The organism is Streptomyces sp. NPDC059957, assembly GCF_042730015.1.
In the GTDB taxonomy this organism is placed as follows: domain Bacteria; phylum Actinomycetota; class Actinomycetes; order Streptomycetales; family Streptomycetaceae; genus Streptomyces.
Window position 1 is genome coordinate 31,970 of the sequence record NZ_JBHWMB010000013.1, and the last position, 56,759, is coordinate 88,728.

The window sequence follows — 56,759 nt, forward strand, 5'->3', positions numbered from 1 at the left end:
GGGGCAGGCTCGGGCGCAGGGCCGACCTCGGAGCCCAGCTCGGGGACGGGTACGCAGCCAGGCGCAGGGGCGGGCTCAGAGCCCAGCTCCGGTACAGCAACGCAGCCGGGCGCAGGGGCGGGCTCAGAGCCCAGCTCCGGTACGGCAACGCAGCCGGGCACCAGCTCGGGTGTGGGGGCAGGCTCGGGCGCAGGGCCGACCTCGGAGCCCAGCTCGGGGACGGGTACGCAGCCAGGCGCAGGGGCGGGCTCAGAGCCCAGCTCCGGTACGGCAACACAGCCGGGCTCAGGCCCAGAGTGGGGCTCGGAGCCGGGCTCCGGCTCCGGCCAAGGGGCTGGCAGGAACACGGGCGTGCAGCGGATCGCGGAACCCGATGCGGCGGCGGAGCGGGTCGCGGGCACGGAGCGGATCGCGGAACCGGACGCGGCAGCCGAACGGGCCACGGGCACGAACCCGCACCCGACCCCGACCCCGACCCCACAGCGGGGCACGGACGCGGCCCAGGAGCGGGCGGCCGAGCGGGTGACGGACACGGCCGGGGCCGCCGAACCGGACCCGGGGCGAGCCCCGGACGAGGCCGGTGCACCGAGCGGAGATGACGTAGCGGAGCGGGCCGCGGGCCCAGTGGCGGCCCAGGCCGCAAAACCGGTGGCGGCGCAGAGCGCGGACCAGGTGCCGGAGCCGAGCGGGGCCGCGGATGCGGTGACACAGCAGAGCGCGGGCGAGGGTGCGGCACAGGCCGCCGACCCGACGGCGGCGCAGAGCGCGGACTCAGCTCCGGCACAAGCCGCAGAGCAGGCGGCAGAGCAGGCGGCGGCGCGGGCCGCAGACCCGGCAGCGGCGCAGGCCGCACACCCGGCAGCGGCGCAGGCCGCACACCCGGCAGCGGCGCAGGCCGCACACCCGGTAGCGGCGCAGGCCGCAGAGCAGGCCGCCGACGACATCGCGGCACGCATCGTGATCGCAGGGCGAGCGGCCTCGCGGAAGCTGTCGGACAGCCTGCGGGAGGCGACGGTCGGGGATCTGCTGGCGGAGCTGGGCGGGATGGCCCCGGACCCCGACGAGCCCGGCGACATCTACGGCAACGGGGTCGTGGAGCGGCTGGAGCGGCGGGTCGCGGAGCTGCTCGGCACCGAGGACGCGGCCTTCTTCCCGACCGGGACCATGGCCCAGCAGATCGCGCTGCGCTGCTGGGCCGGCCGGACCGGGAACCCGGTGGTCGCCTTGCACCCGATGAGCCACCCGGAGCGCTGGGAGGGCGGCGCGCTGTCCGTCGTCTCGGGGCTGCGGACCGTCTACCCGACGGGCGAACCGCGCCAGCCGACCGCGTCCGAGCTCGCCGAGCTGCCGGAGCCGTTCGGGACGCTGATGCTGGAACTTCCGCTGCGGGACGCGGGCTTCCTGCTCCCGACCTGGGCGGAACTGTCGGCGCTGGTGGACACCGCCCGGGAACGGGACGCGGTGGTCCACTTCGACGGGGCCCGGCTGTGGGAGTCGACGGTCCACTTCGGCCGGTCGCTGCCGGAGATCGCGGCGCTGGCGGACTCGGTGTACGTCTCCTTCTACAAGTCCCTCGGGGGCCTCAGCGGGGCCGCCCTCGCCGGATCCGCGTCGCTCGTGGCGGAGGCGAGGGTGTGGCGGCACCGGTACGGGGGCCAGATCTTCCGCCAGTTCCCGGCCGCGCTGTCCGCCCTGGCCGGGCTGGAACGGGAACTGCCGCAGCTGCCCTCCTACGTGGCCAAGGCGCGGACGGTCGCCTACGCGATGTCCTCGGCGTTCGCCGCGGCGCCGGAGGTCCCCTGGTTCCGGGTCCACCCGGAGGTCCCGCACACCCACCAGTTCCAGGTGTGGCTCCCGTACGACGCGGACCGCCTCACGGAGGCGGGCCTGCGCCTCGCGGAGGAGACGGGCACGGTCCTCTTCCGCCGCTGGTCCCCCGACGGCCCGCCGGGCCTCGCGGTGACGGAGGTCGAAGTCACCCGCCCGGGCCTGTCCTGGACGGACGCCGAAGTCACGACGGCGGTAGCGGACTTCGTGGCCCGCCTGTAGCCCGGACGGGCGGGTAGCCGGCGGGGCGGACAGAACCGGGGCTGGGCTGTGCCGAGGCCGGCCGGGCCCGGGCTGGGCTGGCCCGGGCTGGTCTGGCCCGGGCCGACAGAGCCAGGCCAGGCCGGGCCGGGGCCGGGCCGGGCCGGGGCCGGCAGAGCCTGCGAGTGGGCAAGACCGTTGGGACAGAGCCCGTGGGCCGTGCGCCGGGCGTCAGACGGTCGGAGGCGCCAGTCAGCAGGCGGTGCATGGCCGAGCGCCAGGAGTGGTGGCCTGGGCCCGCAGGGCCGGGCCCAGACCGACCGGCCGAGTCGGCTGATCGGACCGGGCCTGGGAGTCGGCTGGAGCGCGGGGAGAGCCCCAGTGGGCCGCGCGCGCGGCCGTCAGGCAGTCGGGGGGCGGGCCGGTGGAAGGCCGAGCGCCAGGAGTGGCCTGGGCCCGCAGGGTCAAGCCGGGGACTGGCCGAATCGGCTGGCTGGGCCGGGCTTGGGGGTAGGCAGGAGTGCGGGAAGAGGACCCGCAGGCCGCGCGCCCGGCCGTCAGGCGGTCGGAGGGGCGAGTCAGCAGACGGTGCAAAGCCGAGCGCCCGCAGGAGCCCGGGCCCGCAGAGCCGGGGCCGGGGCCGGGCCGAGACCGACCGGCCGAGTCGGCTGACCGGACCGGGCCTGGGAGTCGGCAGGAGCGCGGGGAGAGGACCCGCAGGCCGCGCGCCCGGCCGTCAGGCGGTCGGAGGGCGGGTCAGCAGGCGGTGGAGGGCCGAGCGCCAGGGGTGGCGGGCCGAGGCGCCGTCGAGGACGGCCCGGAACTGTTCGTAGTTGCGGGCCGCGCGCAGGACGGCCACGTCGTCGCGGCCCGGCGGCGGGGGCATCGGGGTGCCGTGTTGTGAGGCCCGGTAGGCGTCGACGAGGTACTGCTCGATCGCGGTCATGCATCCACCCTGAACCTGTATGCGGGCGCTCCGCGCGGTGATTGACGGACCCCGTCAATCCGCCCGGCGGGGCGGCGGCTCCGGCCGGCTGGACCCCCGGGCCCCGGCCGGGCGCGGTGTGCCGCCGCTGCGCGGGGCGAAGTCCCCTACCCGCCCTTCCTCCACCGTTCCCAGGGCCAGCCCCTGCCCCGCGCCTCAAACGCCGGCGGGGCTGAGGATGCAGCGGGCTCTGCCCGGACCCGGTCCTCAAGCGCCAGACGGGCCGGGGGTACAACTGGGCTCCGCCCAGACCTCCTCCAACGCCGGCGACGGCTGGAAGTGCCACGGGGGCTCCCCACAGACCCCAGCCGGGGGGCTGGCGGGTGCCGGGCTCCGCACAGTCCCCTCTAGGGCTCCCCAGCCCCAGGTTTGCAGACGCCGGACGGCTGAGAACGCACCCGACGGGCGGGTGCCGGGTTCCGGGTGCACAGGCACTGGTGTGGCCCTGCCTGCGCCTGTACCTGTACCTGTGCCTGTGGCCGTGGCCGTGGCCGTGCCTGTGCCTGTGCCTGTGGCCGTGCCTGTGGCCGTGGCCGTGGCCGTGCCTGTGGCCGTGGCCGTGGCCGTGCCTGTGGCCGTGCCTGTGGCTGTGGCCGTGGCAGCGGCAGCGGCAGCGGCAGCGGCAGCGGCAGCGGCAGCGGCAGCGGCAGCGGCAGCGGCAGCGTGCCCCCAGCCCGTCCGGCGTTTGAGGACCGGTCAGGGCAGAGCCCTGGGAACGGGCGAAGGGCGGGTCGGCGACTCCGCCCCGTTTGATGGGGCGCGTCGACCACGACGACCACCGCCGCCACCACCACCACCACCACCACCACGAGGGTGTCCGCGCCGTGCCGTTACTCAGCCGGGCTGCCCAGCCCTGGCTCAGACCGCCGCCGAGTCCCCCGCAGGCGTTGCCCGCGCGCTCAGGGCGGGCCGCTCAGGCTGCGCCGCCGGGGCGGCCTCACTGTGCTCCGCGGCCTCGGCGGCGGTGTAGGAGGAGGCGAAGGTGAAGGCGCGCGGGGACGGCCCGTGCGCTCGTAGGTCTGCCAGCTGCGCCAGCGCCTCGCCGACGGTCGGGAGGTGCCCGGCGGGGACCCACCAGAGCACCATGTGCGCCTCGACGTGCCGGTCGAACCATTCGCGGCGTCGCCGCATCACCTCGAGGTGCCCGCTGCGGTAGGCGAAGTCCCACAGGGCTTCCTGGGTCTCCCACACCGACAGGTTGACGATGACGTTCTCGCCCGCCGGGCGCAGGCCGGTGGCGTCGGCCTCCCCGTCCCCCACGAGCCGCCACACGAAGCCGGGCGCGCCGTCGGCGGCGGCGTTGACCGGGTCGAGCATCTCGACGAAGGGCGCGATGCGCGGGTCGTCGAGCGGGTGGGTGAGCGTGGAGACGTTGAGCTGGGCGAGGTGGGCGGCATGCGCGGATGCGGTCATGGCCTCATCCCAGCACGACCCGTATTTCTATGTCAATGATCATTGTTTTTAGAATCCTCGACCACCACGCAACACTCACCCGGCCGGGCGTCCATCCGAGCGCGCACGGGACCGTCCGCACCCAACAGCCCCTCCAGCAGCGCGAGATTCATGCCGCAGACGAGCGGCGGGAAGCGTTCGGCGACGACATGGAAGGGGCAGTTGCGCATACGGACGACGGGTACGGCCACCCCGTCCGCCCCCTCGGCGCCTTCCAGATGGGGTTCATAGCCGCGGGCGGCGAGCATCTCCACCGCCTCCTCCAGGCCTCCACAGGGCGCCGCCGAGCCGCGCAGGGCCTCACCCCGGCGGCGAGCGGCCGTACAGAGCCCGGCGTCCAGCCCCGCTTGCTCGGCGGCCTCGGCCAGCAGCTCGGCGACCGTGCGGTAGTCCCGGGCGGGCAGCGACACCGACCACTCGACCCGCGCCCGCGTGTACACCTTGGCCGGACGGCCCGCCCCCGGCCCCGAACGGCCCGTCAGGCGCCGGCTGCCGCTCTCCAACAGCCCGGCCTCAGCCAGCCTGTCCAGGTGGTGCGCGGCAAGCGTGCGCGCCACCCCGGCCGCCTCGGCGGCCTCGTTGCGGCCGACCTCACGGCCCTGCGCCACCACGAACTCGTACAGGCGGCGCCGCACCGGATCCTGCAACACCGCGATCACATTGATGTCCTCCACCCGGCCATTCTAGGAACAACACAGATTGGAGATAGAAAGCCGAAATCCACCCCACCCGCAGCTCTGGACGCGGCCCCGCCCCCGGCCCCGATGCCCGCGCCGGGGCCAGGGCCAGGGCCGGGGACGGGGACGGGGGCGGGGTGGGGTGTCGGCCTGGACGTAAAGCGTGATTTGTGGCGCAAAGGAAGCCCGAGCCGTCGAAGACCGACAAAGGGCGCCTAAATCATGCAGTCCAGGCCGACACCCCACCCCGCCCCCGGCACCGGCCCACCGCAGCCACCCCACCCCATCCCACCCGCATCGGCCGGGTGGCCGAACGAGGCGTGGCCTGGCAAGCACCAGGCCCGCGCAGCGGCAGAATGATCTGATGAGCGTCACCATCGACATCACCGGGCTCCCCGCGGAGCGGATCGGCTTCGCGCCGTCCCCGCTCGCAGAGCTCTGCATGGCGTTGCACGCGCTCTCCCAGCCCGGCCATCACCCCGGGCTCGCCTCCTGGACCTCCACCACCGCGGCCGCCCTCGAACCCGACCTCGCGGACCGGCTGCTGGAGGGCGATTTCATGTGGCGCAGCTCCTTCGCCGATCTGTTCATGGCCTTCGCCGGGATCCCCGGCGGCTCCGGCCTGCCCGCCGCCACCCTGGCGGCCGAGCTCGACGTACTCGACCGGCTGGACGACGAGCGGTTCGTGACGGCCGCGCTGGAGCACTGCCGGCTGGGCCTCTACAGCGAAGACGCCGGGCCGTCCCCGCTCGCGGATCCGCTCGCCCGGGCCAAGGCCCTGGAGACGGCCTCCGCGCGCGGGCCGCAGCAGTTGGCCTTCGCCGTGCGGGTGCTCGACGACACCGCCGGTGTACGGGTCTGGCTGCGCCGGCTCCTGGAGGACTGCGACGAGGCCTTCTTCGCCGAGACCTGGCGCCGGGTCGAGCCCCGTCAGAGCGCGGACGCCCGGCACAAGAAGGAGGTGCTGCGGCGCAAGGGGCTGCCCGCCGTGCTGAAGGAGGTCTCCTCGGCGCTGAGCGCCGACGAGCGGCTGACCACGGTCACGGTGGACAAGATGGTCCACGGGTCCACGACCGCGACCGACCCCCGAATAGGCGACGGCCTGCTGTTCGTGCCCACGAACTTCGGCTGGCCCCACCTGCTGGTACTGCACGCCCCCGGCTGGCGCCCGGTGATCCACTACCCGCTCGGCTCGCCCGAACTGGCCTCCTCCCCGGGGTCGGTGGAGCTGCTGCAGCGGCGCATGGAGGCACTGGCCCATCCGATGCGGATGCTGCTGTGCCGCAACCTGGCGCGCGCCCCGTACACGACCGGCGAGTTGGCGGCCGCGCACGGGATCACCGCCCCGGAGGTCTCCCGCCACCTGACGGTACTGAAGAAGGCAGGGCTGATCCAGACCCGCCGCCAAGGACGGTACGTCCAGCACCAGCTGGACCTGGCGGCGGTCGCGCGGATCGGCTCCGACTTCATCGAGGGCATCCTGCGGTAGCTCTGCAGTAGCCCAGCGGTAGCTCTGCGGCAGCCCTGCCGTAGCTCTGCGGTAGCCATGCCCTGGCTCTGCCGTGGCCCTGCGGCAACCCCGCGGGAGCGGAGAGCGGGCACTGGCCTGTTTTCGACGGCTCAGATACTCCGATATACGGATTTCACAAACCGGAATCAGTGAAAAGTCTGGCCATGGCCGCCACTTGGTGTCTAACGTGCGTCCACCGCTCCCCCTTACTCGGCGCAACGCACCTGACCTGCGTCCGCATCCGCGTACCAGCACCCTCACACCCCTGCACCCCTGCACCCCTGCACCCCTGCACGCTGCATCGCTGCACGCCGTACCACCAACGCCGCACAGCCTTACGCCACACGCCACACGCCATACGCATGCGCACGCGCATCTGCCGTGGAAGGACTTTCATGCCCTCACGCCGTATAGCCGCAGCCACCGCCGCCCTGGCGGCCGCGGCCCTCGTCTCCCCGCTGCTCCTCGCCGGACCCGCCGGAGCCACCGGCAGCCCGCAGAGCGACGCCGCCCGGGCGGACGCGCTGGCCCGAAAGCTGGTCAAGGACTCCACCGGCAAGGGTGCCAACAACCACCTGAAGGTCTTCCAGGCCATCGCCGACTACAACAACGGCAACCGCGTGGCGGGTTCCAAGGGCCACGCCCAGTCGGCCCAGTACGTCGAGTTCGTCATGCGCGCGGCCGGATACAAGGTCACCAAGAACGAGTTCAACTTCGTGTACGTCGAGACGGTCGCCGAGACCTTGAAGGTCAACGGCGCGGCCGGCCGCGACGTCCCGATCAAGCTGATGACGTACACCGCCAGCGGCCCGGCGGACGGCGTGACGGCGCAGGTCGCCGCCACCCCGGTCGACGCCGACGGCACCAACGGCTGCGAGGCCGCCGACTTCGCCGCGGGCGCCTTCACCGGCAAGATCGCGCTGATCAAGCGCGGCGGCTGCGCCTTCGCGGTCAAGCAGCAGAACGCGGCGACCGCCGGCGCGGTCGGCGCGGTGATCTACAACAACACCGCGGGCGCCCTGAACGGCACCATAGGTGCGGCGGACGCCGGCAAGATCCCGACCGGCGGTGTCACGCAGGAAGAGGGCGAGCGGCTCGCCGCCGACGTCGCCGCGGGACCGGTCGAGGTCACCCTCGACATCCGCGAGCTCCGCGAGGACCGCAAGACGTACAACGTCATCGCGGAGACGCGGGGCGGCGACGAGAACAACACCGTCTTCCTCGGCGCGCACCTCGACTCCGTCGCGGCGGGCCCGGGCATCAACGACAACGGCTCCGGCTCGGCCGGCATCCTCCAGGTCGCGCAGAGGCTCGCGAGCAGCCAGACGAAGATCAAGAACAAGGTCAAGTTCGCCTGGTGGTCGGCGGAGGAGTTCGGCCTGCTCGGCTCCGAGGCGTACGTCGCCGGGCTGACGGACGACCAGAAGAAGAAGATCAAGCTCTACCTGAACTTCGACATGATCGCCTCGCCGAACGCCGCGTACTTCGTCTACGACGGCGACGACTCGGACAAGGTCGGCGCGGGCCCCGGCCCCGAGGGCTCGGCCCAGCTGGAGAAGGGGATCAACGACTTCCTCGACTCCAAGAACATCCCGCGTGAGGGCACCGACTTCTCGGGCCGCTCGGACTACGGCCCGTTCATCGAGGTCGGCATCCCCTCGGGCGGTACGTTCACGGGCGCCGAGGGCATCAAGACGGCCGAGCAGGCGGCGAAGTTCGGTGGACAGGCCGGGGTCGCGTACGACGTGAACTACCACGGCAAGGGCGACACGATCGCGAACATCGACCAGAAGGCGCTCGACATCAACGTCGACGTCATCGCGGACGCGGTGGGGCACTACGCGTACGACCTCGCGCCGCTGGGCCGGCCGGTCGTCTCCGAGCCGAGCACCGGTACCGGTAGTGGAGGTGGCCTCCACGAGGGCCACGACCACGTCGGCGACACGGAGTAATCCGTCCTGAGGGGGCGGGTAGGGGACGGCCGCTGCGCGGCGCCGAGTCCCCTACCCGCCCCTTCGCCCATCCCCCAGACTCCGTCCGGGGGACCCCCAGCCGGGGCTCCGCCCCGGACGCTACCCCGGCCAGGGGGCCACCCCGACCGGCTGGATCAGCCAGCCGAAGTCGCCGAGCCCGCCGCGGGCGGTGAGTTCCGCGGCCTCCCCGGCACGGGACAGCGCGCGCACGTACGCCGCCGGGTCCGTGGAGGCCAGCGCCAGCGCCGGCCGCGCCCCCGAGACGCCGAGCGCGGCCAGCGCGTCCCGCTGCGTCAGCAGCAGCGCCCCCGGCCCCGCGCACGCGTCGAGCGCCACGTGCGCGGTGACGTCGCAGCTCCCGTCCGGAACGGGGGCGGTCTCCCGCCCGGCGCGGAATCCGGTCAGCGTCCCGAAGGGCGGCCTGGCATCCCGGGTGTGGGCGTAGTCCACGGCGACCGCGAGGCCCCGCTCCACCGTCGCGACGGCTCCCGCCCAGGCCTCGTCACGCGACCGGCCGATCTCCGCCCGGCCCCCGCCCGCGCCGGACTCCACACCCAGGCCGGACTCCACACCCGGGCCGGACCCCACGCCCGCGCCGGACCCCCCGCCCGCGCCGGACCCCCCGCCCGCGCCGGACTCCCCGCCCCCGCCAAACCCCACGCCCACGCCCCCGCCCGCCCCCGGCCACCACCGCTCCAGCCAGGCCCGGTCCGGACCGTCCAGGGGGCCGCCCGGGCTCTCCGTGCCGTCCCGCGCGACCTCCACGTAGCGGCCGTCCTCCGCGAGGTCCAGCGGTACGTTGTCGAGCCACTCGTTGGCGAACAGCAGCCCCCGGGTCCCCCGGGGCGGCTCGCCCACCCAGCGGATCCGCCCGTCGAGCCCGGCGGGCCGCCCCGCGCGCTCCACCCCGTACGGCCGCACCCGCGCGGCGGTCTCCGGCGGCAGCGCCGCCAGCACCCCGGCCAGCAGTTCACCGCGTCCGGCCCCTACGTCGACCAGGTCCAGGTCCTCCGGACGGCCGAGCTCCCCGTCGACCCACAGGAGCAGCCGGGCCACGGCCCCCGCGTAGAGCGGCGAGGCGTGCACGGAGGTGCGGAAATGCCCTGCGGGGCCGGGCCCGCCGGGGCGTACGTAGAAGCCGTCGGGTCCGTACAGCGCCCGCTCCATCGCCGTCCGCCAGCGGACCGGACCCGCCTGCGGACCGGGCTTCGGACCCGGCCGGCCCGCCTGTGCCCTGCCTTCACCCTGAGTGCTCATCGCTGAAAGGTTATGGTCGCCTCCACCTCCGGTAGTACTCGCGTCTCGCTCGGATCGCCCCTCTGGTTGACTCCAGCACCTATCTGCTGTCCCTACTCTGGGTTACGTGCAGCGCCTCTACGATTTCCTCCGCAGACACCCGACGGGCGTCGACAGCTTCTGGGCTGTCCTCTTCTTCGGGTTCTCGATGGCCATCGTCGCCTCGGAGCACCAGGGCACCGGCACCGCGCTGCTCGCCACGCCCTGCGTGGTCGCGCTGAGCACCGCCGTGGGCCTGCGCCGCAAGCGGACCGTGCCGGCGTTCTGGCTCACCGTCGCCACCGGCCTGTACCAGCTGGCCATCGGCGCGGAGGTGAGCTTCTACGACTTCGCGATGCTCGTCATCCTCTTCACCGTGGCCGCCGCCGACGTGCCGCGCTGGGTCTCGCGCGCCGCCCTGGGCTGGGGACTGCTCGCCTCCCCGCTGTACTTCGCGCGCATCGGCGTGGACAAGAACAGCTCCACCACCGACAGTGTGCTCTTCGTCGTGTTCATGATGATCCCGTTCGCCCTCGCCTGGGTCATGGGCGACTCCCTGCGCACCCGCCGGGCCTATTACGCCCAGCTCGTCGAACGCAACCAGCGCCTGGAGCAGGAGCGCGCGGCCCAGGCCAAGGTGGCCGTCGCCGCAGAGCGGGCCCGGATCGCCCGCGAGCTGCACGACGTCGTCGCGCACAACGTCTCGGTGATGGTGGTCCAGGCCGACGGCGCCGCCTACGTGATGGACGCGGCGCCCGAGCAGGCCAAGGAGGCCCTGCAGACCATCTCCGGCACCGGGCGCCTGGCCCTCGCCGAGATGCGCCGGCTGCTGGGCGTCCTGCGCACCGGCGAGCCGCAGGAGTCCGAGGACTACGTGCCGCAGCCCGACGTGGAGCAGATCGAGGTGCTGGTCGAGCAGGTACGGGCGGCCGGTCTCGCGGTGGACTTCGAGGTCGAGGGCGCCCCGCGCAAGCTGCCCAGCGGCGTGGAGCTGACGGCGTACCGAATCGTCCAGGAGGCGCTGACCAACACGCGCAAGCACGGCGGCCCCGACGCGAAGGCCAGCGTGCGGCTCGTCTACTTCGACGACGGGCTCGGCCTGCTCGTCGAGGACGACGGCCGGGGCGCGGCCCGCGAGCTGTACACGGACGGCGGCGCGGACGGCGCCGGACACGGGCTGATCGGCATGCGCGAACGCATCGGTATGGTCGGAGGCACCATCGACGCGGGCCCCCGGCCCGGTGGCGGCTTCCGGATCAGCGCCCTGCTCCCCCTGAAGAAAAGGTGACCATGTCCTTCCCCACCGGCCCCTCCATCCGCGTGATGCTGGTCGACGACCAAGTACTGCTGCGCACCGGTTTCCGGATGGTGCTCGCCGCACAGCCCGACATGGAGGTCGTCGCCGAGGCCGGCGACGGTCTGGAGGCGCTGGAGGTGCTGCGCGCCACCAAGGTGGACGTGGTGCTGATGGACGTGCGCATGCCCCGTCTCGACGGGGTCGAGGCGACGCGCCGCATCTGCGAGCCGGAGGAGCACCCCAAGGTCATCATCCTGACCACCTTCGACCTCGACGAGTACGCCTTCTCGGGCCTGAAGGCGGGCGCGAGCGGGTTCATGCTCAAGGACGTCCCGCCGGGCGAACTGCTGGCCGCGATCCGCTCGGTGCACAGCGGCGACGCGGTCGTCGCCCCGTCCACGACGCGCCGGCTGCTGGACCGCTTCGCGCCGATGCTGCCGTCGACCTCGGCGGAACCGCGGAACAAGGACGTCGAGCGGCTGACGGAGCGCGAGCGCGAGGTCATGCTGCTGGTCGCCCAGGGCCTGTCGAACGGCGAGATCGCCGCCCGCCTGGTCCTGTCGGAGGCCACGGTCAAGACCCATGTGGGCCGCATCCTGACCAAGCTGAACCTGCGCGACCGGGTGCAGGTCGTGGTCCTGGCGTACGAGACCGGGCTGGTCCGTGCGGGCGGCGGCGGGACCCTGTAGACCGTGCGCACCTCGAAGCCGCCCCTCGTACGGGACGGCTCCATATCCATGTCCGGCCCCGGCTCCGTACCCGGGGCCCGGCGCCGCAGGCGGTGGCCCCTCTTCACCGTGCTGGGGGCGGCCGTCCTGGCCCTGGCGATCCTGCTCGCCGGCGGCTGCCGGTCCACCGGACCGGACTGGGGAGCCGAGCTGGACACGGGCCCGGATCCGGACCTGGGGGTCACCGAGGCGCGGGCCTACTCGGTGTGGCACTGGAACGTGGCGGGGAGCGCCATCCATCACGGCCGGACCGACACCGGCCTGATCGAGAACGCCGCCCGGTCCATCACGGCGGCGCGGCCCGACTTCATGTCCTTCAACGAGATCTGCCAGGGCCAGTACGAGGCCCTGGTGAAGCGGCTCGCCAGGACCGAGGGGTGGAAGACGCCGTACGCCCACGCCCGGTTCACCCTGACCCGGGCCCCCGGCACCGGCATCTGCGAGGGCGGCGGCTACGGGAACGCGCTGCTCAGCAGCCATGAGCTCGGTCCGTCCAAGGACTACGTCCTGCCCAAGGACTACACCAAGGCCGAGAAGAACCGGCTGACGGCCGTGGGGCGGGGCGTCGAGGACCGCAAAATGCTCTGCGCACCGCTGCGGGACCAGCCGCGGATGAAGTTCTGCACGGTCCACATCACCGGATCGAACCGCCCCATGCCCACCGGGGGCGGCGGCTCCGCGAAGAAGAAGATCAACGCGCAGCAGCTGACCGCGGTGGGCCGGGTGCTCGACTCCTTCGCCAAGGCCAGGCAGGTGTACCTCGTCGCGGGCGACTTCAACGCCCAGCCCGACCTCGACGAGTACGCCCGCCTGAAGCCCCTGATGGAGAAGCACACCGAGCTCGACGACTCCGACCCCGACCACTGCCCGGGCTACGGCTCGTGGACGGCGCTGCCCCCGCGCGAGGTCAACGGGCCCCCCGCGTGCGGTCCGCACGCGAAGATCGACCTGATCCTCGCCCGCGGCGACCTGCCCGGGGGCACCTATTCGGCGCGGGCGCAGAACATCCCGGGCGACTGCGAGGCCGTCGGGCCGGACGACCGGATCGCCGTGCCGGTGAAGCGGGTCAACTGCTCCGACCACCGCATCCTGACGGGCCGCGCCACCCTCGCGGTCCCCACGGGCTGAGCCGGCCGGCAGCCGGCCATCGGGCAGATCACCCAGCGGTCGGGGCGGTCACAGCATCAGAAGCGCTGCACGAACTCGCAGGTGCTCGGGACCACGGCGTCGACGGGGGCCGAGTCGGCGAGCAGCATGTCGAAGTCGGCGGGGTTCTCGCCGCAGTCGATCCGGTCGAATCCGCCGTTGCGGCTCAGGACGGTGTCGTTGCCGCCGCGCCCGTTGAAGGTGAGGGTCGTGCCGGGCGAGGCGTTCCAGCCGTCCGAGTCGGTGAGCCGGTCGGGTCCGCTGCCACCGACGAGGATGTCGTCCCCTTCCCCGCCGACGAGGTCGCTCGGGACCGAGGTGTTGTTCGTGGCCACGTCGTCGCGGTCGCCCAGCGACGCCTGGATGCGCGTCACGGCCCCCGTGCCGCAGCGGACGGTGTTGGCGTTGCTGAACTGGACACAGCCGGGGCCCGGGGTCAGGGTGCTCCCCGAGTCGGTCACCTGGAAGAACCCGCCGCTGATGCTGAAGGTGACGTTGTTCGACTCTCCGGGGAGCGCGGCGAAGTTGATCTGGCTGCCGTTGCGCATCACGAACGCGGGGTCGGCGGCGGCGGGGCCGGCGAACGCCAGCGTCGCGGTGAGCGCGGCCACGGCGGGGGCGGCGATGCGTGCGGTGCGGAGGATGTTCACGAGTGCAGTCCTTCGGTTGCGAACGCGGACCGGGTCGAGGGTCCGTCGGTCCTGAGCACTACCCGGAGCAACCGTCAGTTTCATATCATCTACACGGAGTTACCTCGACTGCCGTACGGAACACCCGTCCGGCCACCGCCGAGCGGCGTACAGCGGCGACGCCACACCCGGACGCCGCGCCCGGACGGCGCGCCCGGACGGCAGGCCGCCCGAGCGTCAGGTCATCCAGCGGTCCGGGCGGGCCGCGGCCCGGGAGGTGCGCGAGCGGGCCGCCTGGGCGTGGAGCAGCTCGGCGGCCTGGGCCGCGCCGCGCAGGCGGGCCGTGACCGTACCGTTCGCGCCTGTGTCCACATGGACGTCGGCCAGGCCGCGGGCGCGCTGCCAGGGGCCCTGGGAGTGGCGCACGCTCTGCACCTTGGCGTGCGGGACGATCTCCGTACGGCGGCACAGTCGGCCGTGGCGGGCGGCGAACACGTCCGCGGAGACGGCCAGGCCGTACCCCTTCCACCACACCGGCACCACCCAGCGCGATCCGCTCCGGGGCGAGGGCTCGAAGACGAGGCCCCCGAGGTCTACGCCGGGCAGCACCCGCGCGACGACGGCGTGGGCGTCGGCCCGGGTGGCCACCGGGACCAGGACGTTGTTCTTCGAGCCGGCCACCGCCAGCTCCACCCGGACCCAGCCGCGCCGGCGCCACAGCAGCGGCTCGACGATCCGTACGGTCTGCACGCGACCCGGCGGCACCGTCTCGTGGGCGCGGTCGAGCATCCCGTGGTCGAGCCGGAGCCCGTCCGGGGACTCGGCGACCCGCCAGTCGTACTCGGCGAGGAACCGGCCGGCGCTGCCCGCCCACATCGCGCCCAGGACCGGGAGCAGGGTGACGATGGCCACCCACGGGTTGGAGCTGAACCACCACACCAGCGAGGGGCCGGCGATCCCGCCGACGAGGATCGCCCACGTGGTCAGGGTGAGCAGCAGGGACACCGCCAGATCGCGCGGCGCCACGCGGAGCAGCTCCCGCTCGGGGGCCTCCCCCAGGAGCGGCGCCTCGGCCGGGGTGAAACCGGCCGCGCGGGCCAGCAGCTCGGCGCGGAGCGAGACGGCGTCCTTCTCCGAGAGGAAGGCCAGCTCGTCCTTGGCCTCGGTGCCGATGACGTCGAGCCGCAGCTTGGCGACGCCCGCGATGCGGCCCAGGAGGGGGCGGGTGACGTCGACCGCCTGGATCCGGTCGAGGCGGATGTGCGCGGTGCGGCGGAACAGGAGCCCGCTGCGGATGCGCAGTTCGGTGTCGGTGACGGCGTAGTGCGTGAACCACCAGCTGAGGAAGCCGTACGCGCCGAAGACGAGGACGAGTGCGAACAGCGCGAGGACCCGCAGGACGGTGGAGACGGCCGTCACCCACTCGGCGAGGTTCTCGCCCTGCTGGGCGACGATGCCGATGGTCGCCGCGATCGGCACCCAGGCGCGGCGCAGCGGGGTGAGGACGTGCAGCCGCCGCTCCTGACCGGGCCCGGCCGCGGGCTCGGCCACCGGCACGGCCCCGGCCTCCGGCGCCTGGGGCTCCGCCCCCACCTCGGGTGTGGCCGGCCGGGCTCCGGCCGCGGACTCCCGCTCGGCCCCGGACCCACCCTCGGCACCGGCACCGGCACCGGCACCAACCGATGGCGTCACAGCCCCGCCGACCTTGCCTCGCCGAGCTCCGTCAGCCGGTCGCGCAGCCGTTCCGCCTCCTCGGGCGCGAGTCCGGGGATCGTTGCATCGGTCGCCGCCGCGGCCGTGTGGAGCTGCACGGTGGCCAGCCCGTAGCGGCGCTCCAGGGGGCCCGAGGTCACCTCCACCAGCTGCATCCGCCCGTACGGGACCACGGTCTGCTCCCGCCACATCACGCCCCGGCTGATCAGCAGGTCGTCCGCGCGCTCCGCGTACCGCCAGGACCGCCAGTTCCGTCCGAGCATCACCCAGCCCCAGGCCAGCACCACCAGCCAGAACCCGCCGACCGCAGCCCACCCCGGTCCGACGGCCAGCCCCAGCACGACGGCCGTCACCACCGCGAAGAGGGACATCCACAGCGCCAGCAGGAGCCTGCGCAGCGTCAGCAGCTCTCCCCGCAGCCCCACCCACTCGGGCAGACCCGTCCCACCCTCTGTCCCCGTGTCCATCCCCCCACCCTAGGCCGTCTCTTTCGGATCTTGCCGGGCCCGCAGCGCCCGCCGGCCGCCGCGCCCCGATCCGCTATCCGGACCGAGCTACGGGTCGCCCCCGCCGGCTGAGACAATGCCGCCATGACGGAGACCACGGTCGGCATCGGCGGCGCGGCGGAGAGCACCGACATGGTGCTCAACATCGGCCCCCAGCACCCTTCCACGCACGGCGTGCTGCGCCTGCGCCTCGTCCTGGACGGCGAGCGCATCGTGAGCGCCGAGCCGGTGGTCGGCTACATGCACCGCGGCGCCGAGAAGCTCTTCGAGGCCCGCGACTACCGCCAGATCGTGATGCTCGCGAACCGCCACGACTGGCTGTCCGCATTCTCCAACGAGCTGGGCGTGGTCATGGCCGTCGAGCGGATGCTCGGCATGGAGGTGCCCGAGCGGGCCGTGTGGATGCGGACCCTGCTCGCCGAGCTGAACCGGGTCCTGAACCACCTGATGTTCCTCGGCTCGTACCCCCTGGAGCTGGGCGGCATCACCCCGATCTTCCACGCGTTCCGCGAGCGCGAGGAGCTCCAGGCCGTCATGGAGGAGATCTCCGGCGGCCGCATGCACTACATGTTCAACCGGGTCGGCGGCCTCAAGGAGGACCTCCCGGCCGGCTGGCTGGGCCGGGCCCGCGCCGCCATCGCCGACGTCAACACGCGCATGCACGTCTACGACGACCTGGTGCGCGGCAACGAGATCTTCCGCGCCCGCACCCGCGGCGTCGGCGTCCTGTCCGCCGAGGCCGTCCACGCGTACGGGGTCTCCGGCCCGATCGCCCGCGCCTCCGGCGTCGACTTCGACCTGCGCCGCGACGAGCCCTACCTCGCCTACGGCGAGCTCCAGGACGTCCTGAAGGTCGTCACCCGTACCGAGGGCGACTGCCTGGCCCGCTTCGAAGTGCTGCTGGAGCAGACCCACAACGCCCTGGACATCGCGGTCGCCTGCCTGGACCGGATGGCGGAGCTGGCGCCCGGCCCGATCAACCAGCGGCTGCCGAAGGTGCTCAAGGCGCCCGAGGGCGAGACCTACGCCTGGACCGAGAACCCGCTGGGCATCAACGGCTACTACCTGGTCTCCAAGGGCGAGAAGACCCCGTACCGGCTCAAGCTGCGCTCGGCGTCGTACAACAACATCCAGGCGCTGGCGGTCCTGCTCCCCGGGCAGCTCGTCGCGGACATGGTCTCGATCCTCGGCTCGCTGTTCTTCGTCGTCGGCGACATCGACAAGTGACGATGCCCGCGGCCGCTGTCCCACCTTCCGCCTAGTGCTGTGACCGGAAAGGTTCACCGGGTCACGACGCCCGGCACGGCACCTCGCCGCGTTGTCGGACCACGGAAGTACGTCCAGTACGAGCCGCGGTCCTCCGCCTTGCGATGCACCGCACCGGACGCCGCGACCCGGCAAACCTTCCCGGCCACAGCACTAGGCTGCCCGCATGACGTCAGCAGACCCGCACCCGCACCCCGGCATATACGCCGCCTACCTGCGGCGGCTCGGCATCGAGGAGCCCGGCGCGCCGTCCGTGGAGGGGCTGTTCGCCCTCCAGCGGGCGCACCTGGAGCGCGTCCCCTACGAGAACGTCGACATCCAGCTCGGCCGCGCCCCCGGCATCGACCCCGAGCTGTCGGCACGCCGCTTCGCCGCCGGTCGCGGTGGCTACTGCTTCCACCTCAACGGGGCCTTCGCGGCGCTCCTCGACCACCTCGGCTACGAGGTCACCCGCCATGTGGGCGGCGTGTACAAGGAGTCCCAGTCCGAAGACGCCGCACGGGGCGTGAGCGGCGACCACCTGGCACTCACCGTCCGCGTGCCGGGGGCCGGGAACACCGGCGTCACCGACACCTTCTACGTGGACGCCGGGCTCGGCGACGGCCCGTACGAGCCGCTGCCGCTGCGCGAAGGCTCGTACCGCCAGGGGGTCTTCGCCTACTCCCTGGAACGGCTGCCCGCGGTGGGCTGGCTCTACCGCCACCCGGGCAGCTCCGCCCCGCTCGCGAACTTCCGCACGGAGCCCGCCGGGCCGGCCGCGGCGGCCGGCTTCGCGGCCGAGCACCTGCGGCTGTCGACCTCCCCGGACTCCGGTTTCGTACGGACCTTCGCGGCCCTGCGGCGCGACGCGGACGGCATCGACGCCCTGCGGGGGCGGGTGCTGAGCCGCATCGACCCGGTGCGGGGGAACACCGAGCGCGTGCTCGACGGCCCGGAGGAGTTCTACGCCGCGCTGGAGGGGGTCTTCGGCCGCGCGCTCGACGACCTGACCCCGACCGACCGCACGGCCCTGTGGACCCGGGTGGACCGGGCCCACGAGAGCTGGGCGGCCGCCCGGGGCCACTGACCCGGGGGCGGCCGGGCGGGCCGATGTCCGTGGGGCAGGGCAGACTTGGGGGATGTCCCTCTCACCCCGCCGGGCCTGCCCCTCCTGCGGCCGCGACTGCGCCGTCACCGCCGGGCGGATCGCCCGCCACGACCCGCCCGCCGGGCGGGGCCGCGGGGACCTCGTCTCCTGCCCCGGCTCCCGCGCCCGCGTGACCCTCGGCGCCTCCGCCCCGACGCTGGACGGCTTCACCCTGTCCCCGCTGCCGGGCCAACTCCCGCTGTTCTAGAGGGCCCGCGGGTTCCGGAGCAGAGAGTGGGCACCCCCGACTCGTCGGGGGCTCCGCGCACCTTATGCACAGGCTGTGGAAAGTCTGTTCGACGGGAATCACCGGGAGGAGGACATCGTGGCCACGCTCCCCGCATCACCGCAGGAGCTGCTCACCCCGGAGTCGGCCGACACCGACGTCCCGTTCGACACCAGACGCCGCGGGCTCGGCCGACAAGATCCGAAAGAGACGACCTAGGAGCTCGCCGCGCGCAGCTGGACCACGTCGATCGGCTCGGTCTCGTCGTGGGCGGTGAGGTCGATGACCTGGCCCGCGGCGCGCTGCTCCTCGGCGGGCGCCTCGACGGCGCCGGCCAGGGCCGCCGGCTCCGCTCCGCCCCGGGCGGACTCCGCCTTGTGGACGGCGAGGGCCTCCGCACCGACGACGTCGGCGAGGTCCTCGTTCTGGACGGACTCGATGACCGCGCGGGCCTGCGCGGCCGTCTTCGTACCGAAGAAGTCGAAGCCGCCCTCGACGCGCGAGGTCGGCCGGCGGTGCGCGGCGTACGGGGCCACCGCGGCGGCGAGCCGGCGCGCGGGGACGGCGGCCGCCGGGCCCACGGGCACCGGGCCGGCGAGCGCGGGGCGGGAGTGCGACTCCAGCGCGGCGGGCTTCGCCGGGGCGGCGGGGGCTGCCGGGGCAGCGGGTGCGGCGGAAGCCGCCGGGAGGGCGCGGGCGGCCGGGGCCGCCTTGGCCGCCGGGAGTGCGGCCGGGCCGCGCCGCGGCTCCGGGGCGGGCCCGTCGGGGTCGGCGGCCTTCGCCGTCTTGTCGGCCAGCGCCACGAGCGCGGCGTGGGCGCGGGCGAAGCCCACCGAGGTGGCGGCGCCGGCGCTGGTGCGCTCCTCGGAGACCGCGGGAAGTTCCTTCTGCCCGGCGGCGGCGGAAGCGGCCCGGGCCGCCGGGGCCGCGGCCTCGATGGCCAGCAGCCGGCGTCCTTCCAGGGCGCTCGCCCGCTCGGTCTCCGCGGTGGCGTACCGGCGCAGCAGCGCCGCGTGCTCCCCGCGCAGACCCGCGAGTTCGACCCGCTTGGCGCGCAGTTTGGCGTCGAGCTTGCCGCGCAGCACCCGGGCCTCTTCGAGGTCGGATTCGAGCTCGGCTATCCGCTCGTCGGTGCGCCACTCGTCCTTGACCCGTTCGCGCCCGAGCTCGCTGACCCGGCGGCCGGCCGACAGGTCCCACGAGCGCATGACGACGGCGCCGGCCAGCCCGGCGGCCGCGGTGAGCGCCACGAGCAGGCGCAACGCCATCGGTTCCGCGAGCAGCCAGGCGGCTCCGGCGCCGGCTACGGACACACCGGCGACGGCCGTCGGCGTGAGCAGCCGGTGAAGGGGTTCGGGATTGCGGTGGCGTCCACGGGGCATGGCCTGAAATTTACAGGGAGTGGACGGGGTGTGGGGTAGCCGCCCGGGAATCTGTTCCCGAGCAGTTACCGCACCCGGCGCACGAAAGGCGCAACTCCTACTTCTTCAGCAGGCCCTTGGACTCCAGAAAGGCCTTCGCGACATCGGCCGGCTTGGCGCGCTCGGCATCGACCTTGCGGTTCAACTCGACCAGGTCGGCCGTGGTGAGCGCCTTGGTGATCTTGTCGAGGGCGGCCGCGATCTCGGGGGCGCCGGCGTCCTTGGCGTTGACCACCGGGAGCACGTTGTCGGCGTTCTGGAGCTTCTTGTCGTCCTCCAGCAGGACCAGGCCGAAGCTGTCGAGGGTGGCGTCCGTGGTGGTGGTGAGGACGAGCTGGTCGGCGCCGTCCTTCACCGCCTGCTTGGCCTGCGGGGTTCCGACGCCCTTGGGGTCAATACCGGAAACGTCGATTCCGTATGTCGTCTTCAATCCGGGTGCGCAGAAGGGCCGCACCGCGCATTCGTCACCGGCCGCGATCTTCACCTTCAGACCGGACTTGCCCAGATCGGAAAGGGTCTTGAGATTGTTCTTCGTGGCGAATTCCTTGCTCACCGCGAAGGCGTTCTGGTCGACCGCCGAGCCCGCGGGCAGCGCCTTCAGCCCCAGCGGGCCCGCCAGCTTCTCCAGGGCCGCCACCGTCGCCGCCACGTCGCTCGACGCGACCGGCTTGTCCGTCGGCGCCTTGGAGCCGTTCACCTTGGCGTTGAGGAACTCCGCGAGGGTCGCCGCGTACTCCGGGACGACGTCGATCTCGCCCTTCTCCAGCGAGGGTTCGTACAGCTCGCGGTTGTTGACCGTGGTGATCGACGTGTCGTAGCCGGCGTCCTTCAGGACCTGCGCGTACAGCTCGGCCAGCACGTTGGACTCGGTGAAGCCGGCGGCGCCGATCACCAGCTTGCCGCCCTTGGCGCCCTCGGAGGACCCGGAGGCGGCGGCGGAGGAGCCCCCGTCCTTGGTCTTCTCCAGGCTGTCGCCGCCGCACGCGGCGAGCGATGCGGTCAGGGCGACCGCGCCCAGGGCCGCGCCGAGGGCGCGCGTGGACTTGCTCATCTCAATCTCCTTCAAGGGTGGGCCGACAAGGGGTGGGCCGAGGTGCCGGGGCCCGCTCAGCGGGTGGCCGCGCCCGGCAGCAGCCGGTCGGCCGCCACCAGCGCGCCCTCCACGAGCAGGGCCAGAGCCGCGACCAGCAGGGCGCCCGCGACGACCTGCGGGGTGTTGTACGTGTTGAAGCCGGCGGTGATGATCCGGCCGAGGCCGCCCTGGCCGACCATCGCGGCGATGGTGGCCGTGGCGATGACCTGGACGGCTCCCGAGCGCAGGCCCGTCATCACCAGTCCGCGCGCGAGCGGCAGTTCCACCCGCCAGAAGAGCTGGCGGCCGGACATGCCCATGCCCCGCGCGGCCTCCACCACCGAGCGGTCGACCTCGCGCATGCCGACGTAGGCGTTGGTCAGCAGCGGCGGGATGGCGAAGAGCACCAGCGCGGCGATGGTGGGCACGTACCCGGCGCCCCGCAGCGGGGAGACCATGAACAGCGCCAGCACCGCGAAGACCGGGACGGCCCGCCCGATGTTGGAGACGTTGACGGCGAGGCCGCCGCCCTTGCCGAGGTGGCCGAGCCACAGTCCGACCGGGAGGGCGAGCGCGCAGGCCAGCGCCAGGGCGACCCCGCTGACGTACACGTGCTCGCCGAGCCGGTGCCACACCCCGCTCTCCCCGGCCCAGTTGGCCCCGTCGGCCAGCCAGTCCCAGGCCTGTCCCAGCACTCCCATCAGACGGCTCCCGCGCTGACGTCGGCGCCGCGTGCGGCGCGAGAGGAACGCGTCTTACGGGGCGCCCGGGTGGCACGGGTCCAGGGGGTCAGCAGCCGCTGGAGGCCGAGCAGGGCCAGGTCCGCCACGAGCGCGAGGAGCACGCACAGCACCGAGGCGGTGAGCACCTGGGCCTTGAACGAGCTGTTCACGGCGGGTGCGATGAGATTGCCGAGGCCGCCCTTGCCCACGATGGAGCCCACGGTCGTCAGCGCGACCGTGGAGACGGTCGCGATCCGTACGCCGGCCAGCAGGGCGGGCAGCGCCAGCGGCAGCTCGACCTGCCACAGCAGCCTGCCCGGGCCGTACCCCATCCCGCGCGCGGCTTCCCGTACGTCCTCGGGCACGGCTTCGAGACCGGCCAGCACGTTGCGCACGAGGATGGTCAGCGAATACAGCACCAGGCCGGTCACCACCAGCGCCGCCGAGAGCCCGAAGACCGGCAGGAGCAGGGAGAACATGGCGAGCGAGGGGACCGTGTAGAGCAGGGTGGTGAGGCCCAGGACGGGGGCCGCCCAGTGGCGGCCGCGGCGGGCCAGCAGCGCCAGCGGGACCGACACGGCGATGCCGATCAGCACCGAAACGCCGGTGATCCACACGTGTTCGAGGGTGGCGTCGGTGAGCTCCTGGGAGCGGGAGGTGACGTACTCCCAGCAGATCCAGTCGTTCGCCACCAGGCAGCTCTGCCCGGCCATCGCCCTCACCCCCCGTCACCGACCGTACGTAGGAGCGACCATAACCCCCACCACCGACAATGGCCGGAATCCTTCGCACACGGGCAACACGCCCTTCACAAACGGACCCCGCGGGTAGGGAAAGATGGCCGTGTGATCCGATTCGAGCAAGTGACCAAGCGGTACCCCGACGGGACGACCGCCGTCGCGGACCTGTCCTTCGAGGTCGCCGAGGGCGAACTGGTCACCCTGGTGGGCCCGTCCGGCTGCGGCAAGACGACCACCATGAAGATGGTCAACCGGCTCATCGAGCCGACCTCCGGCCGGATCCTCCTGAACGGCGAGGACATCGCCGCCGCCGACCCGGTCGAACTGCGCCGCCGCATCGGCTACGTCATCCAGCAGGTCGGGCTGTTCCCGCACAAGACGGTGCTGGAGAACACGGCCACCGTGCCGCAGCTCATCGGCACCCCCAAGGCCAAGGCCCGCGCGCGGGCCGCGGAACTCCTCGACCTGGTCGGGCTGGACCCGGCCGTCTACGGCGGCCGCTACCCGGAGCAGCTCTCCGGCGGGCAGCGCCAGCGCGTCGGCGTGGCCCGGGCGCTCGCCGCCGACCCGCCGGTGCTGCTGATGGACGAGCCGTTCGGCGCGGTGGACCCGGTGGTGCGCGAGCGGCTGCAGAACGAGTTCCTGACGCTCCAGCAGACCGTGCGCAAGACGATCCTGCTGGTCACGCACGACCTGGAGGAGGCGGTCCGGCTCGGGGACCGCATCGCGGTCTACGGAGCGGGCACCATCGAGCAGTTCGCCAGCCCGGCGCAGGTGCTGGGCGCCCCGGCGACCGACTACGTGGCCGGCTTCGTCGGCTCCGACCGCGGGCTGAAGCGCCTCGCGGTCACCGCCGTGGCGGAGGCCGACCTGGCCGACCCCGCCGACCCGGCCTCCGCCGACGGAAAGGCCCCCACCGCCGGGGTGGCGCTGGGGGCCAGTCTGCGCGAGGCGCTCGCGCTGCTGCTCCAGGAGGACTCGGGGCGGATCGGGGTCACGCATCCCGACTCCGGCGAGCTGATCGGCGTACTCACCCCGGAAGGGGTGCACCGGGCCCTGCGCCGCGCCCGGTTGCAGGAGGCCTGACCTCACTGCCGCCTTGCGCCTTGCGCCTGACACCTGACGCCTGACGCCTGCGTCTTACGCCTGGATCCTGCCGCTCATCCACACCAGCATCGGCGGGATCTCGCGGCGCCAGGTGTTGAAGTTGTGGCCGCCGCTGTCGAGGATGATCGAGGAGACCCGGTCCGGGCCCTTGACCAGCTTGATGAACTTCTTCGTGCCGGCGAGGTTCGGCTCGCCCTTCTCGCTGCTGGTGACCAGGAACGACGTACCGGACGGCTGCTTCGCCTTCAGCGACTCCAGCACGTTCGCGCGCGCCTTCAGCTTCTCGTCCCCGTGGAAGAGGTCACCGGTCGTCGGATCGTCCGCGGCCTCGTAGTACGCGGACAGCCCCGCGGCCGCACCGAAGGTCTTCGGGTAGTGCGCGGCGATCTTCAGCGCACAGTAACCGCCCGTGGAGTTGCCGATGAAGCCCATGTTCTCGGGCTTCTTGCCGACCCGGAAGGTGCTCTGGATGGCCTGGGGAAGGTCCTGGCCGTAGAAGGTCTCGGTCTGCGGGCCACCGGGTATGTCCACGCACTCGGTGTCGCGCGAACCGGGGGTCGGACGGAGCATGACCAGGATCATCGGCTTCATCTTGCCCGTCTTGGCCTGCCTGAAGGCCGTCATCGGGTAGTCCAGCCCTTTGATCAGGTTCTCCGCCATGCCCGGGTAGCCCGTGAGGACGATGGAGGCCGGGAAGTTCTGTTCCTTGTGCTGCGGCTGGAAGTACTCCGGCGGCAGCCACACGAAGCCCATCGTCGTTATCTTCGACTTCTGGCCGGTTATCGCGACTTTCAGGATCTGCCCGCCGACGGGCGGCTTGGCCCCGCCGGGCACGTCGAGCTGCTGCTTGTCGACGACCTTGATGTCGGCACTGCTCATCGAGTGGTCGACGACCTTGCCGATCGAGGTCTCCTGACCGAACAGGTCGGCCCAGGACCCGTAGAACAGGAACGACTTGTTCGCGCCGAGACCGATCGCCGCGAACAGCGCCAGCTGCGTCGCCAGCAGGAGGCCGATCCGGCCGAGGACCGAGCGCCAGGAGCGGCCCGAGAGCTTTGGCCAGAACCACACGGTGGCCGCGAACAGCAGCACACCGACAAGGACGGCCAGCGCCAGAACCGTATTACTGGTGAGACCCATGAGCAGTCAGTCGACTTTCTATGGCAGGACTAGATTTTTTCTCGAGGATGAGTGAACCCGCTCCCCTTCGATGTCGTCCTAATGGACGCACCACCCAACGAAGGCCCCAGCGGCCTTCGGCCACATGATCTCTCGCGGAGCAACGGGAAGCGATGTCTAGCAGGATAGATGGCGATAAGTCGGGACAGGTTCCGAAGCCTGTCAGCCGAATCCTCCGAGGCCCACGACCGGAGTCCGTCCCCGGGATCGTGGGCACCGCCGTCACGGTCGTCGGCCTGCTGGACATCGCCGCGGGAGTCTTCCCGCGCTTCCGGCACAGCCGAATCCACGCGGTCACCGAGGTGCTGCCCGGCTCCTTCGGTCCCTTCGCGGCCGCCCTGGCCCTCAGCGCCGGCGTCCTGCTCCTGCTGCTCGCCCACGGGCTCAAGCGCCGCAAGCGCCGCGCCTGGCGGGCCGCGGTGGTGCTGCTGCCGGCGGGCGCCGTCGCGCAGTTCACGTACCGCCACTCGGTCATCGGCGTGGTCATCGCGGCGGTGCTCCTGGCGCTCCTGCTGCGCCACCAGAGTGAATTCAAGGCGCTGCCCGACCCCCGCAGCCGCTGGAAGGCGCTCGCCAACTTCGTGCTGATGAGCGCGGGCTCCATCGGCCTCGGTCTGGTCATCGTCAACTCGCACCCCGGCCGCGTTGTAGGCAATCCGGGTGTTTACGAGCAGATCAGCCACGTCGTCTACGGGCTCTTCGGCTTCGAGGGCCCCGTCGACTACGCCGGCCGGGTGTCCTGGACCGTCGGCTACTCGCTGGGCGCCCTCGGCATGCTGACCGCCGTCACCACCATCTACCTGGCCTTCCGCCCCGAGCACCCGGCCGCCCGGCTCACCGCCGACGACGAGGTCAAGCTCCGCGAGCTGCTCGCCCGGCACGGCGGCCGCGACTCGCTCGGCCACTTCGCGCTCCGCCGCGACAAGGCCGTCGTCTTCTCCCCCAGCGGCAAGGCCGCCGTCACCTACCGCGTGGTCTCCGGCGTGATGCTCGCCTCCGGCGACCCGGTCGGCGACGTCGAGGCCTGGCCCGGCGCCATCGAACGGTTCATGGAGGAGGCCAAGACCCACTCCTGGACCCCCGCCGTCATGGGCTGCAGCGAGACCGGCGGCGAGGTCTGGACCCGCGAGACCGGTCTCGACGCCCTGGAGCTCGGGGACGAGGCGATCGTCGACGTCAAGGACTTCTCCCTCGCCGGCCGCGCGATGCGCAACGTCCGCCAGATGGTGAAGCGCATCGAGCGCAACGGCTACACCACCAAGGTCCGCCGGGTCAGCGAGCTGACCGAGACCGAGCTGGAGCAGGTGCGCGGCGCCGCCGACGCCTGGCGGGGCACCGACACCGAACGCGGCTTCTCCATGGCGCTGGGCCGCGTCGGCGACCCCGGCGACGGCGACTGCTACATCGCCACCGCGCACCGCGTCGAGGAGGGCGACACCTCCCCCTTCGGCGACCTCAAAGCCGTCCTGCACTTCGTCCCCTGGGGCAAGGACGGCATGTCGCTGGAGCTGATGCGCCGCGACCGCGCCGCCGACCCCGGCATGAACGAGCTGCTGATCGTCGCCTCCCTGGAGGCCTCCCCGGCACTCGGCATCGAGAAGGTCTCCCTGAACTTCGCGATGTTCCGCTCGGCCCTGGCCCGCGGCGAGAAGATCGGCGCCGGCCCGGTCCTGCGGATGTGGCGCAGCCTGCTGGTGTTCCTGTCGCGCTGGTTCCAGATCGAGTCGCTGTACAAGTTCAACGCGAAGTTCCGGCCCCGCTGGGAGCCCCGCTTCGTGGTCTTCCGCACCACCCGGGACCTGCCCCGCATCGGCTTCGCCGCGATGCAGGCCGAGGGCTTCGTCACGCTGGCCCTGCCCCGCCTGTTCGCCGGCCGCAGGCGCCCCAAGCCGGTCCGCACGTGCGCCCACCACCGCGTGCAGGCCCCGACGGTCGTCCCCGCCCAGCCGGAACGCGAAATCCAGGCCGCCTGAACACGGGCCCTACCCTGGGAACCATGAACACGAACCGCGGCCCCGCCCCCAGGGGCCTGGTGACAGGCCTCCCCGACTGGGACCGCTGCGCGGTCATGGGCGTCGTCAACGTCACCCCCGACTCCTTCTCAGACGGCGGCCGCTGGTTCGACACCACCGCCGCCGTCAAGCGCGGCCTCGACCTCGCCGCCCAGGGCGCCGACCTCGTGGACGTCGGCGGCGAGTCCACCCGCCCCGGCGCCTCCCGCGTCGACGAGGAGGAGGAGCTGCGCCGGGTCGTCCCCGTCGTCCGCGGCCTCGCCTCCGAAGGAGTCGTCGTCTCCGTCGACACCATGCGCGCCTCCGTCGCCGCGCAGGCCGTCGCCGCCGGCGCCACCCTGGTCAACGACGTCAGCGGCGGCCTCGCCGACCCCGGCATGATCCCGGCCGTCGCCGCCGCGGAGGTGCCCTTCGTCGTCATGCACTGGCGCGGCTTCAGCGACGGCATGAACAGCCTCGCCGTCTACGAGGACGTCCTCGCCGAGGTCACCGCGGAACTGCGCACCCGCATCGACGCCGTCGTCTCCGGCGGCATCGCCCCCGAACGGCTCCTGGTCGACCCGGGCCTCGGCTTCGCCAAGAACGCCGAGCACGACCTGGCCCTGGTCGCCCACCTCGGCGAGCTGCGCGCCCTCGGTTTCCCGCTCCTGGTGGCCGCCTCGCGGAAGCGTTTCCTCGGCCGGGTGCTGGCCGGCGCCGACGACGCCTCCCCGCCGCCCGCCCGCGAACGTGACGCCGCCACCGCCGCCGTCTCCGCCCTCGCCGCCTCCCAGGGCGCCTGGGCCGTACGGGTCCACGAGGTACGGGCGAGCGCCGACGCGGTTCGGGTGGCCCGCGCCGTGGAAGGGGCACTGCGTACGACCCGTAGCAACGAGGAAGGGGCACGGTGAGCCGTACCGACATCGAATCCGTCGAAGAGGTCAACACGGCCTTCTACGAGGCCATGGAGCGGGGGGACTTCGACGCGCTGTCGGCGCTCTGGCTCGAAGACGAGATCTCCTGCGTGCACCCGGGCTGGCCGGTGCTGTCGGGACGCGGCGAAGTGCTGCGCTCCTACGCGCTGATCATGTCGCACACCGAGTACATCCAGTTCTTCCTCACCGACACCAAGGTCACGGTCATAGGCGACACCGCCCTGGTGACCTGCACCGAGAACATCCTCAGCGGCGGGCCCGCCGAGGACGGCGGTGAACTGGGCCCCCTCGTGGGCCAGCTCGTCGTCGCCACGAATGTGTTCCGACGCACACCGGAGGGCTGGCGGCTCTGGTCGCACCACGGTTCTCCCGTGCTCACGGACTCCGACGAGGACGAGGACGAAGACCCCTCCTGACCCCGGCGTCGGGCTCCGAGGTATTTCGCAGGTAAATTCGAAGATGGACGACGCCGACCGCACTCGGCTACGGCCATGGATCCGGGGAGTCCCGGACCGGAAGCACCTACGAAAAGCAGGAGTGATTCGCGTGGATCGTGTCGCGCTGCGCGGCCTCAAGGCTCGCGGGCACCATGGCGTCTTCCCCCGGGAACGCGAGGAAGGCCAGACCTTCATCGTCGACCTGGTGCTCCACCTCGACACCCGTCCCGCGGCGGCGGGCGACGACCTGGCTAAGACCGTGCACTACGGGGTAGTCGCGGAAGAAGTCGTCGACGTGGTCCAGGGCGAGCCCGTGGATCTGATCGAAACCCTCGCCGAGCGGATCGCCCAGCAGTGCCTCAAGCACGAGGCGGTCGCCCAGGTGGAGGTCGTCGTCCACAAACCGGACGCGCCGATCACCGTCCCCTTCGACGACGTGACCATCACGATCACCCGGAGCCGCGCGTGAACAACGGAATGAACGCCCAGAGCGACCCCACGGTCCAGCCCGTACCCGCCTCCGTGGTCGAGGCCGTCGACGCGGCCGACGTCACCCTGTCCAACCCCAAGTGGGCCGTCGTCGCGCTCGGCGCGAACCTGGGCAACCGCCTGGAGACCCTCCAGGGCGCCATCGACGCCCTCGGCGACACTCCGGGCCTGCGGGTCAAGGCCGTCTCCCCCGTGTACGAGACGGAGCCGTGGGGCGTGGAGCCCGGCTCGCAGCCCGCGTACTTCAACGCGGTCATCTCGGTGAAGACCACCCTGCCCCCCGGCTCGCTGCTGGAGCGCGGCCACGCCATCGAGGAAGCCTTCGACCGCGTCCGCGAGGAGCGCTGGGGGCCCCGGACGATCGACGTCGACATCATCGCCTACGCCGACGTGGTCTCCGCCGACCCCGACCTCACCCTCCCGCACCCGCGCGCCCACCAGCGCGCCTTCGTGCTGGCCCCCTGGAACGACATCGACCCCGAAGCGCAGATCCCGGGCCACGGACCCGTCGCCGCGCTCTTGGCGGCGGTCGGCCTGTCCGGACTCACCCAGCGCACGGACCTGGAACTGCGCCTCCCCGAATAGGATCACCGCATACGCACGCACGCACGGAGAGCGGGCGCTGGGAAATGGCGGGAGAGGCGTACGTGAAGCAACTGAGGCCGGCGGTCCTGGCGGGCATTTTCGCGATCGCGGCGGTGCTGTCCTGGGCCGGAGCCCGGCTGTGGAACTCGTACGGCACGCTCCCCGGCGTCCCCGTGGCCGCGCCCATCGTGCTCGGCGCCATCGCGGTGGTCCTGCTGGCGACGGCCCTGTCGCTGCGCTCCCGCCTGAAGGCCCAGCGCGAGCGCGTGCCCGGTGCCAAGGGCGTGGAGCCGCTGATGGCGGCCCGCGCGGTGGTCTTCGGCCAGGCCAGCGCCCTGGTGGCGGCCCTGGTCGCGGGCGCGTACGGCGGCGTGGGCGTCTTCCTGCTCACCACCGCCATGGACGTCCCCGCCCGCCGCGACCAGACCTGGTACGCCGGCTTCTCGGTCCTGGCGGGCGCGGCGGTCGTGGCGGCGGCCCTCTTCCTGGAACACGTCCTGAAGCTCCCGGACGACGAGGACCCCACCCCCGAGGCCCCGGCCCGGGCCTAGGTCGTGGCCGCGCCCACTACCCCGTAGGTGCGACCGTCGACCACGAACTCCCCGAGCGGGGTCATGCCCAACCCGTCGACGTGCACCGTCCACGAAACCCGGTTGGTCATCTCGATGAAGGCCACCATCACCTCGGCCCGCCCCGAGGCGGCCTCCAGCGCCGCATTGAACAGCCCCCGGGCGATCCCCCGGCCCCGGTGCGCGGCGCCGACCACGACGGGCCCGTAGAGCAGCCACCGCACGGCCCCCAGCGGCCGCCCGCGCCACAGCAACTCGTCCTGTGCCCCGAGCAGCGCCCGCACGGGCGGCGGCGCCCCCGGCACGCTCTCGGCCCGCACGAGCCCGAGCAGCCCGGCGATCTCCCCGCCCTCATCCGCGACGAGCAGCCCCCCGCCCTCGGCCATCGCCCGCAACGCGTCCTCGTCGAGCGCTCCCTGCACGAACCCCTGCCGGGCCCGCTCCTCCTCGCTCAGCGCATCGTGGTGATTGGCGGCGAACAGCCCCGCCATGGCGGACGCGTCCGCCGCTGTGGCAGCCCGGTACTCCATGGCCCCGATGGTTCCACCCGGCCACGTCGGCCGCATCCGCTCACTCCCGGGCCCGGACCAGGTGCCCGCTCACCAGGAAGCCTGGATGGGGATGGAGCCGGTAGGTATAGAGGGTGAACGGCTTCGAGCCGATGGCGGTGTGTGGCCGGACCTCCAGCACCCGGGCCGGCATCGTCTCCTCGAGCAGCAGAGGATGCTCTTCCCGTTGGAACGTGCCGCGCCGCCTCCAGGCATCGGAGATGTACACGCGCGAAGCCCGCCCGGGGACACCACTCGGTGTGAACCTCGCCCCGATGATCTCCGCCATCTCGCGGAGGAAGGGAACGTTGGCACTCACCACGATGCGGCACCCCCAGTCGCCGCTGCTCCGGTACCCGTCGCCGTCGACGTAGCCGTCCAAAAAGCCGTTGAAGGTCACCTCGTCCCGCAGCACGACGCGGGGGAAGCGCTGTCGCATGTGGTGAGCGTCCCCGCCCACGTACTGCCTCAGCAAGTCGGCGAGGTACGAAGAGACGACGCGCACCCGGAAGCCCGGAAGGTCCCGCTGAAGGTAGCCGGAGGGCCGGGTGACCGGCTCCAGACGGGCCGTGAGGCCGGTGGCCGCCGTCAGGCACGCCGCGTACCGGCTGGCAAAGCCCTCGTCGTTGACGATGAGGGACACATAGTTCGTGCCGACCGTCCCATCGGAACAGGTCGCACCAACCAAGTAGCCGAATTCATAGCCAGGCCGGATCTCGAGACGCTGGCGACACAGCTTGCGCGCCGGGCTCCAGAGAACGGCGCTGCCTGCGGCCTCAGCCGCAGGCAGCCACCCGGCAGGGGTGGCCAGGAGCTGATCCGGAGCCACGCAGAACGTCTGCTGGTCCGTGACCACGTCCACGACTGCGCGGGCTTTCACGGCCTCCACCGACGTGACGACCGTCTGCACTGTCCGTGACCCGGCCAAGGTCCAGAGCCGGTCGCCCACACCGACGGTTCTCGCCTGAGCCTGTCCGTCCACCCCGTTCACCATCTGCTTGCTCGGCAGCCCGCCCATACCGCCCCCTGATCAGCGCGTGAATCACCTGATCAACGACGTTATGGGGTGGGTCTGACAATCCGGCTAGCGGGCGATGATCAGCGACATCGCCTCGTTGCGGGTCGCGGGGTCGCGGAGCTGGCCGCGCACGGCCGAGGTGATGGTCTTCGCGCCGGGCTTGCGGACACCGCGCATGGTCATGCACATGTGCTCGCACTCGATGACCACGATGACCCCGCGCGGGTCCAGGATCTCCATCAGGGAGTCGGCTATCTGAGTCGTCAGCCGCTCCTGGACCTGAGGGCGGCGGGCGAACACGTCCACGAGCCGAGCCAGCTTCGACAGGCCGGTGATCTTGCCGTCGACGGACGGAATGTACCCAACATGGGCAACTCCGACGAATGGCACCAAATGATGCTCACAGGACGACATGACCTCGATGTCCTTCACCAGGACCATCTCGTCGTGCCCGAGGTCGAACGTCGTGGTCAGCACCTCTTCGGGCTTCTGCCACAGACCCCCGAATATCTCCCGGTACGCCCGCGCCACCCGGGCCGGCGTCTCAAGGAGCCCCTCGCGGTCCGGGTCCTCGCCGACCGCGATCAGGAGCTCGCGGACCGCCGCCTCGGCGCGCTTCTCGTCGAACTCGCCGATCGTGCCCTCGCCACCGGTCAGGGTCACTGGGTCGGTCATCTCTTCCTCGTTCCTGTGTGCACGGTCCCGGCACGTGAAAGTGCCGCGCCCCCCAGGCTAGAACCTGGGGGGCGCGGCTTCCATTCCGGGAGGCACTAGGCCTCCGGGAGCTCCTCCGGGGAGGGCTCCGGGGCCTTTTCCACGGATACGGCCGAGGCCGCGGACGTGCCGTTCGCCGCGTTCGTCAGCTGGAGCTCCTTGGGAGAGAGCACCGGCGGACGGGTGGACGGCGTGCGGTGCGAGGAGCCGGTCCACGCCGGGCGGGCCGGGCGCTTCACGATCGTCGAGAAGACCTCGGCGATCTGCTCCTTGTTGAGCGTCTCCTTCTCGAGGAGGGCGAGGACGAGGTTGTCGAGGACGTCGCGGTTCTCGACCAGGATTTCCCAGGCCTCGTTGTGCGCGGTCTCGATGAGCTTCTTGACCTCTTCGTCGACCAGCGCGGCGACCTCTTCCGAGTAGTCCCTCGGGTGCGACATCTCGCGGCCCAGGAACGGCTCGGTGTTGTCCCCGCCGAACTTGATCGCGCCGAGACGCTCGGTCATGCCGTACTGCGTGACCATCGCGCGGGCCGTTGCCGTGGCCTTCTCGATGTCGTTCGCGGCACCCGTGGTCGGGTCGTGGAAGACCAGTTCCTCGGCCGCGCGCCCGCCCAGCATGTACGCGAGCTGGTCGAGCATCTCGTTGCGCGTGGTCGAGTACTTGTCCTCGTCGGGCAGGACCATGGTGTAACCCAGGGCCCGGCCGCGGGACAGGATCGTGATCTTGTGGACCGGGTCGGAGTTCGGGGAAGCCGCCGCGACCAGGGCGTGTCCGCCCTCGTGGTACGCGGTGATCTTCTTTTCCCGGTCCGACATGATCCGGGTGCGCTTCTGCGGACCCGCCACGACGCGGTCGATCGCCTCGTCCAGCGCATGGTTGTCGATCAGCTTCTGGTCCGAGCGGGCCGTGAGCAGCGCGGCCTCGTTCAGGACGTTGGCGAGATCGGCACCCGTGAAGCCGGGCGTACGACGGGCCACCGCACCCAGGTCGACGTCCGGGGCGACCGGCTTGCCCTTCTGGTGGACCTTGAGGATCTCCAGACGGCCCTGCATGTCCGGACGGTCGACCGCGATCTGGCGGTCGAAGCGGCCGGGGCGCAGGAGGGCCGGGTCGAGGATGTCGGGACGGTTCGTGGCGGCGATCAGGATGACCCCGCCCTTCACGTCGAAGCCGTCCATCTCGACGAGCAGCTGGTTGAGGGTCTGCTCGCGCTCGTCGTGACCGCCGCCCAGGCCCGCACCGCGGTGCCGGCCGACGGCGTCGATCTCGTCGACGAAGACGATCGCCGGGGCGTTGGCCTTGGCCTGCTCGAACAGGTCGCGGACACGCGAGGCACCGACACCGACGAACATCTCGACGAAGTCGGATCCGGAGATCGAGTAGAAGGGGACACCGGCCTCGCCCGCGACGGCACGCGCGAGCAGGGTCTTACCGGTGCCGGGCGGGCCGTACAGCAGCACGCCCTTGGGGATCTTGGCGCCGACGGCCTGGAACTTCGCCGGCTCCTGGAGGAACTCCTTGATCTCGTGGAGTTCCTCGACGGCCTCGTCCGAGCCCGCGACATCGGCGAACGTCGTCTTCGGGGTGTCCTTGGTGATGAGCTTGGCCTTGGACTTCCCGAACTGCATGACCCGGGAACCACCGCCCTGCATCTGGTTCATCAGGAACAGGAAGACGACGACGATGAGGACGAACGGCAGCAGCGAGAGCAGCACGCTCAGGAACGGGCTGGTCTTGTCCGGCGTGACGGAGTATCCGTCAGGGATCTGACCGGCTTCGAACTTGGTCTGGAGGTTCTGGGCGAGCTGTACGCCCTGGTCCCCGATGTAGTTGGCCTGGAACTTGGTGCCGTCGTTGTCGCCGAGCTTCTGGTCCTTCTTCAGCTCGATCTTGATCATCTGGCTGTCACCGGTGGTGAGCTTGGCGCTGTCCACCTGGCCACTGTTGATCGCCTTGATGACCTCGCTGGTCTCCACCGACTTGTAGCCGCCGCCGGAGCCGACGACGTTCATCAACACGACCACGGCGAGGACGGCCAGCACGATCCACATAACCGGCCCACGGAAGTATCGCTTCACGTCCATCCATACGGGGCGCTAGGCACCCCGTCCCTCCTGCCCGTAGGTAAATGCTGCTGTGAGTAAAGACTGTTCTTCGGAATGTACCCCTGCATTGTCACCCGCGGCCTCATGGGACGGCTGACAGACCCGCCTTTCCATGCTCCAACGGCGGGAAACGCTCCAGGGTTCCCCTGTCGGGCGCTGGATCAGCCGCCGTAGACGTGGGGAGCGAGGGTGCCGACGAACGGCAGGTTGCGGTACTTCTCGGCGTAGTCGAGGCCGTAGCCGACGACGAACTCGTTCGGGATGTCGAAGCCGACCCACTTCACGTCGATCGCGACCTTGGCGGCGTCGGGCTTGCGCAGCAGCGTGACGACCTCCAGGGAGGCCGGCTGGCGGGAGCCGAGGTTCGACAGCAGCCACGACAGGGTCAGGCCCGAGTCGATGATGTCCTCGACGATCAGGACGTGCTTGTCCTTGATGTCGGTGTCCAGGTCCTTGAGGATCCGCACCACGCCCGAGGACTGGGTCCCGGCGCCGTACGAGGACACCGCCATCCAGTCCATGGTGAGCGGGGTGGACAAGGCGCGCGCCAGGTCCGCCATCACCATCACCGCGCCCTTGAGGACGCCGACGATGAGCAGGTCCTTGCCCGCGTACTCCGCGTCGATCTTCGCGGCCAGCTCTGCCAGCTTCGCGTCGATCTCTTCCTTGGTGATGAGCACCGACTGGAGGTCGTTGCCCATGTCCTTCTCGTCCACCCGCATCACTTTCGTTGTCGGCTGGGGCTCCGGGGGGTGACCCCGGAGGTCTCAGCCGTGTTTCAGCACCAATCAGCCCTGCCGGATGACCAGTCTGCCACCCTGCCGCTGGGCCTCGACCCGGCCGGGCAGGTTGATGGCTCCCTGACCGCGCCATCCGGTGATGAGCCGGTCGACTTCCTCGATGTGGCGGGCGAAGAGGGAGCCTGCGGGGGAACCGGCTGCGACGACGGCCCGGCGCAGCACGCGGCGGCGGACGGCGGGGGGCAGCGCGTAGAGCTTGGCGCACTCCAGGCGGCCGTCTTCGTCGCGTACGCCGCTCTCGGCGTCGGCGGCCCAGGCGTCCAGGGCGTCGGCGTCGTCGCGGGAGAGCTGGGCGGTGCGGGCGAGCGCCTCCACGACCCCCTTGCCGAGCGCCTTCTCCAGGGCGGGCAGTCCCTCGTGGCGCAGCCGGGAGCGGGTGTAGGCGGGGTCGATGTTGTGCGGGTCGTCCCAGACGGCGAGGGACTGGACCATGCAGGCCTTGCGGGCGGTCTGCCGGTCGACCTGGAGGAAGGGCCGCCGGTAGCGGTGGCCGCGGCCCAGGGCTCCGGGGTCCCCGGAGCCTCCCGGGCCTCCGGAGACTTCGGGCATGCCGGAGAGCGAGCGGATGCCGGAACCGCGGGCGAGGCCCAGCAGGACGGTTTCGGCTTGATCGTCGCGGGTGTGGCCGAGCAGCACGGCGACGGCGCCCAGCCGGTCGGCGGCCTCGTTCAGGGCCGCGTAGCGGGCGTCGCGGGCGGCGGCTTCGGGGCCTCCGTCGCGGCCGACGCGCACGGCGACGGACTCGACGGGGTCCAGGCGCAGCGCGGTCATGCGGGAGACGACCTCGGCGGCGCGCAGGGCGGAGCCGTCCTGGAGGCCGTGGTCGACGGTGATGCCGCCGGCCCGGATTCCGAGTTTGGGGGCCTCGAAGGCGAGGGCGGAGGCGAGCGCCATGGAGTCCGCGCCGCCGGAGCAGGCCACGAGGACGAGCGGGGCGGTGTCGGGGAGGGGGTCGTGGGGGGCGGCACCGGCCGAGGATCCGACGGTGCGGCCGGGGCGGCCGACCCTGGGTGCGGGGGTGGTGGCGGGACGGTCGGTGAGGTCGGTGAGGACGTCGTGGAGTACGCGGCGGACCGCCAGGCGTATCGCCGCGACCGCAGGATGGGGACCCATGTCCGGTGCCCTTCGGTGGAGTTCGGTGCCTCGGAGGCGCTGGGGAGGCTTGGGGGAGGTGGTGTGCCGGTGTGCTGCCCGGCTCCCCCCGCGGACGGAGGGGCTGTCACTCAGAGTGCGTCGATGGTGACAGAACCGAGCCGTTCCCCGAGCATCGCACGCCCTTCCACGCCCCACGGTCCCTCGGACGGGTGACGCTGCTTCCCCCAGAGGGACATCTTCACGCCTCCTGTGTCACACCTCTTCGCTTGCCTCGCTCTGCTCGCTCCCCTTGCGGTGGACCCGGGCCACCCAGTCCGCGGGGCTGGCGATCTCGGCCTTGGTCGGCAGTGTGTTCGGGGAGGTCCAGACCCGGTTGAAGCCGTCCATGCCGACCTGGCCGACGACGGCGCGCACGAAGCGTTCGCCGTCGCGGTACTGGCGCAGCTTCGCGTCGAGGCCGAGGAGTTTGCGCAGTGCGGCGTCGAGCCGGCCCGCGCCGCTGGCCCTGCGCTGCTGGAACTTCTCGCGGATCTCGGCGACCGAGGGGACGACCTCGGGGCCGACGCCGTCCATGACGAAGTCGGCGTGGCCCTCCAGCAGGGACATGACGGCGGTGAGCCGGGCCAGTACCTCGCGCTGTTCGGGGGTCTGGACGAGCTCGACGAGGGAGCGGCCCTCGTCTCCGGTTTCTGCGTCGGGGCGGGCGCCGGCGAAGGACTGGGCGGCTTCGCGCAGTCGTTCCAGAACGGTCATCGGGTCCACTTCGGTGGCGCCGAGGAACGTCTGGATTTCGCCCTCCAGGTGTTCGCGGAGCCACGGGACGGCCGTGAACTGGGTACGGTGCGTCTCCTCGTGCAGGCAGACCCAGAGCCGGAAGTCGTGCGGGTCCACCTCCAGCTCCCGCTCGACGTGGACGATGTTCGGCGCGACGAGGAGCAGCCGGCCGCCCGTGGCCGAGCCCGGGAGGTCCAGGCCTGCGGGCGCGAAGGTCTCGTACTGGCCGAGCACGCGGGAGGCCAGGAAGCTGAGCAGCATGCCCAGCTCGACGCCGGTGACCTTGCCGCCGACCGCGCCGAGCACGGCGCCGCCGGGGGTGCCGGAGCGGCGCTCCTGCATCTTGCCGAGGAGGGGGGACAGGAGCTCGCGGAAGCCCGCCACGTTGGCCTTGACCCAGCCGGCCCGGTCCACGACGAGGACGGGGGTGTCGGCCGGGGTCATGCCTTCGGGCATCATCCGCGTGAACTCGCGTACGTGCCGTTCCGAGGTCTTGGCGTGCCTGCGCAGTTCGGCGACGACGGCCCGTGCCTCGTCCCGGCTCACCTCCGGACCGGGCCGCACGAGCCTGGTCGCGGTCGCCACCGCGAGGTTCCAGTCGACCATCTCCGCACCGCCGAAGCTCGTCATGCGTCAACCGTACGTGGACCTGCGCGCGGGCGGGATCCCCAAGGAGCGGACGGTATCGCTAGGAAGCCGTGGCCACGGCCGCCGCGAGCTTGTCGAGGCCCTTCTCCGCGGGGCCGGGATCCGGGGTGTTCCCGGCCAGGAACGCGAAGGCGAGCAGTCGGCCGGTGGGGTCGACGACCGTGCCGGCGAGGGAGTTCACGCCGCTCAGGGTGCCCGTCTTGGCCCGCAGCAGGCCTGCTGCGGGGGAGCCGCCGGAGTTGCGGGTGCGCAGGGTGCCGGTGAAGCCGGCGACGGGCAGTCCGGTCAGGACGGGCCGCAGTTCGGGGCGCCCGGGATCGGCGGCCTTGGCGAGGAGGGCGGTGAGCAGGCCGGCGCTGACCCGGTCGGCGCGGCCCAGGCCGCTGCCGTCGGCGAAGCGGGAGCCGGCGGTGTCGACCCCGAGGGCGGTGAGTTTCGCGGCGATGGCCCCGGCGACGCCGTCGAAGCTGGCGGGTGCTCCGGAGGCGAGGGCGGTCTGGCGGGCCAGGGCTTCGGCGATGTCGTTGTCGCTGTGGGTCAGCATCCGCTCGACGAGCCCGGCGAGCGGCGGCGAGAGGGTGGTGGCGAGCGGGACGGCCCCGGCGGCGGCCTTGGCCCTGGCGGGCTCGCCGGTGACCTTGACCCCGCGTTCCCGGAGCAGGGCGGCGAAGGCCCGGGCGGTGTCGCGGGAAGGGTCCTTGCTGCGCTTGACGGGGCCGGAGAAGGAGTTGTCGGGGCGGCCTTCGTCGGCGGTCAGGGCCGTGACGGGCGCGAGGTTGGGATTCTCGCCGATCGGGTGCATGACGGGGCCGGTGTAGAGCGAGTCGTCGTAGCCGAGGGCCACGGAGTCGGTGCCGGCGGCCTTGAGGGCCTGCGCGGTGTCCGCGGCGAGGGCGACGAGGCTGCCGCCGGAGCCGGCGGGGGCCTTCTTCTTGGCGGTGAGGGAGGGGTCGCCGCCGCCGACCAGGATGATCCGGCCGGGGTCGGAGCCGGGGGTCACGGTGGTGCGGATCCGGTGGTCGGGGCCGAGGGCCGCGAGGGAGGCCGCCGCGGTGACGATCTTGATGGTGGAGGCGGGGGTCATGGCCTGCCGGGCCCCGGCTTCGTAGAGGACCTTCCCGGTGGCGGTGTCGATCACGGAGGCGCCGCGGGCGGTGCCGAGGGCGGGGTCGGCGAGCAGCGGCCGCAGGGCGGCGGCGAGGGCGCCGGGGTCCACGGCTCCGGCCTGGTCGCCGGAGCCGGCTCCGGACGGGCGTACGCCGGCGAGCACTCCGGGTGCGCTGGGGGCTGCCTGCGGGAGCGCCACGGGGGCCTCCCCGCCGTGATCTGCGCCACCCGTACGGCCCCAGGAGGCGGCCTTGTCCCGCTCGGCCTTACGCTGGCCGGAGTCCCAGGGACCCGCGGCGGCCACCGTCGCGGCCGACAGGGCGAGGCCGGCGACGGCCGACACCGCGATGAGCTGCCAGGTCTTGACCACCAATGGCACCTCGGACCAGCCCCTTTCGCGATCACACATATGCGTGAGGGACACTTAACCATTGCGTCTTGCCGCGAGCATGGCACCCCACCCGGCAGGGCCGGGTCGGCCACGCACGCAGGCGAATCAACGCAGTCTCGAAGCAATCAAGCTGCTGAAGCTGATCATGGAGGAGCAGGACGTGGAGTTCGACGTCACCATCGAGATCCCCAAGGGTTCGCGGAACAAGTACGAGGTGGACCACGAGACCGGCCGGATCCGTCTGGACCGTCGCCTCTTCACCTCGACCAGCTACCCGGCCGACTACGGCTTCGTCGAGAACACCCTCGGCGAGGACGGCGACCCGCTGGACGCGCTGGTCATCCTTGACGAGCCGACCTTCCCGGGCTGCCTGATCAAGTGCCGCGCGATCGGCATGTTCAACATGACCGACGAGGCGGGCGGCGACGCCAAGCTGCTGTGCGTGCCGGCCTCCGACCCGCGTGTGGAGCACCTGCGCGACATCCACCACGTGTCCGAGTTCGACCGCCTGGAGATCCAGCACTTCTTCGAGGTCTACAAGGACCTGGAGCCGGGCAAGTCGGTCGAGGGCGCGAACTGGGTCGGCCGTACCGAGGCCGAGGCCGAGATCGAGGCCTCGTTCAAGCGCCTCGAGGCCCAGGGCGGCCACCACTGAGCTCCGCTCGGTAACGGGCTGACGGGATGCCCCGTCGGCCCCCTGTGACACCGCGGGCGGTACCCCTTGAACGGGGTGCCGCCCGTCGTCGTGTCCGGGTGCGGTGCGGATGCGGGTGCGGGGCGGGTGCGGGTGCGTTTCCCAGGGGCGCCGCCCCCGGACCCCCGCGCCTCAAACGCCGGCGGGGCTGGATTTGAAAGATCGTTGGTCGGGCTGAAAGTTCAGCTGCGGGGCAGATTCCTGTTTCGCCGTGGATGGAAGGGTTCCGCATACTGATACCGGCTGGGTCGGGGACTGGAGGACGCGTGGCGGAAGGCGAAGGATCCGGGACCGAGGACCGGAAGCCGAAGTCGGACGAGGCGCACAGCGCCTTCTCCGTGCCGGACGGGGTCGGGGTGGACCCGGAGGTGACCGAGGAGGACCAGCCGACCTCGGAGTTCGCCGTCCCCGACGGGCTCGCGTCGGTGCCCGTGGACCCCGATGGGCCGGCGTCCGCGTTCGCCATGCCGCACACCTACAGCGCCGCCCACTCCCCGCCGGCCTACACCGGCCCTCCGGGCTTCCCCGTCACCCGGTTGAAAGAGTCCCCCTGGCAGGACCGCATGCGCACGGTGCTGCGCATGCCGGTCGACATCCGGCCGGTGCCGGAGCCCTCGCAGCGGCTGGCCGCGGAGACCGGGCCGGCCGTGGGGCGCGTGCTCGACCTGACGCTGCGCATCGGCGAGCTGTTGCTCTCGGGCGGCGAGGGCGCCGAGGACGTGGAGGCCGCGATGTTCGCCGTGGCCCGCAGCTACGGCCTGGACCGATGCGAGCCCACCGTCACCTTCACCCTGCTGTCGATCACCCACCAGCCCTCCCTGGTGGACGACCCGGTGTCGGCGAACCGCACCGTCCGGCGCCGCGGCACGGACTACACCCGGCTCTCGGCCGTGTTCGCCCTCGTCAACGACATCACCGCGCACGAGGTCGAGATCTCGCTGGAGGACGCCTACCGCCGGCTCGCCGAGATCCGCCGCAACCGGCACCCGTACCCCGGCTGGGTTCTCACCGGGGCCGCCGGCCTGCTCGCCGGCGCGGCCTCCACGCTGGTCGGCGGTGGCGTGCTGGTGTTCTTCGCAGCCGCACTCGGGGCGGTGCTCGGCGACCGGCTGGCCTGGCTGTGCGCCGGGCGCGGGCTGCCGGAGTTCTACCAGTTCGTGGTCGCGGCGATGCCGCCGGCCGCGATGGGCGTGGCCCTGAAGATGACCGACCTCGACGTGCGCTCCTCGGCCGTCATCACCGGTGGGCTGTTCGCCCTGCTGCCGGGGCGGGCCCTGGTCGCGGCCGTGCAGGACGGTCTGACCGGCTACTACATCACCGCCTCCGCCCGGCTGCTGGAGGTGATGTACCTCTTCATCGGCATCATCATGGGCGTCCTGGTGGTGCTCTACGTCGGCGTCCAGTTCGGCTCCAATCCGCAGCCGGAGGACATCCTGCAGATCGAGCAGCGGCCGCTGCTCCAGATCGCCGCCTCGATGGTCCTGGTGTTCACGTTCGCGATCCTGCTCCAGCAGGAACGTTCCACCGTGTGGTTCGTGACGCTGAACGGCGGGATCGCCTGGGTGATCTACGGGGCCCTGCACTACGCCGCCAAGATGCCGCCGGTGCCGTCCACCGCGATCGCCGCCGGACTGGTCGGCCTCTTCGGGCAGCTCCTCGCCCGGCACCGGTTCTCCTCGGCCCTGCCCTTCGTCACGGCCGCCATCGGCCCGCTGCTGCCCGGCTCGGCCACGTACTACGGGCTGCTGCTGATCGCCGAGAACCGGCTGAACGAGGGGCTGGGCTCGCTGACGAACGCCGCGGCCATCGCGCTGGCCATCGCGATCGGCGTCAACCTCGGCTCGGAGACGTCCCGCCTGTTCATGCGCATCCCCGGCGCGGCCAGTGCGGCCAAGCGCGGCGCGGCGAAGCGCACCCGCGGGTTCTAGGGGGCTGCACGACGGGCCCCGGAACGCCGATGCCCCGCCGACCGGGGCTACCGGTCGGCGGGGCATCGTACGAGGCTTCGGGCGGGTCCTAGCGCTTCGCGTGGCGGCCGCTGCGCTGGCCCGGGGCCTGCGGGTCCTCGCCGGCGCCGGGCTCGGTGCCTGCGGCCGCCGCCTTCTTCTGCTTGCGGGACTTCAGCACCTCGAAGATCACCGGGATGACCGAGATCAGGACGATGCCGATGAAGATCGGCTCGACGTTGTTCTTGATGACCTCGAACTGGCCGAGCTGGTAGCCCAGGATCGTGACGCCCGCGCCCCACAGGACGCCGCCGATGATGTTGAACGTCAGGAAGGTGCGGTACTTCATCGCGGTGGCACCCGCGACCATCGGCGCGAAGGTGCGGATGATCGGCACGAAGCGCGCGAGCACGATGGCCTTGGGGCCGTGCTTCTCCATGAACTCGTGCGCCGCGTCGAGGTTCTCGCGCTTGAAGAGCTTGGAGTTCGGCTTGTTGAAGATCTTCGGGCCGAAGACCTTGCCGATCATGTATCCGACCTGGTCACCGATGATCGCGGCGATCACGATCAGGGTGCACACCAGCCACAGCGGCTGGCTGACGGCGCCGCTCGCGACGAACAGGCCCATCGTGAAGAGCAAGGAGTCGCCGGGCAGGAAGGCGAAGAGCCCCGATTCGGCGAACACGATGATCAGGGTGCCGACCAGGCCGAATTGCCCGATCAGGTACTCCGGGGAGATCCACTCGGGGCCGAGCGCAAGCGTATTCACGGGTTCCGGGCTCTCCTGGATCAGGTGGGGGTGTCCGTCCAATTATGAACGCACACCGCCCCCGCCTGGTTCCAGGGGACCGGCGCTACGACTTGCGGACCGCGTTGGCCAGGATCGCGTCCCGGACGAACACCGCGAGTCCGGGCCGCACGGCCTCGTAGTACGCCGTGAACCGCTCGTCCGCGACGTACATCTCGCCGAGGCCGGTGTGGATCTCGTACGTGCAGAAGTAGTAGCTGCCGTTGATCCAGCCGCGGTGCTCCTCGGCCAGGTCCATGGCCTGCTCGGACTCCGCGGACGCCCCGGCGTCCAGCAGGGCGGCGAACCGCCGGTTGATGTCCTCGGCGAGGGCCTGGATCCGCAGCCAGTCCTCCTTGGTGTACGAGGCGGTCCGGCGGGCGGACTCCCGGTACGTGTCGCCCCAGCGGCGCTCGGCCTCCTCGGCGTGCCCCTCGGGATCGAAATCCCCGAAGACCTCGAACTTCTCCTCGGGCGTGAGGTTGATGCCCATCTTCTTCGCCTCCATGGCGTGCTCGACGGCCGCGGCCATCTGCTGGAGCCGGGCGATCCGGTCGGTCAGGAGGGCGTGCTGCCGGCGCAGGTGCTCCCTGGGGTCCGATTCCGGGTCGTCCAGCAGGACCGCGACCTCTTCGAGCGGAAAGCCGAGCTCCCGGTAGAACAGGACCCGCTGCAGCCGGTCGAGGTCGGCGTCGTCGTACCGCCGGTGTCCCGCATGGCTGCGGCCGCTCGGGGAGAGCAGCCCGATCTCGTCGTAGTGGTGCAGCGTGCGCACCGTGACTCCGGCGAATCCGGCGACCTGGCCCACGGAGTAGCCCATCGCTTTCCGCTCCTCTTCTCGGGTACGCGTCCAGCCTGGTCCCTCACGCCACGTGAGGTGCAAGTCCCGGTGCCGAGGGCCCCGCCTCCTGCGCCTACTCCGCGGGCCGGCTCCGGCCGGAGGCCAGGGCCACCAGCTCGAAGGCCGTCTTGCCGTCGAGGGACTCGCGGATGACGTCCGCGTGGCCGGCGTGCCGGGCGTCCTCCTCGACCAGGTGCAGGAGCAGCCAGCGCATGGAGACCTTGCCGTCCTTGGGGAACCAGGGCGCCGGGGGCAGCGGGAAGGTGTCGTCCATGCTCGGGACCGAGGCGATGAACTCCGCGAGCTCCGCCGAGACCCCGTCCCAGAAGGCGAGGATCTCCTCGACGGACTCGCCGTCGAGGAGCTTGAAGCTGTCGCCCCAGGTCTCCTGGGTGCGCTCCCGCTCGTTGACCCGCTGCTGCGCCATGCGCAGCCAGTTCAGCTCGCACTCGGCGACGTGCTTGAGCAGCCCGCCCAGCGACAGCTCGCTCGCGCTGGGGCGGCTCGCGGCCTGCTCGGGGGTCAGGCCGAGGACCGAACGGCGCAGGGCCCCGCGCTGGGCCTCCACGAAGCTCAGGAGCGCGCCGCGCTCGTCGCCGTACGACTCCGCCGGGACGTGAGTGACCATGCTGACCTACCGCCTTCGTGGTGGGGCTCCTGCTGACAAGAACCACACTACGAACCCTTGCGGTCAGTTCCTGTCCGCAATCCCCGGATTCCTCGGAATCCCCCGAATCACTGGTTTTCCTGGCGGACCGGCGGGAGTTCCTTCTGCGGCTTGGGCAGCAGGGCCTTCTTCAGGTCCTGGGCGCCCTTCGCGTCGAGGCCGTACATCGCCTCGTAGATCTTGCGGACGGCCGGTCCCGAGGCTCCGGAGCCGGTGCCGCCCTGGGAGATGGTCATGACGATCGCGTAGTCCTCGGTGTAGGAGGCGAACCACGAGGTGGTCTGCTTGCCCTGGACCTCGGCCGTACCGGTCTTCGCGTGCATCGGGATCTGCTTCTGCGGCCAGCCGCCGAACCGCCAGGCCGCGCTGCCGGTGGTGGCCACGTCGGCGAGGGCGCCGTCGATGTCCTTGCGGAGCTTGGCGTTCATGGGGAGCTTGCCCTGTTCCTTCGGGGCGATCTCCCGCACCGAGGTACCGTCGGCGCTGACCACGGCCTTGCCGATGCTGGGCTGGTGCAGGGTGCCGCCGTTGGCGATGGCGGCGTAGACGGAGGCCATCTGGATCGGGGTGACGAGGGTGTCGCCCTGGCCGATGGAGTAGTTGATCGCGTCGCCCTCGCGGAGCTGGTTGCCCTGGCGGCAGTTCTCGTAGGCGATCTTCTCGGCGTACGAGCCGTTCTTCTTGCCGTCGCGGCACCAGGCGGACTTGTTCGCCTCGAAGAAGTCCTTCTTCCACTGGCGGTCGGGGACCCGGCCCGGGACCTCGCTGGGCAGGTCGATGCCGGTGCGCTTGCCGAGGCCGAACTCGTGGGCGGTCTTGAAGAACCAGTCGCCGGGCTTGGCCTTGGGCTTGATGCCGCCGTCCTTCTTCCACTCCTGGTCGGCGATGGCGTAGTAGACGGTGTCGCAGGAGACTTCCAGGGCCTTGCCGATGGTGATGTTGCCGTAGCCCTGGGACTCGAAGTTGGTGAAGACCTGGCTGCCGACCGAGTACGAGCTCGGGCAGCCGTAGAGCCGGTTGAAGGGGTAGCCCGCGTTGACCGCGGCCGTCGAGGAGACCACCTTGAAGATCGAGCCGGGGGCCGCCTGGCCCTGGATGGCGCGGTTCAGCAGCGGGTAGTTCGATTCCTTGTCGGTGAGGGAGGCGTAGTCCTTCGCGGAGATCCCGCCGACCCAGGCGTTCGGGTCGTACGTCGGGTTGGACGCCATCGCGACGACCCGGCCGGTCTTGGCCTCCATGACCACGACGGCGCCCGAGTCGGCCTCGTAGTGGCGGCCCGTGTTGTTCTTGTCGATGCCCTTGCGGGCCTCGATCATCGCGCTGTTCAGTTCGCGCTCGGCCACGGCCTGCACGCGCGAGTCGATCGAGGTCACGATGTTGGCGCCCGGCTGCGGCTTGTCGCTCGTGCCCTCGCCGATGATCCGGCCGAGGTTGTCCACCTCGTAGCGGGTGATGCCCGCCTTGCCGCGCAGGTCCTTGTCGTAGGTGCGCTCCAGGCCGCTGCGGCCCACCTGGTCGGAGCGCAGGTACGGCGAGTCGGAGCCCTTCGCCTTGGTGATCTCCTCGTCGGTCACCGGGGAGAGGTAGCCGAGCACCTGGGAGGTGTTGGCGCCGTCGGGGCCGGCGTAGCGGCGCAGGGCGGTGGGCTCGGCGGTGATGCCGGGGAACTGCTCGGCGTGCTCCCGGATCTCCAGGACCTGGTCGGTCGTCGCCTCGTCGGTGATGGGGATGGGCTGGTACGGGGAGCCGTTCCAGCAGGGCTTGGGGGTCTTGGAGTCGCACAGCCGGACGCCATTGACCACTTCCTCGGGGTCCAGGCCCAGGACCCCGGCGAGCTCGGTGAGGACGCCCTTGCCGCGGTCCTTCATCTTGGAGAGCTCGGTGCGGCTGGCGGAGACCACCATGCGGGTCTCGTTGTCGGCGAGCGGGATCCCGCGGGAGTCGAGGATCGAACCGCGCACGGCGGGCTGGACCACCTGCTGGGTGTGGTTGTTCTTCGCCTCGTCCGTGTACTCCTGGCCGTTGCGTATCTGCAGGTACCACAGACGCCCGCCGAGGGTCAGCAGCAGCGAGAACACCACGATCTGGATCATGACGAGCCGGTTCTGGACCCGGGGTGTGCGCCCGGTCTCCGGTATGTTGCTCAACTCGGCTCTCCCCCGGACTGGTCCTCGCCTGACCCGCCCGAGTCTAGGGGGCCCCGGGGACTAGAAAGGGAACTGCGTCCGGCCGTGCTGGACCGAGATCCATTTCTGGGTGGTGAAGGCCTCGACGGTGGCCTCGCCGTTGAGGCGGCCCATGCCGGAGGCCTTCTCCCCGCCGAACGCCGCCAGCGGCTCGTCGCCGATGGTGGAGTCGTTGACGTGGATCATGCCGGTCTCGATGCGCTGCGCGAAGCGGACCCCGCGCTCCACGTCCCGGGTGTGGACGGCGCCGCTGAGTCCGTACGGGGTCGCGTTGGTGAGGCGCACGGCCTCGTCCTCGCCGTCGAAGACGACGAGGAGGGCGACGGGGCCGAATATCTCCTGGCCGAGCAGCGGGGAGTCCTCGGGGAGCCCGGCGAGCACGGTCGGCTCGACCAGGTTGCCGCGCGTGGAGCCGCGTACGAGCGCCTGCGCACCGGATTCGACGGCGCGGTCGACGAGCGCGGTGAGGGCGTCGGCCTGGAAGGAGTTGATCAGCGGGCCGATGTGGGTGTCGGCGTCGTGCGGGTCGCCGGTCTTCAGGGCGCGCACGCGGGTGGTGAACTTCTCGGTGAACTCCTCGGCGACCGAGGCGTCGACCAGGATCCGGTTGGCGGCCATGCAGACCTGGCCCTGGTAGACGAAGCGGCTGAAGACGGCGGCGTCCACCGCGTAGTCGAGGTCGGCGTCGTCGAGGACGACGAGCGCGCTGTTGCCGCTCAGTTCCAGGACGGTCCGCTTGAAGTGGCGGGCGGCGACCGCGCCTACGTGCCGGCCGACCCGGTCGGAGCCGGCGAAGGAGATGACCTTGGGGACGGAGTGGGTCAGGAGCGCGTCGCCTATTTCGGCTATGTCGGTGACCAGGACGTTGAGCAGGCCGGCCGGCAGGCCCGCCTCCTCGAAGATCTTGGCGATGACCCCGCCGCCGACGACGGGCGCGTTCTGGTTGGGCTTGATGACGACGGCGTTGCCGAGGGCCAGGGCGGGGGCGACCGACTTCAGCGTCACCAGGAAGGGGAAGTTGAAGGGGCTGATCACGGCGACGACCCCGACGGGCAGGCGCTGGACCCGGTTCTCCTTGCCCTCCACCGGCGAGGGCAGGATGCGCCCCTCGGGCCGGACGGCCAGCTGCATGGCCTCGCGGATGAACTCCTTGGCGAGGTAGACCTCGTACTCGGCCTTGGGACGGGTCCCGCCGAGCTCGTCGATCATCGCCTCGACGATCTCCTTCTCGCGCTCCTCGGTGATCCGCAGGGCGCGTTCCAGGACGGCTCGTCTGGTGTAGGGGCTGGTGGCGGCCCAGTCCTTCTGGGCCCGCTCGGCGGCCCGGTAGGCCTGGTCGACCTGCTCGACGGTGGCCACGGTGATGGCCGCGAGCTTCTCCCCGTTGTACGGGTTGACGTCGATGATGTCCCACGACCCGGTCCCGGCCAGCCATTCGCCGTCGATGTACTGGTGAGCCAGGTCCTCGAATATGGACATGCCATCCCTTACGTCGAACGCGCTTCCTTGCGCTGCACCGGGGCCCCAGTTGCCGTCTGCGTCATCTGGGCCATCTGGGTCATCGTCATGCTCCGATCAGGCGTCACGGTCTGATCGGACGTCATAGTACGTGTGAATCAAGACAGTTGGAGAAGGCCGCGCAAGAGATCCCGGGTCTTGTCGGGGTCCGGGCAGTCGTTCTGGAGACGCAGCATCGCCCGCTCGTACTGCCCCACTTCCTCGTCTTTGTCGAGGTAGAGGGCGCTGGTGAGCTGTTCCAGATAGACGACGTCCTGGAGGTCGGACTCGGGGAAGCGCAGCAGGGTGAAGGCGCCGCTCTCGCCGGCGTGACCGCCGAAGGAGAAGGGCATGACCTGCAGGTGCACGTTCGGCCGCTGCGAGATCTCGATGAGGTGCTCCAGCTGACCGCGCATCACGTCCCGGTCGCCGTACGGGCGGCGCAGCGCGGCCTCGTCGAGGACGGCGTGGAAGACGGGGGCGTTCTCGGAGACCAGTACCTTCTGGCGCTCCAGGCGCAGTGCGACCCGGCGGTCGATCTCGGCGCGGCCGGCGCCGGGCATGCCGCGGCTGACCACGGCCTGGGCGTAGGCCTCGGTCTGCAACAGGCCGTGCACGAACTGGACTTCGTAGATGCGGATGAGGGAGGCGGCGCCTTCCAGACCCACGTACGTCTGGAACCAGCCCGGCAGGACATCGCCGTAGCTGTGCCACCAGCCGGCCACGTTGGCCTCGCGGACCAGTCCCAGGAGGGACTCCCGCTCCGCGCCGTCCGTGACCCCGTAGAGCGTGAGGAGGTCCTCTACGTCTCTGGCCTTGAAGCTCACCCTTCCCAACTCCAAGCGACTGATCTTCGATTCGGATGCGCGGATCGAGTAACCGGCCGCCTCACGGGTGATGCCGCGGGATTCTCGGAGTCGCCTGAGCTGGGAGCCCAGGAGGATGCGGCGCACCACAGAACCACTGGCTTCTGCGGTCACGAGTCCTGCCCCTCCCCATGCGTGGATGGATACGTACGCCAGACGCGCGTGTGGCTGCGCGTCCGGCTGCGTCGCAGGGGCCCCCGTGCCCCTCAAAGCCCGCAGTCTGCCACCAAAACGCATCTGTCCGTACTCGTTCTGTAACGGATTTGGCCTCGCTGTAAAAGAAGTCCGTAAGTATGCGTAGGAAGAAATGAGCAAGAACCGTCACGGGACCGGACAGGTCCGGCGCGTGCACGTGCATCTGCCCTTGCATCCGGCTCGGTCATTCGGAACCATGGTCCCGCGCACCTGCGTGCCCCGCAGTTCTTTCGAATCCCGGGAGTGCCTCGCATGGGGACGAATGGATCGACCATGCTCGAGCCGTTACGGCAGGGGCTTCCCCCGGTCGACCCCACGGCTGTCTCCGGGTCCGCGTCCTGCGCCCTCCCCGCCCGCCTCGAAGCGGTGCGCGGTGCACGCACCTTCACCCGTTCCACCCTTGCCCAGTGGGGCCTCGACGACCGGTTCGACGACGTGGCACTGGTCGTCTCCGAACTCGTCACCAACGCGCTGCGCCACGCCCTCCCGGACGACTGCCCGCCCGCCCCGGGCGAGAGCGAGCCGCCGGTGCGCCTGCACCTGATGCGGTGGAGCACCCGACTGGTGTGTGCGGTGCGGGACCCCAGCGAGGACCGGCCCGGCGGGAACTTCGCGCCGGAGGCGACGGAGCGCAACTGCGACCTGGAGTCGGGACGCGGGCTCTTCCTCGTCGACTCCTACAGCGACAGCTGGGGCTGGCATCCGCTCGCGGGGCGGCTGACCGGCAAGGTGGTCTGGGCGCTGTTCACGCTCCAGGACTGAATCACCGCACAAGCACCGCACAAGCACCGCACAAGCACCACAGATACGACAAGCGGCCGGGATTGATCATGGCGATCAATCCCGGCCGCTGCACGTGCATGGCTGATCTTGGGCTGGTCTTCAGCCGATCAGGTGGTCGAACTCGCCGTCCTTGACACCCAGCAGCAGCGCTTCTATCTCGGCCGGCGTGTACACGAGTGCCGGTCCGTCCGGAAACCGCGAGTTGCGCATGGCAACGTCGCCTCCGGGCAGTTTCGCGAACTCCACACAGGAACCTTGCGAGTTGCTGTGTCTGCTCTTCTGCCAGGTCACCCCGTCAAGCTCTGCAGCTGCCATCCCGTTGTACGCGTGGTCCACAGGAAGCCCCCGATAGTGCAGATGTCAACTGCACCGGATCATAGCTGTGTTCATGAACGCCTGCATGGGCAGATGCACGTGCACGAACGGAAGGCAAAGCACCACTAAGGGTGACGACCTTCCCCGGACTCGGGGCGCGGAGGGGTCCGCAGGGCGTCGGAGACCTCCTCCAGGGAGTCCAGCAGCTGCCGCGCCGCACCGCGCAGCACGCCCGGGTCGGGGGCGTCCCCGTCGGCCAGGGCCGTGCGGACCCCCTCCCAGTCGGGCACCCGGCGCTCCCGCACCGCCTTGGCGCCCGCCTCCGTCGCCTCGCGCAACGCACGGGCCAGCTCGGCCGCGCCCGGGACCGGGGGCCGGGAGCGGTCCGGGAAGTGCGCCTCCAGCAGCATCGCGTGGCGGCCCATCGCGGCCAGGGCCCGGCCCGCGTCCTCGGCGGCCTCCCCGGAGATCCCGCGGTGGCGCACCGGCTCCCCCGCGGCCCGGCCCACCGCGTCCTGCCAGGCGACCCGGGCGTCGCGCACCGCCAGCAGGGCTTCGCGCACGTCCTGGCGCCGGGCTCCGGCCGGGTCGGCGTACTGCCCGAGCACGGCTGCCGCGTACCGCCCGTTGGCCTCCACCCAGTCCGCCAGCCGGGTCCGCAGGCGCGGGGTCTCCCAGGCCGGGTAGACGGCGTAGGCGATCATCGCGAGGACCCCGCCGACCAGGGTGAGGGTGACGCGGTCCGGCACGGTCTGGTCCCAGCGCAGGCCGCCCATGCCGAGCAGGAACACCACGTAGGCGGAGACGAAGACCATCGAGACGGCGTACCCGGTGCGCATGAAGGTGTACATCAGGCCCGCGCTGACGACGGCGAGCAGCCCGGACACGTACATCCCCGGGTGTGCGAGCTGGACCACCGCCGTGGCGAGGGCGACCCCTACCAGGGTGCCGCCGAAGCGGGCGACCGCCCGGGTGTAGGTCTGCGTGAAATCGGGCCGCATGACCATGACGGAGGTCATCGGGGCCCAGTAGGCGTGGCCGAGCGGCAGCGCGTGGCCGATGCCGTAGCCCGCGCAGGCCACGGCGGTGACCCGCACGGCGTGCCGCAGGATCGGCGACCCGGGGCGCAGTTCGGCCCGTACGGCGGCCAGCGCCATCGGCGCGAGCGCCCGCAGGGTGGGCCGCAGCATCGACTCCCCGGGATCGGCGGTGCGCCCGGAGCCCGGCTCGGCGGTGTCGAGTACGCCGTCCAGCAGGGCGGCGAGCCTGTGCGCGGCGCGCAGCGCGGGGCCCTGGAGGAGGTCGGCGGTATCGGGGGCCTTGAGTACGGCCAGGGCCGGGCCGGGTAGCCGTACCGCCTCACCGCGCCGGATCGCGGACGCGGCGGCGTCCAGCACCGACCCGGCCGCTGCGAGCAGTTCCCGTGCCCGGTCCCGCGCCGGGCCCTCGGCCGGAGCCCCGACCGCCGGGTCGGCCAGCAGGGCCAGCACCGGCCGGATCCGCTCCGCGATCCCCCGTGCGCCGTGCAGCTCGGCGGGGCGGCGGCGGGCCTGGCGCGCCGTCACCGTCGCGGCGTCGCGCGCCCTCATCAGCGGCTGCGGGTCGAAGGAGGCGACCGGGTCCTGGCGCAGGCGGCGCGCGTAGTCCGCCTCGGCGGCGAGGGCGTCGGCCAGGGCGTCGCGCTGCGCGCCCCACCGCCGGATGGGGAAGAGGACGATCAGCAGGGCCTGCACCACCCCGCCGGCGGCGATCATCGCGGCGTGCCCGGCGGCCTGGGGCACGGAGGTGGGCAGGGTGACGGTGACCAGCATGATCGCCACGTTGCCGGAGGCGATCATGCCGGCGGTGGGGCCCGCCGCCCACATCAGGCCCGCCGCGAAGCTCCACACGGCGAGCAGCAGGAGGAAGGCCAGGGTGTGCGAGGACCCTACGAGGTAGCCGATGAAGGTGGACACGGCCAGGGTCAGGCCGGCGGCGAGCGCGAGGACGGGGCGGGGCCGCCAGCTCTTCTGGAAGGTGGCGACGGCCGCCATGTACGCGCCGAAGGCGGAACTGGCGGCCGAGCCGGGGCCGAGGAAGGCGAGGCCGGCGCCGATGACGATGGCGAGCCCGACCGCTGCGCGGAGCGCGACGAGGGGTTGCAGGCGGGTCCGCTCGACCCGCAGCCCGGACCGGGCGGTGTCCTTCAGCGCCCGGACCCAGCTCATGGCTCCGAGCGTAGCCGCGGGCCGGGCGGAACCCGGGAGCCCGCGCCCGGCCGGCCTCCGCGTCGGATCCCGGCCCCGGGCCCGTGCCGCTGCACGGGGCGAAGCCCCCACAGCCACCTTTCCCGCTGCGCGGGGCAGAGTCCCCGCCGCACCCCCACCGCTGCGCGGGGCACACTCCCCGCCGCACCCCCACCGCTGCGCGGGCAAAGTCCCCGCCGCAGCCCTCACCGCTGCGCGGGTCAGAGTCCCCTACCCGCCCTTCGCCCGTTCCCCGGGGCTGCGCCCCGGACCCCCTGGGGCTCCGCCCCAGACCCCGCGCCTCAAACGCCGGCGAGGCTGGAGGTATCCAGCCCGTCCGGCGTTTGAGGACCGGGTCCGGGCAGAGCCCGGGGAACGGCGGAAGGGCGGGTAGGGGACAGCCCCCGCAGGGCGGCCTGGGCGCAGCCCAGGCCAGCGCTCCCGCAGGGGGCCAGGGGCACAGCCCTGGGCGGCGCTCCCGCAGGGGGCCAGGGGCACAGCCCAGGCCGGCGCTCCCGCAAGGGGGCCGGGGGCGTAGCCCTGGGCGGCGTCCCCGTGAGGGGGTCGGGTTACGGGCGGAGCGAGGGGCGGGCGGCGTTCGCCACGTGCGCCCGGTCGGCGGCGGCCGTGCCGTCCTCCCACCCCGCGAGGTCGGTCGCTCCGCGCAGCCGGGTCGTCGTGGTCCGGGGGAACATCTCCTCGGCCCGCGAGGTGACGGCCACGTCCCGGGCGACCAGGGCCGGCAGGTTGTCGGGGGCCTCGGCCACGGTGTCGGCCACCGTGTGCTCCGCCGTCTCGGCGAGGCGCTGGCCGAGCCGGCTCGCGTAGGCCAGGAGGAACGACTGCCGGAAGGTCTTGGTGCGCTTGCGCCCGCCCGCCCGCTGCCCGGCCTCCGCACGGGTCATGGCGGCGGTGCCCTGGACCAGCAGGGAGGTGTACAGCAGCTCCACCGCCTCCAGGTCGCTCTCGAAGCCGACGACGGTGGAGAACTCGTAGGCGCTGTTCCACACGGACCGGCAGCGGTTCGCGCTCGCCACAGCGTCGAGCAGTACCGCCTTCGCCTCCTCGTACGGGGCCTCGACCCCGATCCGGCAGGCGCCGGGTATCTGCGCCGAGCCGGACTTCACCGCGAGCAGGGCCGCGTCCACGGTGTGCCGGGCCATGAGTTCCTGCGCCTTGGCGCTGAGCGCCTCCGCCTCCTCCGGGAAGGTGGTCGCCTCGGCCTTCGCGAGCAGCGCCCGGATCCGGCCGAGCATGCGGGGCTCGATGTGCGCGTGTTCGAGTACGTCGGCGGGGTCCCCGGGCAGCGGTCCGACCGGCTCGATGGACGGCAGCCGGATCAGCAGCCGGAACACCTCCAGGACGGCCCCGGCCAGGCTGAAGCGGTCGGTGCGCTCCCGCTGGACCAGCCGCTCCCCGTACTGGGGGTCGTCCCCCCACCACACCTCGGCCTCGGTCCACCGCTCGGGCAGCCGCGCGTACCGCCGGGCTTCGGCGGCGATCAGGTCCTCGGTGATCCGCAGGTGCGGCTGCTCCAGGTCCCGGCGTACGAGCCGCAGCACGTCGGCCGGCCGCCACCCGCGTTCCCAGGCCTGGCGCACGTACTCCTCCCCGCGCGCGAGCAGCGCCTGCCCGACCCCGCCCCACCGGTCCCCCTCGGCGACGAGCACCGACGCCCCGGCGTCCAGCCCGGCGTCGTCCTGGTTGTACAGCGCGGCCTCGCAGGCCCGGTCGACTATGTCTCTCACTGCTTCAGCTTGGCATGCCCGCCCGTCCACCCCGTCCGGCGTGTGAGGGCCGAGCTCCGGGGTCCGGGGCGGAGCCCCGGGGGGGGCCGGGCACAGCCCGGCGCCCCTCCAGCCCGTCCGGCGCTTGAGGACCGGGGTCCGGGGCAGCGCCCGGGGAACGGTGGAAGGGCGGGTAGGGGACTCCGCCCCGCGCAGCGGCAAGGATCGCGGCGGGAACCCCGGCCCACACAGCGACACGCACACCTGTGCGAGCGCGCCGCGGATCGGCGCTGTCGGACCCCGGTGGGACACTCGCACTCATGAGCGAGCACGCCCCTCGGTGGGCCCTGGCCGAGGACGGCGACGGCCGCTGGCACGCCGCGCCCCTGAACGGCCCGGACGGGCCCACGGGCGGAGCCCGGGTCACCACGACCGACCCCGCCGAGGCGATCCGCGCCGCCCCCGCCGGCACCCGCTGGGTCTGGCGCTCCACCCAGGCCGTCTACCCCCGGCTCCTCGCCGCCGGCGCCCGCGTGGACCGCTGCCACGACATCGAGGACGCCGAGCTGCTCCTGCTCGCCCACGAGGGCCGTCTCGGCGAACCCCGTTCGGCCGCAGCGGCATGGGCCCGTCTGACGAACGCCCCCGTGCCGCCCGATCCCCCGCAGCGCGCGGCGGAGCCCGGCAGCCAGCACTCGCTCTTCGACCCCCAGCCCGCCCCCGTACCGCTCGACGCCCTCGTCGCCGTCCACGCCGACCAGGCGAAACGGCTCGACGCCACCGCCCACCCCGACCGGATGCGGCTGCTCGTGGCCTCCGAGTCGGCGGCCTTCCTCGTGGCCGCCGAGATGAACCGCGCGGGCCTGCCCTGGCGGGCCGACGTCCACCGGGCGCTGCTGACCGAGCTGCTCGGCGAGCGGTACGCGGGCCGCGGCCAGCCCCGCCGGCTCGCGGAGCTGGCCGACGAGGTCTCGGCCGCGTTCGGGCGGCGCGTACGGCCCGAGCTGGCCGCCGATGTCATCAAGGCCTTCGCGGAGGCCGGGATCAAGCTCAAGTCCACCCGCCGCTGGGAGATCCAGGACCTGGAACACCCCGCGGTGGAGCCCCTGCTCGCGTTCAAGAAGCTGTACCGGATCTACACCGCCCACGGCTGGTCCTGGCTCGCGGACTGGGTCCACGACGGCCGCTTCCGCCCCGAGTTCATCCCCGGCGGCACCTACACCGGCCGCTGGGTCACCAACGGCGGCGGGGCCCTGCAGATCCCCAAGGTGATCCGCCGGGCGGTCGTCGCCGACCCCGGCTGGCGGCTCGTGGTGGCCGACGCCGACCAGATGGAGCCCCGGGTGCTCGCCGCGATCTCCCGCGACCCCGCCTTCATGGAGGTGGCCGGCCGCCCCGAGGACCTGTACACGTCCATCTCCCGCCAGGGCTTCGCCGGCGACCGCGACATGGCGAAGATCGCCGTCCTCGGCGCGGTGTACGGGCAGACCTCCGGGGACGGCCTGAAGAACCTGGCCGCGCTGCGCCGCCGCTTCCCCCGGGCCGTGGCCTACGTGGACGACGCCGCGAAGGCGGGCGAGGAGGGGCGGCTCGTACGGACCTGGCTGGGCCGGACCTGCCCGCCCGCGGCCGATCCGGAGGAGGCCGAGGAGGCCCCCGACGGCTACGTCCCGAGCTACGCCTCCACCGACGCCCGGGCGCGCGGCCGCTTCACCCGCAACTTCGTCGTGCAGGGCAGCGCCGCGGACTGGGCGCTGCTCCTGCTCGCCGCGCTGCGCCGGTCCCTCGCGGAGGCGGGGATGCGGGCCGAGCTGGTCTTCTTCCAGCACGACGAGGTCATCGTCCACTGCCCCGAGGAGGAGGCGCAGGCCGTGGCGGCGGCGATCCGCGAGGCGGGCGAACTGGCCGGCCGCATCACCTTCGGCGACACCCCGGTCCGCTTCCCCTTCAGCACGGCGGTGGTCGAGTGCTACGCGGACGCCAAATAGCCCGCCAAACAGCCCGCCGAATAGCACGCTGACCAGCCCGCTCCTACAGCCCGTACTCCGCGGCCCACTTCGAGCTCGTCGCGAGCTCCGTCATCCGCTCCACCGTCAGCACCGGCTCCTTGCGGGTCGCCGCCGAGGACTGGCTCTCGGCGTTGAAGGAGGACACGATCACCCGGGCCCCGTTCGGCAGCAGCGCCTCGGCGCTCCACCAGAGCACGCCCTTCCCGCCCTTCTCCCCCGGCTGCTTGCGCGTCAGGAACTTCGTCCCGTTCGGCAGCGTCTGCGCGGACTCGAACAGCTCGTCCCACATCCCCGGGCGCTTCGCGCTGTCCGGCTGGATCTGGAGGCTGACCAGCGACTTGCCCTTGCCGTCGTCGAGCACCAGGTAGCCCAGGTCGGACCCGTCCTCGTCCCGGCGCACGACCGAGAGCCCGTCCTTCTTCAGCATCCCGTCCAGGATGTCCACGGCCTTCATCCCCGTGCGGGCGGGGTCCCGCTGCGATGACTGGCCGGCGGCGGGCAGGTCGTTCAGGGCGGGGTGCCACAGCGGGGACGTGACGAGCGCCTTGAGCTGCGCGAGCGTCAGCGGCGGCGTCGGGCGGGAGACGGGCGCGCCCTTCTGTTCCTCGGCGTTCCACTCCTGGGCGTCCACGAGGAACCCCTGGGGGGTCACGACCGTGGCGCGCCAGCACTTCGTGTCCTCACGGCGGTCGGGGTACTCGTACCCCTTGATGAGCAGCAGCCGGGAGCCGTCCGGGAGCTTCTCCGAGCTGCAACTGTCGTACTTCACATTGACCTTGGCGGGGCACGCCAGCATGTCGTCCGCCATCTCGCCCTTGGGGTCCACCCGGCTGAGGCTGAAGCCGATGCGGCCCTTGCCCTCGCCGTCCTCGAAGACTCCGGTCACCGCGGGGCCGCCCACCCGGCCGGCCGTGCCCCGCGACTCGATCCTGCTGAGCCGGCCCTGCGGCAGCAGCTGCTTGAACACCCCGGCCATCTCCTCGGCGGAGACGGCCCCGCTGCCGACGCGGTCCATGCCCGGCGGCGGCGTCTGGGGC

Annotated in this window: 50 protein-coding genes (1 of these 50 cut by a window edge); 20 read left to right on the forward strand and 30 right to left on the reverse strand. The window is 72.1% G+C overall.

Annotation, left to right across the window (positions count from 1 at the left end; genetic code table 11):
- Positions 1–942 precede the first annotated feature (942 nt).
- Positions 943–2,049: a threonine aldolase family protein gene (locus ACFWBW_RS11385; protein ID WP_385370808.1), complete on the forward strand. Its 1,107-nt coding sequence runs from the start codon at positions 943–945 to the stop codon at positions 2,047–2,049.
- Positions 2,050–2,764: 715 nt separating this feature from the next.
- Here the strand turns inward: ACFWBW_RS11385 and ACFWBW_RS11390 are convergent.
- The 3 genes from ACFWBW_RS11390 to ACFWBW_RS11400 form a co-directional block, all read right to left on the reverse strand.
- A complete protein-coding gene (locus ACFWBW_RS11390) occupies positions 2,765–2,974 on the reverse strand; it encodes a hypothetical protein (RefSeq protein ID WP_385370608.1) in 210 nt (69 codons plus the stop codon).
- 897 nt (positions 2,975–3,871) lie between these two features.
- Positions 3,872–4,426: a DUF3291 domain-containing protein gene (locus ACFWBW_RS11395; protein WP_385370610.1), complete on the reverse strand. Its 555-nt coding sequence runs from the start codon at positions 4,424–4,426 to the stop codon at positions 3,872–3,874.
- A 32-nt stretch (positions 4,427–4,458) separates the two neighbouring features.
- Entirely contained in the window at positions 4,459–5,139 is a 681-nt protein-coding gene (locus ACFWBW_RS11400; RefSeq protein WP_385370612.1) for a helix-turn-helix transcriptional regulator, read from the reverse strand.
- A gap of 367 nt (positions 5,140–5,506) precedes the next feature.
- Here ACFWBW_RS11400 and ACFWBW_RS11405 point away from each other — a divergent pair, with 367 nt between their 5' ends.
- Both ACFWBW_RS11405 and ACFWBW_RS11410 read left to right on the forward strand, forming a co-directional pair.
- Complete coding sequence (locus ACFWBW_RS11405; RefSeq protein ID WP_385370614.1) at positions 5,507–6,631, forward strand: DUF5937 family protein; 1,125 nt, start codon at positions 5,507–5,509, stop codon at positions 6,629–6,631.
- Between the two features lie 416 nt (positions 6,632–7,047).
- On the forward strand, positions 7,048–8,604 hold the full coding sequence (locus ACFWBW_RS11410) for a M28 family metallopeptidase (RefSeq protein ID WP_385370616.1): 1,557 nt from the start codon (positions 7,048–7,050) through the stop codon (positions 8,602–8,604).
- Between the two features lie 120 nt (positions 8,605–8,724).
- Here ACFWBW_RS11410 and ACFWBW_RS11415 read toward each other — a convergent pair whose 3' ends face one another.
- Positions 8,725–9,882 carry a hypothetical protein gene (locus ACFWBW_RS11415; protein WP_385370618.1) on the reverse strand — a complete coding sequence of 386 codons (1,158 nt, stop codon included), beginning with the start codon at positions 9,880–9,882 and terminating at the stop codon, positions 8,725–8,727.
- A 106-nt stretch (positions 9,883–9,988) separates the two neighbouring features.
- On the opposite strand from ACFWBW_RS11415, the gene ACFWBW_RS11420 reads away from it, so the two are divergent.
- From ACFWBW_RS11420 to ACFWBW_RS11430, 3 genes are read left to right on the forward strand one after another with little or no spacing between them, the layout of a single operon-like run.
- Positions 9,989–11,188, forward strand: coding sequence for a sensor histidine kinase (locus tag ACFWBW_RS11420; protein WP_385370620.1), 1,200 nt, complete (start codon positions 9,989–9,991; stop codon positions 11,186–11,188).
- Between the two features lie 2 nt (positions 11,189–11,190).
- Positions 11,191–11,886: a response regulator gene (locus ACFWBW_RS11425; protein WP_385370622.1), complete on the forward strand. Its 696-nt coding sequence runs from the start codon at positions 11,191–11,193 to the stop codon at positions 11,884–11,886.
- 3 nt (positions 11,887–11,889) lie between these two features.
- Positions 11,890–13,053, forward strand: a complete 1,164-nt coding sequence (locus tag ACFWBW_RS11430; protein WP_385370623.1) for an endonuclease/exonuclease/phosphatase family protein — start codon at positions 11,890–11,892, stop codon at positions 13,051–13,053.
- 56 nt (positions 13,054–13,109) lie between these two features.
- Here the strand turns inward: ACFWBW_RS11430 and ACFWBW_RS11435 are convergent, their stop codons facing one another.
- From ACFWBW_RS11435 to ACFWBW_RS11445, 3 genes are all read right to left on the reverse strand, one after another.
- A complete protein-coding gene (locus tag ACFWBW_RS11435; protein WP_385370625.1) occupies positions 13,110–13,721 on the reverse strand; it encodes a hypothetical protein in 612 nt (203 codons plus the stop codon).
- A 216-nt stretch (positions 13,722–13,937) separates the two neighbouring features.
- The gene (locus ACFWBW_RS11440; RefSeq protein WP_385370627.1) at positions 13,938–15,392 is read right to left on the reverse strand and encodes a PH domain-containing protein; all 1,455 of its coding nucleotides are present in this window, start codon (positions 15,390–15,392) and stop codon (positions 13,938–13,940) included.
- Positions 15,389–15,880, reverse strand: coding sequence for a PH domain-containing protein (locus tag ACFWBW_RS11445; protein ID WP_385370629.1), 492 nt, complete (start codon positions 15,878–15,880; stop codon positions 15,389–15,391). Before ACFWBW_RS11445 ends, ACFWBW_RS11440 begins: the two co-directional genes overlap by 4 nt.
- Positions 15,881–16,003: 123 nt before the next feature.
- Here ACFWBW_RS11445 and ACFWBW_RS11450 point away from each other — a divergent pair, with 123 nt between their 5' ends.
- From ACFWBW_RS11450 to ACFWBW_RS11460, 3 genes are all read left to right on the forward strand, one after another.
- The gene (locus ACFWBW_RS11450) at positions 16,004–17,146 is read left to right on the forward strand and encodes an NADH-quinone oxidoreductase subunit D (RefSeq protein ID WP_250754463.1); all 1,143 of its coding nucleotides are present in this window, start codon (positions 16,004–16,006) and stop codon (positions 17,144–17,146) included.
- 205 nt (positions 17,147–17,351) lie between these two features.
- On the forward strand, positions 17,352–18,251 hold the full coding sequence (locus tag ACFWBW_RS11455; protein ID WP_385370631.1) for an arylamine N-acetyltransferase: 900 nt from the start codon (positions 17,352–17,354) through the stop codon (positions 18,249–18,251).
- A gap of 52 nt (positions 18,252–18,303) precedes the next feature.
- A complete protein-coding gene (locus ACFWBW_RS11460) occupies positions 18,304–18,519 on the forward strand; it encodes a hypothetical protein (protein WP_266956188.1) in 216 nt (71 codons plus the stop codon).
- A gap of 233 nt (positions 18,520–18,752) precedes the next feature.
- Here ACFWBW_RS11460 and ACFWBW_RS11465 read toward each other — a convergent pair whose 3' ends face one another.
- The 4 genes from ACFWBW_RS11465 to ACFWBW_RS11480 form a co-directional block, all read right to left on the reverse strand.
- Positions 18,753–19,919: a hypothetical protein gene (locus tag ACFWBW_RS11465; RefSeq protein ID WP_385370633.1), complete on the reverse strand. Its 1,167-nt coding sequence runs from the start codon at positions 19,917–19,919 to the stop codon at positions 18,753–18,755.
- Between the two features lie 97 nt (positions 19,920–20,016).
- A complete protein-coding gene (locus tag ACFWBW_RS11470) occupies positions 20,017–21,009 on the reverse strand; it encodes an ABC transporter substrate-binding protein (RefSeq protein WP_385370635.1) in 993 nt (330 codons plus the stop codon).
- A gap of 56 nt (positions 21,010–21,065) precedes the next feature.
- Positions 21,066–21,731, reverse strand: a complete 666-nt coding sequence (locus ACFWBW_RS11475; RefSeq protein ID WP_385370637.1) for an ABC transporter permease — start codon at positions 21,729–21,731, stop codon at positions 21,066–21,068.
- Positions 21,731–22,465, reverse strand: coding sequence for an ABC transporter permease (locus ACFWBW_RS11480; RefSeq protein ID WP_385370639.1), 735 nt, complete (start codon positions 22,463–22,465; stop codon positions 21,731–21,733). Before ACFWBW_RS11480 ends, ACFWBW_RS11475 begins: the two co-directional genes overlap by 1 nt.
- 132 nt (positions 22,466–22,597) lie before the next feature.
- Here ACFWBW_RS11480 and ACFWBW_RS11485 point away from each other — a divergent pair, with 132 nt between their 5' ends.
- Positions 22,598–23,578, forward strand: coding sequence for an ABC transporter ATP-binding protein (locus tag ACFWBW_RS11485; RefSeq protein WP_385370641.1), 981 nt, complete (start codon positions 22,598–22,600; stop codon positions 23,576–23,578).
- 54 nt (positions 23,579–23,632) lie between these two features.
- Here ACFWBW_RS11485 and ACFWBW_RS11490 read toward each other — a convergent pair whose 3' ends face one another.
- Positions 23,633–24,739: an alpha/beta hydrolase-fold protein gene (locus ACFWBW_RS11490; RefSeq protein ID WP_385370643.1), complete on the reverse strand. Its 1,107-nt coding sequence runs from the start codon at positions 24,737–24,739 to the stop codon at positions 23,633–23,635.
- Between the two features lie 152 nt (positions 24,740–24,891).
- Between ACFWBW_RS11490 and ACFWBW_RS11495 the strand changes: the two genes are divergently transcribed.
- The 6 genes from ACFWBW_RS11495 to ACFWBW_RS11520 all read left to right on the forward strand — a co-directional run bounded on the left by ACFWBW_RS11495 (position 24,892) and on the right by ACFWBW_RS11520 (position 29,766).
- A complete protein-coding gene (locus ACFWBW_RS11495; RefSeq protein WP_385370645.1) occupies positions 24,892–26,751 on the forward strand; it encodes a phosphatidylglycerol lysyltransferase domain-containing protein in 1,860 nt (619 codons plus the stop codon).
- Between the two features lie 23 nt (positions 26,752–26,774).
- Positions 26,775–27,680 (forward strand): dihydropteroate synthase, encoded by a 906-nt coding sequence (gene folP, locus ACFWBW_RS11500; protein ID WP_385370647.1) that lies wholly within the window; start codon positions 26,775–26,777, stop codon positions 27,678–27,680.
- Positions 27,677–28,120, forward strand: coding sequence for a nuclear transport factor 2 family protein (locus ACFWBW_RS11505; protein WP_385370648.1), 444 nt, complete (start codon positions 27,677–27,679; stop codon positions 28,118–28,120). The genes folP and ACFWBW_RS11505 overlap by 4 nt, the downstream gene beginning before the upstream one ends.
- A 130-nt stretch (positions 28,121–28,250) precedes the next feature.
- Positions 28,251–28,610 carry a dihydroneopterin aldolase gene (gene folB, locus ACFWBW_RS11510; RefSeq protein ID WP_030010912.1) on the forward strand — a complete coding sequence of 120 codons (360 nt, stop codon included), beginning with the start codon at positions 28,251–28,253 and terminating at the stop codon, positions 28,608–28,610.
- An 8-nt stretch (positions 28,611–28,618) separates the two neighbouring features.
- Complete coding sequence (gene folK / locus ACFWBW_RS11515) at positions 28,619–29,215, forward strand: 2-amino-4-hydroxy-6-hydroxymethyldihydropteridine diphosphokinase (RefSeq protein WP_385370810.1); 597 nt, start codon at positions 28,619–28,621, stop codon at positions 29,213–29,215.
- A 62-nt stretch (positions 29,216–29,277) separates the two neighbouring features.
- The gene (locus ACFWBW_RS11520; protein ID WP_385370650.1) at positions 29,278–29,766 is read left to right on the forward strand and encodes a DUF3180 domain-containing protein; all 489 of its coding nucleotides are present in this window, start codon (positions 29,278–29,280) and stop codon (positions 29,764–29,766) included.
- Here the strand turns inward: ACFWBW_RS11520 and ACFWBW_RS11525 are convergent.
- From ACFWBW_RS11525 to dacB, 8 genes are all read right to left on the reverse strand, one after another.
- Positions 29,763–30,314 carry a GNAT family N-acetyltransferase gene (locus tag ACFWBW_RS11525; RefSeq protein WP_385370652.1) on the reverse strand — a complete coding sequence of 184 codons (552 nt, stop codon included), beginning with the start codon at positions 30,312–30,314 and terminating at the stop codon, positions 29,763–29,765. The two genes, ACFWBW_RS11520 and ACFWBW_RS11525, sit on opposite strands and share 4 nt — an antisense overlap.
- Positions 30,315–30,354: 40 nt before the next feature.
- Positions 30,355–31,350 (reverse strand): hypothetical protein, encoded by a 996-nt coding sequence (locus ACFWBW_RS11530; RefSeq protein WP_385370654.1) that lies wholly within the window; start codon positions 31,348–31,350, stop codon positions 30,355–30,357.
- 66 nt (positions 31,351–31,416) lie between these two features.
- On the reverse strand, positions 31,417–32,025 hold the full coding sequence (gene folE, locus ACFWBW_RS11535; RefSeq protein ID WP_327254273.1) for a GTP cyclohydrolase I FolE: 609 nt from the start codon (positions 32,023–32,025) through the stop codon (positions 31,417–31,419).
- Between the two features lie 95 nt (positions 32,026–32,120).
- Positions 32,121–34,148 (reverse strand): ATP-dependent zinc metalloprotease FtsH, encoded by a 2,028-nt coding sequence (ftsH, locus tag ACFWBW_RS11540; RefSeq protein ID WP_385370656.1) that lies wholly within the window; start codon positions 34,146–34,148, stop codon positions 32,121–32,123.
- A gap of 182 nt (positions 34,149–34,330) precedes the next feature.
- Positions 34,331–34,891 carry a hypoxanthine phosphoribosyltransferase gene (hpt, locus tag ACFWBW_RS11545; protein WP_243339812.1) on the reverse strand — a complete coding sequence of 187 codons (561 nt, stop codon included), beginning with the start codon at positions 34,889–34,891 and terminating at the stop codon, positions 34,331–34,333.
- A gap of 66 nt (positions 34,892–34,957) precedes the next feature.
- Positions 34,958–36,082, reverse strand: coding sequence for a tRNA lysidine(34) synthetase TilS (gene tilS / locus ACFWBW_RS11550; RefSeq protein ID WP_385370658.1), 1,125 nt, complete (start codon positions 36,080–36,082; stop codon positions 34,958–34,960).
- Between the two features lie 234 nt (positions 36,083–36,316).
- Positions 36,317–37,468, reverse strand: a complete 1,152-nt coding sequence (locus ACFWBW_RS11555) for a zinc-dependent metalloprotease (RefSeq protein WP_385370660.1) — start codon at positions 37,466–37,468, stop codon at positions 36,317–36,319.
- Between the two features lie 58 nt (positions 37,469–37,526).
- A complete protein-coding gene (dacB, locus tag ACFWBW_RS11560; RefSeq protein ID WP_385370662.1) occupies positions 37,527–38,963 on the reverse strand; it encodes a D-alanyl-D-alanine carboxypeptidase/D-alanyl-D-alanine-endopeptidase in 1,437 nt (478 codons plus the stop codon).
- Positions 38,964–39,144: 181 nt separating this feature from the next.
- On the opposite strand from dacB, the gene ACFWBW_RS11565 reads away from it, so the two are divergent.
- Together ACFWBW_RS11565 and ACFWBW_RS11570 are read left to right on the forward strand one after the other, a co-directional pair.
- Positions 39,145–39,639 carry an inorganic diphosphatase gene (locus ACFWBW_RS11565; protein ID WP_030756147.1) on the forward strand — a complete coding sequence of 165 codons (495 nt, stop codon included), beginning with the start codon at positions 39,145–39,147 and terminating at the stop codon, positions 39,637–39,639.
- Between the two features lie 254 nt (positions 39,640–39,893).
- On the forward strand, positions 39,894–41,606 hold the full coding sequence (locus ACFWBW_RS11570; RefSeq protein WP_385370664.1) for a threonine/serine exporter ThrE family protein: 1,713 nt from the start codon (positions 39,894–39,896) through the stop codon (positions 41,604–41,606).
- Between the two features lie 88 nt (positions 41,607–41,694).
- On the opposite strand, the gene ACFWBW_RS11575 is transcribed toward ACFWBW_RS11570, so the two are convergent.
- From ACFWBW_RS11575 to ACFWBW_RS11600, 6 genes are all read right to left on the reverse strand, one after another.
- Entirely contained in the window at positions 41,695–42,393 is a 699-nt protein-coding gene (locus ACFWBW_RS11575; protein ID WP_385370666.1) for a DedA family protein, read from the reverse strand.
- A gap of 85 nt (positions 42,394–42,478) precedes the next feature.
- Positions 42,479–43,231 (reverse strand): MerR family transcriptional regulator, encoded by a 753-nt coding sequence (locus tag ACFWBW_RS11580; protein WP_385370668.1) that lies wholly within the window; start codon positions 43,229–43,231, stop codon positions 42,479–42,481.
- Positions 43,232–43,325: 94 nt separating this feature from the next.
- A complete protein-coding gene (locus ACFWBW_RS11585) occupies positions 43,326–43,880 on the reverse strand; it encodes a DinB family protein (protein WP_385370670.1) in 555 nt (184 codons plus the stop codon).
- A gap of 107 nt (positions 43,881–43,987) precedes the next feature.
- Positions 43,988–46,066, reverse strand: a complete 2,079-nt coding sequence (mrdA, locus tag ACFWBW_RS11590) for a penicillin-binding protein 2 (protein WP_385370671.1) — start codon at positions 46,064–46,066, stop codon at positions 43,988–43,990.
- A gap of 60 nt (positions 46,067–46,126) precedes the next feature.
- Positions 46,127–47,584 carry an aldehyde dehydrogenase family protein gene (locus tag ACFWBW_RS11595; RefSeq protein WP_385370673.1) on the reverse strand — a complete coding sequence of 486 codons (1,458 nt, stop codon included), beginning with the start codon at positions 47,582–47,584 and terminating at the stop codon, positions 46,127–46,129.
- Between the two features lie 137 nt (positions 47,585–47,721).
- Positions 47,722–48,558, reverse strand: a complete 837-nt coding sequence (locus tag ACFWBW_RS11600) for a helix-turn-helix domain-containing protein (RefSeq protein WP_385370812.1) — start codon at positions 48,556–48,558, stop codon at positions 47,722–47,724.
- Positions 48,559–48,936: 378 nt separating this feature from the next.
- On the opposite strand from ACFWBW_RS11600, the gene ACFWBW_RS11605 reads away from it, so the two are divergent.
- Positions 48,937–49,425, forward strand: a complete 489-nt coding sequence (locus tag ACFWBW_RS11605; protein ID WP_385370674.1) for an ATP-binding protein — start codon at positions 48,937–48,939, stop codon at positions 49,423–49,425.
- Between the two features lie 120 nt (positions 49,426–49,545).
- Here ACFWBW_RS11605 and ACFWBW_RS11610 read toward each other — a convergent pair whose 3' ends face one another.
- From ACFWBW_RS11610 to ACFWBW_RS11620, 3 genes are all read right to left on the reverse strand, one after another.
- Entirely contained in the window at positions 49,546–49,782 is a 237-nt protein-coding gene (locus tag ACFWBW_RS11610) for a DUF397 domain-containing protein (RefSeq protein ID WP_215011402.1), read from the reverse strand.
- 104 nt (positions 49,783–49,886) lie between these two features.
- Positions 49,887–51,968 carry an FUSC family protein gene (locus ACFWBW_RS11615; RefSeq protein WP_385370676.1) on the reverse strand — a complete coding sequence of 694 codons (2,082 nt, stop codon included), beginning with the start codon at positions 51,966–51,968 and terminating at the stop codon, positions 49,887–49,889.
- Between the two features lie 587 nt (positions 51,969–52,555).
- A complete protein-coding gene (locus ACFWBW_RS11620; protein ID WP_385370678.1) occupies positions 52,556–53,734 on the reverse strand; it encodes a DUF2786 domain-containing protein in 1,179 nt (392 codons plus the stop codon).
- Positions 53,735–54,033: 299 nt separating this feature from the next.
- On the opposite strand from ACFWBW_RS11620, the gene ACFWBW_RS11625 reads away from it, so the two are divergent.
- Positions 54,034–55,701 (forward strand): bifunctional 3'-5' exonuclease/DNA polymerase, encoded by a 1,668-nt coding sequence (locus ACFWBW_RS11625; RefSeq protein WP_385370680.1) that lies wholly within the window; start codon positions 54,034–54,036, stop codon positions 55,699–55,701.
- Between the two features lie 43 nt (positions 55,702–55,744).
- Here ACFWBW_RS11625 and ACFWBW_RS11630 read toward each other — a convergent pair whose 3' ends face one another.
- Positions 55,745–56,759, reverse strand: the 3' portion of a protein-coding gene (locus ACFWBW_RS11630) for a hypothetical protein (RefSeq protein ID WP_385370682.1). It continues 257 nt past the right edge of the window; only the last 1,015 of its 1,272 coding nucleotides appear in the window; the start codon falls outside the window, past its right edge; it ends in the stop codon at positions 55,745–55,747.

Excerpts from the sequence above, each read along its gene's own strand:
- ACFWBW_RS11580 (WP_385370668.1), bottom strand. The coding sequence starts at position 43,231 with ATGGGCTACTCCGTGGGCCAGGTCGCCGGATTCGCCGGAGTCACGGTG.
- ACFWBW_RS11450 (WP_250754463.1), top strand. The coding sequence starts at position 16,004 with ATGACGGAGACCACGGTCGGCATCGGCGGCGCGGCGGAGAGCACCGAC.
- ACFWBW_RS11390 (WP_385370608.1), bottom strand. The coding sequence starts at position 2,974 with ATGACCGCGATCGAGCAGTACCTCGTCGACGCCTACCGGGCCTCACAA.
- ACFWBW_RS11530 (WP_385370654.1), bottom strand. The coding sequence starts at position 31,350 with ATGGGCGGGCTGCCGAGCAAGCAGATGGTGAACGGGGTGGACGGACAG.
- ACFWBW_RS11555 (WP_385370660.1), bottom strand. The coding sequence starts at position 37,468 with ATGACGAGCTTCGGCGGTGCGGAGATGGTCGACTGGAACCTCGCGGTG.
- ACFWBW_RS11605 (WP_385370674.1), top strand. The coding sequence starts at position 48,937 with ATGCTCGAGCCGTTACGGCAGGGGCTTCCCCCGGTCGACCCCACGGCT.
- ACFWBW_RS11460 (WP_266956188.1), top strand. The coding sequence starts at position 18,304 with ATGTCCCTCTCACCCCGCCGGGCCTGCCCCTCCTGCGGCCGCGACTGC.
- ACFWBW_RS11585 (WP_385370670.1), bottom strand. The coding sequence starts at position 43,880 with ATGGTCACTCACGTCCCGGCGGAGTCGTACGGCGACGAGCGCGGCGCG.
- ACFWBW_RS11490 (WP_385370643.1), bottom strand. The coding sequence starts at position 24,739 with ATGGGTCTCACCAGTAATACGGTTCTGGCGCTGGCCGTCCTTGTCGGT.
- ACFWBW_RS11470 (WP_385370635.1), bottom strand. The coding sequence starts at position 21,009 with ATGAGCAAGTCCACGCGCGCCCTCGGCGCGGCCCTGGGCGCGGTCGCC.
- ACFWBW_RS11475 (WP_385370637.1), bottom strand. The coding sequence starts at position 21,731 with ATGGGAGTGCTGGGACAGGCCTGGGACTGGCTGGCCGACGGGGCCAAC.
- folE (WP_327254273.1), bottom strand. The coding sequence starts at position 32,025 with ATGACCGACCCAGTGACCCTGACCGGTGGCGAGGGCACGATCGGCGAG.
- folP (WP_385370647.1), top strand. The coding sequence starts at position 26,775 with ATGAACACGAACCGCGGCCCCGCCCCCAGGGGCCTGGTGACAGGCCTC.
- ACFWBW_RS11405 (WP_385370614.1), top strand. The coding sequence starts at position 5,507 with ATGAGCGTCACCATCGACATCACCGGGCTCCCCGCGGAGCGGATCGGC.
- ACFWBW_RS11615 (WP_385370676.1), bottom strand. The coding sequence starts at position 51,968 with ATGAGCTGGGTCCGGGCGCTGAAGGACACCGCCCGGTCCGGGCTGCGG.
- ACFWBW_RS11425 (WP_385370622.1), top strand. The coding sequence starts at position 11,191 with ATGTCCTTCCCCACCGGCCCCTCCATCCGCGTGATGCTGGTCGACGAC.
- ftsH (WP_385370656.1), bottom strand. The coding sequence starts at position 34,148 with ATGGACGTGAAGCGATACTTCCGTGGGCCGGTTATGTGGATCGTGCTG.
- ACFWBW_RS11595 (WP_385370673.1), bottom strand. The coding sequence starts at position 47,584 with ATGTCCATATTCGAGGACCTGGCTCACCAGTACATCGACGGCGAATGG.
- ACFWBW_RS11415 (WP_385370618.1), bottom strand. The coding sequence starts at position 9,882 with ATGAGCACTCAGGGTGAAGGCAGGGCACAGGCGGGCCGGCCGGGTCCG.
- ACFWBW_RS11570 (WP_385370664.1), top strand. The coding sequence starts at position 39,894 with ATGGAAGGGTTCCGCATACTGATACCGGCTGGGTCGGGGACTGGAGGA.
- ACFWBW_RS11445 (WP_385370629.1), bottom strand. The coding sequence starts at position 15,880 with ATGGACACGGGGACAGAGGGTGGGACGGGTCTGCCCGAGTGGGTGGGG.
- ACFWBW_RS11465 (WP_385370633.1), bottom strand. The coding sequence starts at position 19,919 with ATGCCCCGTGGACGCCACCGCAATCCCGAACCCCTTCACCGGCTGCTC.
- ACFWBW_RS11395 (WP_385370610.1), bottom strand. The coding sequence starts at position 4,426 with ATGACCGCATCCGCGCATGCCGCCCACCTCGCCCAGCTCAACGTCTCC.
- ACFWBW_RS11525 (WP_385370652.1), bottom strand. The coding sequence starts at position 30,314 with ATGGAGTACCGGGCTGCCACAGCGGCGGACGCGTCCGCCATGGCGGGG.
- ACFWBW_RS11480 (WP_385370639.1), bottom strand. The coding sequence starts at position 22,465 with ATGGCCGGGCAGAGCTGCCTGGTGGCGAACGACTGGATCTGCTGGGAG.
- ACFWBW_RS11495 (WP_385370645.1), top strand. The coding sequence starts at position 24,892 with ATGTCTAGCAGGATAGATGGCGATAAGTCGGGACAGGTTCCGAAGCCT.
- ACFWBW_RS11410 (WP_385370616.1), top strand. The coding sequence starts at position 7,048 with ATGCCCTCACGCCGTATAGCCGCAGCCACCGCCGCCCTGGCGGCCGCG.
- ACFWBW_RS11455 (WP_385370631.1), top strand. The coding sequence starts at position 17,352 with ATGACGTCAGCAGACCCGCACCCGCACCCCGGCATATACGCCGCCTAC.
- hpt (WP_243339812.1), bottom strand. The coding sequence starts at position 34,891 with ATGCGGGTGGACGAGAAGGACATGGGCAACGACCTCCAGTCGGTGCTC.
- ACFWBW_RS11625 (WP_385370680.1), top strand. The coding sequence starts at position 54,034 with ATGAGCGAGCACGCCCCTCGGTGGGCCCTGGCCGAGGACGGCGACGGC.
- tilS (WP_385370658.1), bottom strand. The coding sequence starts at position 36,082 with ATGGGTCCCCATCCTGCGGTCGCGGCGATACGCCTGGCGGTCCGCCGC.
- folK (WP_385370810.1), top strand. The coding sequence starts at position 28,619 with ATGAACGCCCAGAGCGACCCCACGGTCCAGCCCGTACCCGCCTCCGTG.